General features: G+C 66.3%; 56 protein-coding genes and 1 other RNA gene (1 of these 57 running past the window's edge). 28 read left to right on the top strand and 29 right to left on the bottom strand.

Going from position 1 to position 54,947, the window contains the following annotated elements; translation table 11 throughout:
• A protein-coding gene (locus ON00_RS08240; protein WP_010404839.1) for a DedA family protein crosses the window boundary here: on the bottom strand, positions 1–142 show its 5' end (the start). The gene continues 488 nt to the left of window position 1, outside the view; 142 of the gene's 630 nt are visible here — the first part of the coding sequence; its start codon is at positions 140–142; its stop codon lies off the left edge, out of view.
• Positions 143–249: 107 nt separating this feature from the next.
• Complete coding sequence (locus ON00_RS08235) at positions 250–639, bottom strand: hypothetical protein (RefSeq protein ID WP_010404837.1); 390 nt, start codon at positions 637–639, stop codon at positions 250–252.
• Between the two features lie 147 nt (positions 640–786).
• Between ON00_RS08235 and rpiA the strand changes: the two genes are divergently transcribed.
• The 5 genes from rpiA to ON00_RS08210 all read left to right on the top strand — a co-directional run bounded on the left by rpiA (position 787) and on the right by ON00_RS08210 (position 6,632).
• Positions 787–1,455, top strand: a complete 669-nt coding sequence (gene rpiA, locus ON00_RS08230) for a ribose-5-phosphate isomerase RpiA (RefSeq protein ID WP_010404834.1) — start codon at positions 787–789, stop codon at positions 1,453–1,455.
• A 69-nt stretch (positions 1,456–1,524) separates the two neighbouring features.
• Positions 1,525–3,609, top strand: coding sequence for a transketolase (gene tkt, locus ON00_RS08225; protein ID WP_010404830.1), 2,085 nt, complete (start codon positions 1,525–1,527; stop codon positions 3,607–3,609).
• Positions 3,610–3,721: 112 nt separating this feature from the next.
• Positions 3,722–4,831 carry a transaldolase gene (gene tal / locus ON00_RS08220; protein WP_010404827.1) on the top strand — a complete coding sequence of 370 codons (1,110 nt, stop codon included), beginning with the start codon at positions 3,722–3,724 and terminating at the stop codon, positions 4,829–4,831.
• 11 nt (positions 4,832–4,842) lie between these two features.
• Positions 4,843–5,826 (top strand): phosphogluconate dehydrogenase (NAD(+)-dependent, decarboxylating), encoded by a 984-nt coding sequence (gene gnd, locus ON00_RS08215; protein ID WP_010404824.1) that lies wholly within the window; start codon positions 4,843–4,845, stop codon positions 5,824–5,826.
• A complete protein-coding gene (locus ON00_RS08210) occupies positions 5,823–6,632 on the top strand; it encodes a Cof-type HAD-IIB family hydrolase (protein ID WP_010404821.1) in 810 nt (269 codons plus the stop codon). The genes gnd and ON00_RS08210 overlap by 4 nt, the downstream gene beginning before the upstream one ends.
• Positions 6,633–6,645: 13 nt before the next feature.
• Here the strand turns inward: ON00_RS08210 and ON00_RS08205 are convergent, their stop codons facing one another.
• Positions 6,646–7,206: a cytochrome b gene (locus ON00_RS08205; RefSeq protein ID WP_010404819.1), complete on the bottom strand. Its 561-nt coding sequence runs from the start codon at positions 7,204–7,206 to the stop codon at positions 6,646–6,648.
• 106 nt (positions 7,207–7,312) lie between these two features.
• Between ON00_RS08205 and ON00_RS08200 the strand changes: the two genes are divergently transcribed.
• Complete coding sequence (locus tag ON00_RS08200; RefSeq protein WP_010404818.1) at positions 7,313–8,743, top strand: glycosyltransferase family 2 protein; 1,431 nt, start codon at positions 7,313–7,315, stop codon at positions 8,741–8,743.
• A gap of 9 nt (positions 8,744–8,752) precedes the next feature.
• Here the strand turns inward: ON00_RS08200 and ON00_RS08195 are convergent, their stop codons facing one another.
• From ON00_RS08195 to ON00_RS20145, 6 genes are all read right to left on the bottom strand, one after another.
• Complete coding sequence (locus ON00_RS08195) at positions 8,753–9,430, bottom strand: response regulator (protein ID WP_010404816.1); 678 nt, start codon at positions 9,428–9,430, stop codon at positions 8,753–8,755.
• A gap of 148 nt (positions 9,431–9,578) precedes the next feature.
• Entirely contained in the window at positions 9,579–12,221 is a 2,643-nt protein-coding gene (locus tag ON00_RS08190; protein ID WP_010404813.1) for a sensor histidine kinase, read from the bottom strand.
• A gap of 139 nt (positions 12,222–12,360) precedes the next feature.
• The gene (gene kdpC / locus ON00_RS08185) at positions 12,361–12,960 is read right to left on the bottom strand and encodes a potassium-transporting ATPase subunit KdpC (protein WP_010404811.1); all 600 of its coding nucleotides are present in this window, start codon (positions 12,958–12,960) and stop codon (positions 12,361–12,363) included.
• Between the two features lie 11 nt (positions 12,961–12,971).
• On the bottom strand, positions 12,972–14,999 hold the full coding sequence (kdpB, locus tag ON00_RS08180) for a potassium-transporting ATPase subunit KdpB (RefSeq protein ID WP_010404809.1): 2,028 nt from the start codon (positions 14,997–14,999) through the stop codon (positions 12,972–12,974).
• 13 nt (positions 15,000–15,012) lie between these two features.
• Positions 15,013–16,704 (bottom strand): potassium-transporting ATPase subunit KdpA, encoded by a 1,692-nt coding sequence (gene kdpA / locus ON00_RS08175; RefSeq protein WP_010404805.1) that lies wholly within the window; start codon positions 16,702–16,704, stop codon positions 15,013–15,015.
• Positions 16,705–16,717: 13 nt separating this feature from the next.
• Positions 16,718–16,807, bottom strand: a complete 90-nt coding sequence (locus ON00_RS20145) for a potassium-transporting ATPase subunit F (protein WP_083834087.1) — start codon at positions 16,805–16,807, stop codon at positions 16,718–16,720.
• A gap of 174 nt (positions 16,808–16,981) precedes the next feature.
• Between ON00_RS20145 and ON00_RS08170 the strand changes: the two genes are divergently transcribed.
• Positions 16,982–17,710: a septation protein IspZ gene (locus ON00_RS08170; RefSeq protein WP_010404802.1), complete on the top strand. Its 729-nt coding sequence runs from the start codon at positions 16,982–16,984 to the stop codon at positions 17,708–17,710.
• A 112-nt stretch (positions 17,711–17,822) separates the two neighbouring features.
• On the opposite strand, the gene ON00_RS08165 is transcribed toward ON00_RS08170, so the two are convergent.
• The 6 genes from ON00_RS08165 to ON00_RS08140 form a co-directional block, all read right to left on the bottom strand.
• Complete coding sequence (locus ON00_RS08165; protein ID WP_010404799.1) at positions 17,823–19,514, bottom strand: sulfatase-like hydrolase/transferase; 1,692 nt, start codon at positions 19,512–19,514, stop codon at positions 17,823–17,825.
• Positions 19,511–19,897: a DUF4345 family protein gene (locus ON00_RS08160; protein ID WP_010404796.1), complete on the bottom strand. Its 387-nt coding sequence runs from the start codon at positions 19,895–19,897 to the stop codon at positions 19,511–19,513. The genes ON00_RS08165 and ON00_RS08160 overlap by 4 nt, the downstream gene beginning before the upstream one ends.
• 73 nt (positions 19,898–19,970) lie before the next feature.
• Positions 19,971–20,621: a 2-hydroxychromene-2-carboxylate isomerase gene (locus ON00_RS08155; protein WP_010404794.1), complete on the bottom strand. Its 651-nt coding sequence runs from the start codon at positions 20,619–20,621 to the stop codon at positions 19,971–19,973.
• Positions 20,618–21,031, bottom strand: a complete 414-nt coding sequence (locus ON00_RS08150) for a DUF1330 domain-containing protein (protein ID WP_010404791.1) — start codon at positions 21,029–21,031, stop codon at positions 20,618–20,620. Before ON00_RS08150 ends, ON00_RS08155 begins: the two co-directional genes overlap by 4 nt.
• Positions 21,028–21,942, bottom strand: coding sequence for a haloalkane dehalogenase (locus ON00_RS08145; RefSeq protein WP_010404789.1), 915 nt, complete (start codon positions 21,940–21,942; stop codon positions 21,028–21,030). The genes ON00_RS08150 and ON00_RS08145 overlap by 4 nt, the downstream gene beginning before the upstream one ends.
• Positions 21,943–22,052: 110 nt before the next feature.
• Positions 22,053–23,342 carry an adenylosuccinate synthase gene (locus ON00_RS08140; RefSeq protein WP_010404786.1) on the bottom strand — a complete coding sequence of 430 codons (1,290 nt, stop codon included), beginning with the start codon at positions 23,340–23,342 and terminating at the stop codon, positions 22,053–22,055.
• A 286-nt stretch (positions 23,343–23,628) separates the two neighbouring features.
• Here ON00_RS08140 and ON00_RS08135 point away from each other — a divergent pair, with 286 nt between their 5' ends.
• Entirely contained in the window at positions 23,629–24,462 is an 834-nt protein-coding gene (locus ON00_RS08135) for an alpha/beta hydrolase (RefSeq protein ID WP_211207165.1), read from the top strand.
• 7 nt (positions 24,463–24,469) lie between these two features.
• Here the strand turns inward: ON00_RS08135 and ON00_RS08130 are convergent, their stop codons facing one another.
• The 4 genes from ON00_RS08130 to ON00_RS08115 all read right to left on the bottom strand — a co-directional run bounded on the left by ON00_RS08130 (position 24,470) and on the right by ON00_RS08115 (position 28,830).
• Positions 24,470–25,579 carry an ATP phosphoribosyltransferase regulatory subunit gene (locus ON00_RS08130; protein WP_010404781.1) on the bottom strand — a complete coding sequence of 370 codons (1,110 nt, stop codon included), beginning with the start codon at positions 25,577–25,579 and terminating at the stop codon, positions 24,470–24,472.
• Complete coding sequence (locus ON00_RS08125) at positions 25,576–25,968, bottom strand: endonuclease domain-containing protein (RefSeq protein WP_010404779.1); 393 nt, start codon at positions 25,966–25,968, stop codon at positions 25,576–25,578. The genes ON00_RS08130 and ON00_RS08125 overlap by 4 nt, the downstream gene beginning before the upstream one ends.
• A 51-nt stretch (positions 25,969–26,019) precedes the next feature.
• Positions 26,020–27,597, bottom strand: a complete 1,578-nt coding sequence (serA, locus tag ON00_RS08120; RefSeq protein ID WP_010404778.1) for a phosphoglycerate dehydrogenase — start codon at positions 27,595–27,597, stop codon at positions 26,020–26,022.
• Between the two features lie 99 nt (positions 27,598–27,696).
• Positions 27,697–28,830 carry a phosphoserine transaminase gene (locus ON00_RS08115; protein ID WP_010404777.1) on the bottom strand — a complete coding sequence of 378 codons (1,134 nt, stop codon included), beginning with the start codon at positions 28,828–28,830 and terminating at the stop codon, positions 27,697–27,699.
• Positions 28,831–28,976: 146 nt separating this feature from the next.
• Between ON00_RS08115 and ON00_RS08110 the strand changes: the two genes are divergently transcribed.
• The 3 genes from ON00_RS08110 to ON00_RS08100 all read left to right on the top strand — a co-directional run bounded on the left by ON00_RS08110 (position 28,977) and on the right by ON00_RS08100 (position 31,442).
• Positions 28,977–29,609, top strand: a complete 633-nt coding sequence (locus ON00_RS08110; protein WP_010404776.1) for a DUF4328 domain-containing protein — start codon at positions 28,977–28,979, stop codon at positions 29,607–29,609.
• Between the two features lie 33 nt (positions 29,610–29,642).
• On the top strand, positions 29,643–30,317 hold the full coding sequence (locus ON00_RS08105) for an extensin family protein (protein WP_010404775.1): 675 nt from the start codon (positions 29,643–29,645) through the stop codon (positions 30,315–30,317).
• Between the two features lie 186 nt (positions 30,318–30,503).
• Positions 30,504–31,442, top strand: coding sequence for an LOG family protein (locus ON00_RS08100; RefSeq protein ID WP_010404773.1), 939 nt, complete (start codon positions 30,504–30,506; stop codon positions 31,440–31,442).
• Positions 31,443–31,484: 42 nt separating this feature from the next.
• On the opposite strand, the gene ON00_RS08095 is transcribed toward ON00_RS08100, so the two are convergent.
• Complete coding sequence (locus ON00_RS08095) at positions 31,485–32,114, bottom strand: c-type cytochrome (RefSeq protein WP_010404772.1); 630 nt, start codon at positions 32,112–32,114, stop codon at positions 31,485–31,487.
• A gap of 156 nt (positions 32,115–32,270) precedes the next feature.
• On the opposite strand from ON00_RS08095, the gene ON00_RS08090 reads away from it, so the two are divergent.
• Genes ON00_RS08090 through ON00_RS08070 form a run of 5 tightly spaced genes read left to right on the top strand, consistent with a single transcriptional unit; the run spans position 32,271 to position 35,861 of the window.
• The gene (locus ON00_RS08090) at positions 32,271–33,161 is read left to right on the top strand and encodes a prephenate dehydratase (RefSeq protein WP_010404771.1); all 891 of its coding nucleotides are present in this window, start codon (positions 32,271–32,273) and stop codon (positions 33,159–33,161) included.
• Positions 33,162–33,221: 60 nt separating this feature from the next.
• Positions 33,222–33,998: a MerR family transcriptional regulator gene (locus ON00_RS19830; protein ID WP_010404770.1), complete on the top strand. Its 777-nt coding sequence runs from the start codon at positions 33,222–33,224 to the stop codon at positions 33,996–33,998.
• Positions 33,995–34,606: a septation protein IspZ gene (locus tag ON00_RS08080; RefSeq protein ID WP_010404769.1), complete on the top strand. Its 612-nt coding sequence runs from the start codon at positions 33,995–33,997 to the stop codon at positions 34,604–34,606. Before ON00_RS19830 ends, ON00_RS08080 begins: the two co-directional genes overlap by 4 nt.
• The gene (locus tag ON00_RS19825; protein WP_010404768.1) at positions 34,603–35,583 is read left to right on the top strand and encodes an aromatic ring-hydroxylating dioxygenase subunit alpha; all 981 of its coding nucleotides are present in this window, start codon (positions 34,603–34,605) and stop codon (positions 35,581–35,583) included. The genes ON00_RS08080 and ON00_RS19825 overlap by 4 nt, the downstream gene beginning before the upstream one ends.
• A 59-nt stretch (positions 35,584–35,642) precedes the next feature.
• Positions 35,643–35,861, top strand: coding sequence for a hypothetical protein (locus tag ON00_RS08070; protein ID WP_010404765.1), 219 nt, complete (start codon positions 35,643–35,645; stop codon positions 35,859–35,861).
• Positions 35,862–35,885: 24 nt separating this feature from the next.
• On the opposite strand, the gene nudC is transcribed toward ON00_RS08070, so the two are convergent.
• From nudC to ON00_RS08055, 3 genes are read right to left on the bottom strand one after another with little or no spacing between them, the layout of a single operon-like run.
• A complete protein-coding gene (gene nudC, locus ON00_RS08065) occupies positions 35,886–36,752 on the bottom strand; it encodes an NAD(+) diphosphatase (protein ID WP_010404762.1) in 867 nt (288 codons plus the stop codon).
• Positions 36,753–36,763: 11 nt separating this feature from the next.
• Positions 36,764–38,086, bottom strand: a complete 1,323-nt coding sequence (locus ON00_RS08060) for a serine hydrolase domain-containing protein (RefSeq protein ID WP_010404760.1) — start codon at positions 38,084–38,086, stop codon at positions 36,764–36,766.
• Entirely contained in the window at positions 38,080–39,120 is a 1,041-nt protein-coding gene (locus ON00_RS08055; RefSeq protein WP_010404757.1) for an A/G-specific adenine glycosylase, read from the bottom strand. The genes ON00_RS08060 and ON00_RS08055 overlap by 7 nt, the downstream gene beginning before the upstream one ends.
• Positions 39,121–39,134: 14 nt before the next feature.
• Between ON00_RS08055 and ON00_RS08050 the strand changes: the two genes are divergently transcribed.
• The 4 genes from ON00_RS08050 to ON00_RS08035 all read left to right on the top strand — a co-directional run bounded on the left by ON00_RS08050 (position 39,135) and on the right by ON00_RS08035 (position 44,748).
• The gene (locus ON00_RS08050) at positions 39,135–39,689 is read left to right on the top strand and encodes a DUF721 domain-containing protein (protein WP_010404755.1); all 555 of its coding nucleotides are present in this window, start codon (positions 39,135–39,137) and stop codon (positions 39,687–39,689) included.
• A complete protein-coding gene (locus ON00_RS08045) occupies positions 39,686–40,414 on the top strand; it encodes a thioredoxin domain-containing protein (RefSeq protein ID WP_010404754.1) in 729 nt (242 codons plus the stop codon). The genes ON00_RS08050 and ON00_RS08045 overlap by 4 nt, the downstream gene beginning before the upstream one ends.
• Positions 40,415–40,442: 28 nt before the next feature.
• Complete coding sequence (locus ON00_RS08040) at positions 40,443–41,186, top strand: thioredoxin domain-containing protein (RefSeq protein WP_010404753.1); 744 nt, start codon at positions 40,443–40,445, stop codon at positions 41,184–41,186.
• 160 nt (positions 41,187–41,346) lie between these two features.
• A complete protein-coding gene (locus ON00_RS08035; RefSeq protein ID WP_010404752.1) occupies positions 41,347–44,748 on the top strand; it encodes a chromosome segregation SMC family protein in 3,402 nt (1,133 codons plus the stop codon).
• A gap of 5 nt (positions 44,749–44,753) precedes the next feature.
• On the opposite strand, the gene ON00_RS08030 is transcribed toward ON00_RS08035, so the two are convergent.
• Positions 44,754–45,059 (bottom strand): hypothetical protein, encoded by a 306-nt coding sequence (locus ON00_RS08030; protein WP_010404751.1) that lies wholly within the window; start codon positions 45,057–45,059, stop codon positions 44,754–44,756.
• 147 nt (positions 45,060–45,206) lie between these two features.
• On the opposite strand from ON00_RS08030, the gene ON00_RS08025 reads away from it, so the two are divergent.
• The 3 genes from ON00_RS08025 to ON00_RS08015 are packed head-to-tail and all read left to right on the top strand — an operon-like array spanning position 45,207 to position 48,306.
• Positions 45,207–45,614: a hypothetical protein gene (locus ON00_RS08025; RefSeq protein ID WP_010404750.1), complete on the top strand. Its 408-nt coding sequence runs from the start codon at positions 45,207–45,209 to the stop codon at positions 45,612–45,614.
• A gap of 44 nt (positions 45,615–45,658) precedes the next feature.
• On the top strand, positions 45,659–46,909 hold the full coding sequence (locus ON00_RS08020) for a putative DNA modification/repair radical SAM protein (protein ID WP_010404749.1): 1,251 nt from the start codon (positions 45,659–45,661) through the stop codon (positions 46,907–46,909).
• Between the two features lie 11 nt (positions 46,910–46,920).
• Positions 46,921–48,306 (top strand): UdgX family uracil-DNA binding protein, encoded by a 1,386-nt coding sequence (locus ON00_RS08015; protein WP_010404746.1) that lies wholly within the window; start codon positions 46,921–46,923, stop codon positions 48,304–48,306.
• Between the two features lie 6 nt (positions 48,307–48,312).
• On the opposite strand, the gene dinB is transcribed toward ON00_RS08015, so the two are convergent.
• On the bottom strand, positions 48,313–49,398 hold the full coding sequence (gene dinB, locus ON00_RS08010) for a DNA polymerase IV (protein WP_010404745.1): 1,086 nt from the start codon (positions 49,396–49,398) through the stop codon (positions 48,313–48,315).
• 68 nt (positions 49,399–49,466) lie between these two features.
• Positions 49,467–49,809, bottom strand: a transfer-messenger RNA (tmRNA) gene (gene ssrA, locus ON00_RS20140).
• 58 nt (positions 49,810–49,867) lie between these two features.
• Here ssrA and ON00_RS08005 point away from each other — a divergent pair.
• Complete coding sequence (locus tag ON00_RS08005) at positions 49,868–50,299, top strand: RrF2 family transcriptional regulator (protein WP_010404742.1); 432 nt, start codon at positions 49,868–49,870, stop codon at positions 50,297–50,299.
• A 154-nt stretch (positions 50,300–50,453) separates the two neighbouring features.
• On the opposite strand, the gene mscL is transcribed toward ON00_RS08005, so the two are convergent.
• A complete protein-coding gene (gene mscL, locus ON00_RS08000) occupies positions 50,454–50,882 on the bottom strand; it encodes a large conductance mechanosensitive channel protein MscL (protein WP_010404740.1) in 429 nt (142 codons plus the stop codon).
• 82 nt (positions 50,883–50,964) lie between these two features.
• Here mscL and ON00_RS07995 point away from each other — a divergent pair, with 82 nt between their 5' ends.
• The 4 genes from ON00_RS07995 to ON00_RS07980 are packed head-to-tail and all read left to right on the top strand — an operon-like array spanning position 50,965 to position 53,669.
• A complete protein-coding gene (locus tag ON00_RS07995; protein ID WP_010404739.1) occupies positions 50,965–51,549 on the top strand; it encodes a LemA family protein in 585 nt (194 codons plus the stop codon).
• Between the two features lie 19 nt (positions 51,550–51,568).
• Positions 51,569–52,477, top strand: coding sequence for a TPM domain-containing protein (locus ON00_RS07990; protein WP_010404736.1), 909 nt, complete (start codon positions 51,569–51,571; stop codon positions 52,475–52,477).
• Positions 52,477–53,160, top strand: a complete 684-nt coding sequence (locus ON00_RS07985) for a TPM domain-containing protein (RefSeq protein ID WP_010404735.1) — start codon at positions 52,477–52,479, stop codon at positions 53,158–53,160. The genes ON00_RS07990 and ON00_RS07985 overlap by 1 nt, the downstream gene beginning before the upstream one ends.
• The gene (locus tag ON00_RS07980) at positions 53,157–53,669 is read left to right on the top strand and encodes an NUDIX hydrolase (RefSeq protein WP_010404732.1); all 513 of its coding nucleotides are present in this window, start codon (positions 53,157–53,159) and stop codon (positions 53,667–53,669) included. The genes ON00_RS07985 and ON00_RS07980 overlap by 4 nt, the downstream gene beginning before the upstream one ends.
• A 29-nt stretch (positions 53,670–53,698) precedes the next feature.
• On the opposite strand, the gene ON00_RS07975 is transcribed toward ON00_RS07980, so the two are convergent.
• On the bottom strand, positions 53,699–53,980 hold the full coding sequence (locus tag ON00_RS07975; protein ID WP_010404729.1) for an ETC complex I subunit: 282 nt from the start codon (positions 53,978–53,980) through the stop codon (positions 53,699–53,701).
• Between the two features lie 9 nt (positions 53,981–53,989).
• Positions 53,990–54,947, bottom strand: a 958-nt coding sequence (locus ON00_RS07970; protein WP_010404727.1) for an ATP-dependent helicase C-terminal domain-containing protein, incomplete at its 5' end; no start/stop codon positions are given.

Here is a 54,947-nt window from a genome sequence, read left to right as displayed (position 1 = left end):
CGGCAAAGGGCATGATGATCTCGGACGGCAGCGGGATGCACGCCGATTCGATCGCCATCAGCAACGCGATGCCGAGATAGCCGCCGCTGGAAATGACGCCGATGGTGAAGGTCGCGAGGATGCCGAGGATTTTTTCGATCATGGAGCAGGGCTTTGCCGTGGGACGCGGCGCGGGGCCAGCGGAAATGTGCGGGGCGGTTGGGAGGGGCTTTGCGTCTGCACGATGAAGGGAGGGGCGGTCTCGCTATCTCAATGGGCCCAGTTAAAGCGGACAAGTGCCATCGAGAAAGCAAATACAAAGGCATAGCCAAATCGGTCGATGCCCACTCGCGTTTGGCCCTTGCGCTCCCTCAATCGCCCAATCAGCATCATGGCACCGCCAACGACCAGCGGGGTTATAATGACGTTCGCCTCGCGAAGCCCAAGGTTGGAGATGAAGGATTTGGGCATAATCAGCAGGCTTATGCAGCCCGCCACCGCACCCCACAAAGCGAAGCCGATTGTCGATAAAAACGGGTTTCTTGACTTTTTGAAGGTGTCGGCAAGCCCGTGAAAGCCAAGTTCAGATAAGGACTCGAACAATAACTGCAGCAAAATCTCGCCGAGAAATTGAAAAATGATCTCGACTATAAATTCCATATATCTCTTTCATAGCGATAGGCGGTCCTGGAGCTTAACCTGAGCATCCGCTGTCGCCAATGTCGGCGGCAAACTCGCCTGTCGGAAGTCTACGCATTTCAAACGCGCACCGTGTGCCCCGCTAGCAAACGATGGTAGAGCACCCCTATGAACGAGTCCGACAAACGCCTCGCGGCGCTGGCTGCGGTGGAAGAGGTTCGCGCTGGCATGAGTGTCGGCCTTGGCACCGGGTCGACCGCAGCGTTTGCGATCGAGGCGCTGGGCGAGCGGGTGCGTGGCGGGCTGGCGGTTCAGGCGGTTGCGACCTCGCTTGCCACCGAGGCCCACGCGCGCGCCGTGGGTATTGCGCTGATCGATTTGCCTGCGCGGATCGACTTGACCATCGATGGTGCCGATGAAATCGACGGCGCTTTGCGCGCGATCAAGGGGGCAGGTGGCGCAATGCTGCGCGAGAAGGTGGTCGCTGCCGCCAGCGCGCGGATGGTGGTGATCGCCGATGGCTCCAAACGCGTCGCCGCGATCGGGGCGGCGAAGATCCCGGTCGAAACCTTGCCCTTCGCCCGCAATTTCGTGGCGGCGCGACTCGAAAGCCTGGGGGCCGAGGTTGCCTTGCGTGCAAATTTCATAACGAATCAGGGAAATTCCGTCCTCGATTGCCGCTTTGCGCCCGATATCGACCATCGCCGCCTTGCCGCCGAAATCGCCGCAATTCCGGGCGCTTTGGGGCACGGACTGTTCCTGACCGAGGTGTCGGCCGCCTATATCGCGACCAATGGTGTCGTTACGCGACTGGAACGCGACGAAAGGACGAGATAAGGGCCTCGCACACCGCAACCGGGCGGGCGCAGGTGCGTTCAGACCCACATTAGCGAGGCGATACCTTTCATGGCCGACACCCCGACGACTGCGACTGCAACGAGCGTTCATGAGGACGGCTCGCCCGAGCGCCTCGCCATCGACACGATCCGCACCCTCTCGATGGACGCGGTGCAGGCCGCAAACTCCGGGCACCCCGGCACGCCGATGGCGCTGGCCCCGGTCGGCTATACGCTGTGGAGCAAGTTCCTGCGCTACGATCCGGCCACCCCGGATTGGCCCAATCGCGACCGCTTTGTGCTGTCGGTCGGCCATGCTTCGATGCTGCTCTACGCGCTGATCCATCTGGCGGGGATCGAGGAGATCGACGCCGAGGGGAACAAGACCGGCCATCCCGCGCTCAGCCTCGAAGACCTCAAGCAGTTCCGTCAGCTTTCGTCCAAGACGCCGGGGCACCCCGAATATCGTCACACCACCGGCGTCGAAACGACCACGGGTCCGCTCGGCGCTGGGTGCGGCAATTCGGTCGGCATGGCGATTGCCGAGCGCTGGTTCGCGGCGCGCTACAACAAGCCCGGTTTCGACCTGTTCGACCATGACGTCTATGCGCTGTGCGGCGATGGCGACATGATGGAGGGCGTCTCGGCCGAAGCGGCCTCGCTCGCCGGGCATCTCAAGCTGTCCAATCTGTGCTGGCTGTATGACAGCAACCACATCTCGATCGAAGGCGCGACCAGCCTGGCGTTCGACGAGGATGTCGGCAAGCGCTTCGAAGCCTATGGCTGGAACGTCATTCACGTAAACGACGCCAACGATGTCGCGGCGCTGACCGCCGCGCTCGATACCTTCAAGGCGACCACCGAAAAGCCGACCTTCATCGTCGTGCATTCGATCATCGGCTATGGCAGCCCCAAGGCTGGCAGCGAAAAGGCGCATGGCGAGCCGCTCGGCGACGAGAATATCCGCCTGACCAAGCAAGCCTATGGCTGGCCCGAAGACGCGAAGTTCCTCGTGCCCGACGGCATCGCCGAGCATTTCCACGCGGCAATCGCCGGGCGCGGCGCGCCGTTGCGCGAAGCGTGGGATGCCCTGCGCGCCCGCTACGCCACCGAATATCCCGGGGAATCGGCGCAGCTCGACGCGATCTTCAGCGACCGCCTGCCCGAGGGTTGGGATGCCGATATCCCGGTGTTCGAGGCCGATGCCAAGGGCGTCGCCAGCCGCGACGCAGGCGGTAAGGTGCTCAATGCGATTGCGGCGAAGGTGCCGTGGCTGCTCGGCGGTTCGGCCGATCTGTCGCCTTCGACCAAGACCGACATCAAGGGTGCGGCGTCGTTCGAGCCGGGCTCTTATGGCGGCAGCAATATCCATTTCGGCGTGCGCGAACATGGCATGGGCGCGATCGTCAACGGCATGACGCTGTCGCATTTGCGCGGCTATGGCTCCACCTTCCTGGTGTTCGTCGATTACATGCGTGCACCGGTGCGTTTGTCGGCGATCATGGAAATCGGATCGGTATGGGTGTTCACGCACGATTCGATCGGCGTTGGCGAGGACGGCCCGACGCATCAGCCGATCGAGCATCTGGCGACGCTGCGGGCGATTCCGGGGCTCGACACGATCCGTCCGGCGGATGCCAATGAAGTGGCGGCGGCGTGGCGTGCGATCATGGCCGACGCCGGTCACCCGACCGCGCTGATCCTATCGCGTCAGGCGTTGCCGACGCTCGACCGCACGAAATATGCGAGCGCCGACGGGCTGGCCAAGGGGGCCTATGTGCTCGCCGACAGCGAAAACCCTGAGGTGATCCTGATCGCGACGGGCTCGGAAGTGTCGCTGGCGCTGGCCGCGCACAACAAGCTGGTCGCGCAGGGTGTCGCCTCGCGCGTCGTGTCGATGCCGAGTTGGTATCGCTACGAACTGCAGGATGCGGCGTATAAGGAATCGGTGCTGCCTAAGGGCGTGAAGGCACGGCTCGCGATCGAGATGGCGGGCGAGATCGGCTGGGATCGCTATGTCGGGCTCGACGGGCGCACCATCACCATGTCGACCTTCGGTGCCTCTGCACCGATCGCCAAATTGCAGGATAAGTTCGGTTTCACCGTCGACAATGTCGTCAAGGTTGCAACCGAAATGCTGGGCGAAACCGCCTGATCGCCGATTGGCCTTGTTCCGGTAACCGTCATGCCCAAATGCATTGCTAGGCTGGCGTAAGAGACCCGGAACAAGGCCGGGTGACGCACATACGATATACGGAGAAGTACTGATGGGCCGTTTGAACGATCTCGCAAATCTCGGTCAGGCCGTGTGGCTCGACTTTGTCGACCGCAAGTTCCTCGCCGAGGGCGGCCTGCAGAAACTGGTCGATGAGGATTCGCTGACCGGCGTCACGTCCAACCCGTCGATCTTCGAAAAGGCGATGGGGCATGGCGATGCCTATGATGCCGAGCTTGCCGCGTTCGACCACGCCAATCCCGATGCGTCGACGATGGAGCGTTACGAGCATCTCGCGATCCTCGACATCCAGGCGGCGGCCGACACGCTGCGGCCGGTCTATGACCGGCTTGGCACCAAGGATGGCTATGTCAGCCTGGAAGTGTCGCCCTATCTCGCGAACGATACCGATGGCACTATTGCCGAGGCACAGAAATTGTGGGCGGCGGTCGATCGGGCGAACCTGATGATCAAGATCCCCGGAACGCCCGCCGGCGTGCCTGCGATCGCCGCGACGATCGATGCCGGGATCAACGTCAACGTGACGCTACTGTTTTCGCAGAGCGCCTATCAGGCGGTGGCGGAAGCCTATGTCGAGGGCCTGGAAAAGCGCGTCGCGCGCGGTGAGCCGATCGACCATATCGCCAGCGTCGCCAGCTTCTTCGTCAGCCGGATCGATTCCAAGATCGACGACAAGATCGACGCCGGTATTGGCGGCGATGCTGCCAAGCCGCTCAAGGGCAAGGTCGCCATCGCCAATGCCAAGCTCGCTTATGCGTGGTATGAGGAATTCATCGCCTCCGCCCGCTGGCAGGCGCTGGCCGCCAAGGGCGCGCAGGTGCAGCGGCTGCTCTGGGCGTCGACCGGCACCAAGAACCCCGATTATCCCGACACGCTGTATCTCGACACGCTGATCGGCAAGGACACCGTCAACACCGTGCCGCCCAAGACGCTCGACGCCTTCCGCGAGCGCGGCACCGCCAAGCTGACGCTGACCGAGGATGTCGCGGGCGCGCGGCATGTCCTGTCTGAGACGGAGCGGCTCGGGCTCGATCTCGACGGCGTAACCGATACGCTGGTCGAGGAGGGCGTCGCTTCCTTCTCCAAGGCGTTTGACGATCTGCTCGGCGCAATCGCCGCCAAGCATCCCGCACACGCCTGAAGGACGTATCCATGAAGATCGGAATCATCGGCCTTGGCCGGATGGGTGGGAACATTGCGCGCCGAATCATGCGCGCAGGCCACGAAACCGTGGTGTTCGACCGTAATGCGCCCGCGGTCGCCGCGCTGGTCGCGGACGGCGCGATCGGCGCGGACTCGCTCGAGGATATGCGGGACAAGCTCGACGCTGTGGCGATCTATTGGGTCATGCTGCCGGCGGGTGACCCCACCGAACAGACTATCGCCACAATCGCTGGCTTCGCCAAGCCAGGCGACATCGTCATCGATGGCGGCAACACCTTCTACAAGGACGACATCCGCCGCGCGAAAATGCTCGCCGAAAAGGGTATCCATTATGTCGACGTCGGCACTTCCGGCGGTGTGTGGGGCCTGGAGCGCGGTTTCTGCATGATGGTCGGCGGTGCCAAGGATGCGGTCGACACGGTCGATCCCATTCTGGCCGCGCTTGCCCCCGGAATCGGAACGATCCCGCGGACGCCGGATCGCGACGGCGACAAGAACGATGCCCGTGCCGAACAGGGCTATATTCACGCCGGTCCTGCGGGCTCTGGGCACTTCGTGAAGATGGTCCATAACGGCATCGAATATGGCCTGATGCAAGCCTATGCCGAGGGCTTCGATATTCTGAAGGGCAAGTCTTCCGAAAAGCTGCCCGAAGAGGAGCGCTTCGATCTCAATTTGACCGACATCGCCGAGGTATGGCGGCGCGGGTCGGTGATCTCATCGTGGCTGCTCGATTTGTCGGCGGCGGCGTTGGCCAAGGATCAGATGCTCGATGCCTTTAGCGGCTCGGTCGCGGATTCGGGCGAGGGACATTGGACGATCGAGGCGGCGATGGAAGAAGCGGTGCCCGTCAACGTGCTCTCCGCCGCGCTGTTCGCGCGCTATCGCAGCCGGGTCGACCATACGTTCGGCGACAAATTGCTATCGGCGATGCGCTTCGGCTTTGGCGGCCATGTCGAGATGCCGCAGTGACAGACGCCAGCGCGGTCCGGCTGGTGGTGTCGGATGTCGATGGCACCTTGGTCGATCGCGCGAAGCAAATCACGCCGGGCGTGGCGGCGGCGGTGGCGCGGCTGCGCGCGGCGGGGCTGCCGTTCACGATCATCAGCGCGCGCCCGCGATCGGGCTTGATGCCGATTGCAGAAGCGCTGGCGATCGACGCGCCGATGGGGGCGTTTAATGGCGGCACGGTGTTTACCCGCGATGGGCGGGTGACCTGCCACCATGTGGTCGACCGCGCGGTGGTCGAGGCCGCCTTTGCGGCCGCGCGCGGGCTGGCGGTCGACACCTGGGTGTTCGCCGACGACCTGTGGTATGCCAGCACCGATGCGGGCGCGCATGTTACCAGCGAGCGGATTGCGTCGAACCAGGCCCCGGTCGTAACGCAGGATTTTTCCGGCCTGTACGACCGCGTGGACAAGATCACCTTTGTCAGCGACGCGCCGACGCTGCTCGTCGATCTCCACGCCAGCCTGCAACCTTATGCGGCGCAGGCGACGATCGCGCAGTCGCAGACCTATTATCTCGATATCACTGCGCTCAGCGCCAACAAGGGCGATGGGGTGGCGACGTTGGCCGAGGTGATCGGTGTGCCGCTCGCCGAAACCGCGGTGTTCGGCGACCAGGCCAATGATCTGCCGATGTTTGCCCGCGCAGGGCTGTCCTTTGCGATGGGGCAGGGGCCGGAGGCGGTGCGGGCGCAGGCCGACCATGTGGTGGCTGGCAATGACCGCGATGGCGTGGCCGAGGCGATCGACGCGATTCTGGCGGGGCGCTAGCCCCGCCGTCGCATCAGCGCCCGAACCAGATCCGCTGGATTTCCTTCGTCCCGTCCAGCCACTGGTGCTTCAGCGCGCCCGCCAGATGCAGCGCGACCAGCGCGTAGACCGCATAAGCGATGATCTCATGCGCCGCGCCAAAGCCGTCGTGCACCGCTTTCTTGGTCGCAGGGTCGAGCGCCAGAATGAAGCCGAGCCGTGGCCATTGGAACAGGCCGTAAAGGTACATCGGCGTGGTCGCCGCCTTCTCATAGGCTGAATCCATGATCCAGCCGGTCAGCGGCATCGCGAACAGGATCGCGTACAGCCCCCAATGCACGATATGCGATGCGGTGATCTCCCAACCGGCATAACCGCGCGGCAGCGGCGGCGGGCGATGGCCGATGCGCCACAGGATGCGCAGCAGCGCCAAGCCGAGAATGGTGATGCCGATCGACTTGTGCAGGTCGATGGTCGGGCGCACCTGCGCATCGGGCAGGACGGGCCAGATCCAGGCAAGCGCGACGTTGGTGATGATCAGCAGCGCGACCAGCCAGTGCAGCACGATCGCGACGTTGGTGTAGCGCTGAACCAAGATCGTGCTCCCGTTTGCGGTGAATGCGCATTAACCTAGCGGGAGTTGCGCTTGCGCGCTAGGCGGCGTCATCGCTCGTTCATCCGGTATCGGTATCGCCTCCGCAATGACCTCGCTCTCCAACACGCTCGTGGCAGAGTCGCCGCGCTTGACCCCGCGGCGGATTCCCGTCGCCAGCCGCGTAATCGGTGCGTTCGGGCCGATCCTGTTCGCGGCGCTGCTGGCGCAGGCGTTCCAGCGGCAAGGGCTGGCGGTGTGGTCGATCGGCATCGCCTATATCCTGTATGACACCGCGCTGCTGCTTTTTACTGCGTGGAACATCCGCGATCTGCGCCTGACCCCACAAGCGGCTCCGGCGACGTCGGTCAGTTTCGGTGTGATCGTCGCGGCGCATAATGAAGAGGGCGTGATCGCGGCGGCGATCGACCGGCTGGCGGGCCAGGCGGCCGCCCCCGATCTGATCGTGATTGCCGATGATGGATCAAGCGATGGCACTGCCGAAGTGCTGGCGCGCCGCTACGGGCTGATCGCACCCCCGTTTGGCACGATGAGCGATCCGTCACCGGTGCTGCCGTCGCTGCGCTGGCTGCGGCTGCGCCACGGCGGCAAGGCGCGCGCGCTCAACGCGGCGATGGTGCAGGTCGATACCGAGGTGGTGCTGACGGTCGATGCCGATACGCTGCTGGAACCCGGCGCGATCGCGGCGATGCGCGCGGCCTTTGCCGCCGAGCCAGAACTGGTCGCGGCGACCGGCGTGCTCGCGCCGATTTGCGGACCGGACCTGCAGGGGCGTTTCTTCGAGTGGTTCCAGACCTATGAATATGTCCGCAACTTCCTGTCGCGCCATGCGTGGGAGCGGTTGAACAGCCTGTTGTTGATTTCGGGCGCATTCGCCGCGTTCCGGCGCGATGCCGTCGTCGCGGTCGGCGGGTTCGATCCCGATTGCATGGTCGAGGATTATGAATTGATCCATCGGCTGCACCGCCATGCGGTTGACCATGATCGTGACTGGACGGTGCGCGTGGTTGGCGGCGCGCTGGCCCGAACCGATGCTCCGGCGAGCCCCTTGGCGTTCCTGCGCCAGCGGCGGCGCTGGTTTGGCGGTTTCCTGCAGACGCAGCATTGGAACCGCGACATGGTTGGCGCGCGGCGGTTCGGCTGGCTTGGCACGGCGATGCTGCCGGTCAAGACGCTCGATACGCTCCAGCCGATTTACGGCTTGGCGGCGTTTGCGATTCTGATTGGGCTGGTCGTGACCGGGCGCTTCATGGTGGCGTTGCCGATCCTGATCGTGATGCTGGTCAAGATCGCGATCGACCTGACCTTCCACCTCTGGTCGCTCGGCATTTACAAGAATTGGACCGGGCAGCGCGAGGGGCTGGGGCTGTTCCCGGCGCTGATCGCGGCGATCCTGGAGCCGTTCAGTTTTCAGTTGCTGCGCCATGCCGGCGCGGTGTGGGGCTGGCACGCCTTCCTCACGGGCCGCGAAAGCTGGGGGCGGCAACAGCGCACCGCGATCACGGCACCGGCGGAATAGCGCCGGCGCTTACGCCACCAGCCGGTATCCGATGCCCGGTTCGTTGAGCACCAGCGCGGGGGCCGCCGGGTCTGCCTCGAGCTTCAGCCGGAGCGCGCGAACGGCGACGCGCAGATATTCAACGTCGTCGACATGGCCCTCGCCCCACACCACGCGCAGCAGATGCGCATGGGTGAGCAGCTTGCCGGCATGGCGCGCGAGTTCCGCCAGCAATGCGAATTCCTTGCGGGTCAGCTTCACGGGCACGCCATCGCGCCAGACCTGATGCGCGGCGAGATCGATCTCGACCGACCCGACCTTCAGCCGGTCCTGCCCGACCGCAACCGCATTATGCCGCCGCAGCGCGACGCGGATCCGCGCCAGCAATTCCTCGGTGTCGAACGGTTTGACGACATAATCGTCGGCCCCAAGATCAAGTGCGGCGACCTTCTCCGCCGTCGCGTCGCGCGCGGTGAGCACGATCACGGCGCGGTCCATCGCCTTCAGCAGCGGCACCAGTTCGATCCCGTCGCGGTCAGGCAGGCCGAGATCGAGCAGCACCAGCTCGCATCCCGGACGGCGCGCGGCGGTCAGCGCATCGTGCGCATTGGCGGCGTCATCGGCGGTGAGCCCGGCGCGCTCGACCGCCCCGCGCACCAGCCGACGGATGGCGGATTCATCGTCGACGATCAGGATCTGTGCGGTCATTGTAGCGTCCGCCATCTTTCCAACCCCGGCGAAGGCCGGGGCCCAGTCGCGAAACGGCAGCAAGGTGCGTTGCGCCCAGTTTTCGACCGGATCGCAACTGGGCCCCGGCCTTTGCCGGGGAAGTATGGTGGGGAGAGATGGGGACGCTTCATCCCTCGACCGTACGCCGGATCAGCGCGTTCGGCCATGTCACGCAAAACGCTGAGCCGCCCGTTTCGCGGTTCGCGGCGCTGACGCTCAGGCCCATCGCTTGCGCGAAGCCCTGGACGATGGCGAGGCCAAGCCCGGTCCCGCCGCTGCGATCGTCACCGTCGACGCGGGTGAAGCGATCGAACAAATGCGCCTCGCGCCCCGGCGGCAGCCCCGGCCCCTGGTCGAGCACGCCGAGCGTCAGGCCGTCAGGAGTGCGCCGCCCCTCGATCACGATGTCGGTATCGGCAGGCGCGAATTTGGCGGCGTTGCCGAGCAGGTTGATCAGCACATGGTGCAGCATGCGTGGATCGGCCTCGACCAGCGGCAGCGTCGGCGGCACGTCGAGGATCAATGTATGCCGGGCGAGTTCGGCGCGCAGATCGTGCGCGGCGGCGGCGACCGCGTCGGTCAGGTCGGTCGCTTCCCGCCGCACAACCAATGCGCCCGCCTCGATCCGCGTCATCTCCACCAGATCGTCGAACACGCGCCGCAACCGTCGCGCCTCGCTCTGCAAGGTGGCGGTGGTGGGAGAGGCCCCATATTCGCTCGCCAGTTGATCGGCGGCGGCGACCACGGCGGTGAGCGGCGTCTTGAGGTCATGCCCGATCGAGGAAAGCAGGGTCGCGCGCAAATCGTCGCGCTGCTTGAGCGCGCTAACCTCGCGCGCCTGTGCTTCCAGTTGCAAGCGTTCATGCGCCAGCGCGACCTGCCCGATCAGCGTCGCGAACAGCACGCGCTTGTCGGCAGGGATCGGGTCGCCATCGCCGTCGCGTGCAACCCCCAGCACGCCGAGCACGCCAAGCGCGGTCTTGAGCGGGTGGAACTGCCATTCGCTCGCGGTCAGCGTGCCACTGTCGCGCCCGGTCACCTCGCCGCGATCGAACGCCCAGTCGGCGGCGGCGATGTCGATCGGGCTCAATTGCGGGAGCTCAGGGGCCCCGGCGATCGCGACATGGCGGCCATCGCGCTGGCTGAGCAGGACCGTGGACACACCGAGCAAGGCGGCGGTCTCCTCGCACGTTGCGGTCGCGGTGCCGGTTTCATCGGCGACGGCGGCGAGGCGCTGGCCGAAGGCGGCAAGGGCGGCATTCTCGGTGGCGGTGCGCGCGCCGATATTGGCCTCGCGCCGCACTTGTCCGGCGAGATGGCTGGCGACCACCGCGACGATCACGAACACTACCAGCGTGACGACATTTTGCGGATCGGTGATGGTCAGCGTGTACAGCGGCGGCAGGAAGAAGAAATTGTACGCCAGCGCGGCACCGAGGCTGGCAACGAGCGAGGGGCGCAGGCCATAGAGCGTGGCGGTGGCGATCACCGGCAGCAGGTACAGCAAGTCCATCGCATTGGGGCCGACCAGCGGCTGCACCAGCGTGGCCAGCGCGGTGGTGGCGGCGACGAACGCCAGCCCGATCAGGCTGCCGCGCGCCAGGATCGGGCGGGTCGTCGGTGCTTCCCGTACGGTTTCGCTCGGCACGGCGACGGGCACGACATGGATCGCGACGCCATCGAGCGCGCGCACCAGCCGGTCGACGATCGAGCCGTGGCGCAGCTCGAACCACCAGGAACGGCGCGATTTGCCGATGACGACCGCGGTCGCGCGCGCCTCGCGGATTTGCGCGACCAGGCCCTCCAGCACGCTGCGCGCCGGGACCGTGGCGATGGTCGCGCCGAGATTGGTCGCGAGATCAAGCGCGTCGGCCATGCGTGCGCGGGCTTCGGCGGAGAGCGTGGCGGTGCGCGGGGTTTCGACGACCACTGCGGTCCAGCTCGCACGGAGTGCGTCGGCCAGGCGCTTGGCCGAACGGATCAGCGTCTCGCTGCCCGGCTGATCGCCGACCGCGACGACGACGCGCTCGCCCCCGGCCCAGGTGCCGCTCTCCCCCAGGCTGGCGACATGGTCGAGCAAATGGCGGTCGACCGTCTGCGCGGCGCGGCGCAGTGCGAGTTCGCGCAGTGCCGACAGATTCGATTTGGAAAAGAAATGGCCGAGCGCACGGGTCGCCTCGGCGGGGATATAGACCTTGCCGTCCTTCAGCCGGTCGATCAGCTCGTCGGGCGGGAGATCGACCACTTCGATCTCGGCATCGTCCAGCACCGCATCGGGCACGGTCTCGCGCACGCGCACGCGGGTGAAGCCGGCCACGACATCGTTGAGGCTTTCGACATGCTGGATGTTGAGCGTGGTGAGCACGTCGATACCCGCCGCGCGCAGTTCCTCAATGTCCTGCCAGCGTTTGGGGTGGCGGCTGCCGGGAGCGTTGGTGTGGGCGAATTCGTCGATCAGCGCGACTTGCGGATGCCGTGCAAGCATCGCGTCGAGATCAAATTCTTCCAGCGTATGCGCGCCATGCACGATTTTCGCGCGCGGCAGGATTTCGAACGGGGCGGTCAGCCGATCGGTTTCGGCGCGCCCGTGGGTCTCGATGATCCCGGCAACGACATCGGTGCCGGTGCGCAGCAACTCCGCGCCTTCGCGCAGCATTTCGAAGGTTTTGCCGACGCCGGGGGCGGCACCAAGGAAAATCTTGAGACGGCCGCGGCCCTCCTGCTGGGCGGCCCTGAGCAGCGCATCGGGGGAGGGGCGGGTCTCGTTCATTGCTTGTACACGGCCCGCTCCGTCACCCCGGGCTTGTCCCGGGGTCCACTGCGCCGCACGTTCTGACGCCGCTGATCTATTGGCACGGTGGACCCCAGGACGAGCCCGGGGTGACGAAGAAAGGAGAAGGTCGCGAGCGTCATTTGCCCGACGTGGTAGCGGAAAGCATATCAAGCTGTCGATTGAACAGAAGAACGTTGACGTGCGGTTCGCCGATGATGCCGAGCACGGGTTGCTCGGTCTGTTCAGCGATCAGCGACTTTACCTTGGCGACATCCAGGCCGCGCGCCTTGGCAATGCGCGGTGCCTGCAAAAAAGCCGCCTCGGGGCTCAGATCGGGATCGAGCCCCGAGGCGCTAGTGGTGACCAGGTCGGCGGGTAGATCCCCGGTCATCCCTTCCGCCCGCGCGGTGGTTACGCGCTTGGCGATGGCGTCGCGCAGGTCTTTCGACCCGGGCGCTAGGTTGGTCGCGGACGACGAACTCGCATCATAGCCATCCTTGCCAGCGGCAGAGGGACGGGGATGGAGGTAGCGTGGCCCCGTGAAATTCTGGGCGATCAGCGCGGAGCCGATCGGATTGCCGTGCGCGTCCGACAGGATGCTGCCATTGGCCTGGACCGGCAGCACCACCTGCGCGATGCCCGCGATCGCGGCCGGATACAGCAGCCCGGTGACGAGCGTGACGAGCAGCAGCAGGACCGCCGTCGGGCGGAGCGCGCGAAGTGTTTCGGTGAACATCGAAAGGTCCTTCAAGCGAGATGGAGAGCGGCGACGACCAGGTCGATCGCCTTGATGCCGATGAACGGCGCGATCAGCCCGCCAACGCCGTAAACGGCGAGGTTGCGTGCGAGCAGCGTGCCGGCCGGGGCGGGACGGTACTTCACGCCTTTCAGCGCGAGCGGCACCAGCGCCGGGATGATCAGCGCGTTGAAGATGATCGCCGACAGGATCGCGCTTTCGGGGCTGGCGAGGTGCATGACGTTGAGCACGCCAAGCCCCGGATACAGCACCACGAAGATCGCGGGCAGGATCGCGAAATATTTGGCGACGTCGTTCGAGATCGAGAAGGTGGTCAGCGCGCCGCGCGTCATCAGCAATTGTTTGCCGAGGCCCACAATCTCTATCAGCTTGGTCGGGTCGCTGTCGAGGTCGACCATGTTGCCCGCCTCGCGCGCGGCCTGGGTGCCGGTGTTCATCGCCACGCCGACGTCGGACTGGGCAAGCGCGGGCGCGTCATTGGTGCCGTCTCCGCACATCGCGACCAGCTTGCCGCCTTCCTGTTCCTTGCGGATCAAGGCGAGCTTGTCCTCGGGGGTCGCTTCCGCGAGGAAGTCATCGACACCGCTTTCGGCAGCGATGCTGGCGGCGGTCAGCGGGTTGTCGCCGGTGATCATCACCGTGCGGATGCCCATCCGGCGCAGTTCGCCAAAGCGTTCGCGAATGCCGGCCTTGACGATGTCCTTGAGCTGGACGACGCCCAGCAAACGGTTGCCATCGGCGACCGCGAGCGGGGTGGCGCCGCTACGTGCGATCTCGTCCGAGATCTTGCGCAGCGCATCGGCATTGGGGGCGGTCGGCAAGCGCTTGAGGATCGCGTCGACCGCGCCTTTCACCAAGGCACGATCGCCGATCTGCAGCCCCGAAACGCGCGTCTGCGAGGTGAATTTGATCTCCTCGGCCCCCTCGGGCATCGCGACAGCGGCGCTGCCATCGGCGTTGGCGAGCACGACGATCGAGCGACCTTCGGGCGTTTCGTCGGCGAGGCTGGCGAGCCGGGCGGCGGCGGTCAGTTCGGCAACGGTGACACCCGGAACGGGCAGGAAGGCAGTCGCCTGACGGTCGCCGATGGTGATCGTGCCGGTCTTGTCGAGCAGCAGCGTATCGATGTCGCCCGCCGCTTCCACTGCGCGGCCCGATTTGGCGAGCACGTTGAAGCGCACCAGCCGGTCCATCCCGGCAATGCCGATCGCCGAGAGCAGTGCCGAGATGGTCGTCGGGATCAGCGTGACGAACAAGGCGACCAGCACCGGCACCGCGATGCCGCCAGACGCATAAGCGGCGAAGGCAGGCAGCGTGCCGACCGCGATCAGGAAGATCAGCGTCAGGCCCGCCAGCAGGATCGTCAGCGCGATTTCGTTCGGGGTCTTCTGGCGTTGCGCACCCTCGACCAAAGCGATCATGCGATCGAGGAAGCCCTGGCCCGCGCCCGCCGTCACGCGCACCGTAATCGCATCGGCGATGACGCGCGTGCCTGCGGTCACCGCAGAGCGATCGCCGCCGCCTTCGCGGATGACGGGGGCGCTTTCGCCGGTGATCGCGGCTTCGTTGACGCTGGCGACGCCTGCGACGACTTCGCCATCGGCCGGGATCAGATCGCCGGTCTCGACCAGCACTTCGTCGCCCACTTGCAGGCGGGCGGCGTCGACCCATTCCCAGGCACCCGCCACGCCAATCAGTTTCTTGGCGCGGAGATCCGCCTTGGTGGCGCGCAGCGCGGCGGCCTGCGCCTTGCCGCGGCCCTCGGCCAGCGCCTCGGCGACGTTGCCGAACAGCACCGTCAGCCACAGCCAGAAGACGAGCTGCCCTTCAAAGGCGGCATGGCCGGTGCCGGTGGCGAGGCCCTTGATGAGCAGGACGGTCGAGAGGCTGGCGACGATTGCGGTGACGAACATCACCGGCGTCTTGATCAGCTTGCGCGGATCGAGTTTGAGGAAGGCATCCCGGACCGCTGCGGCGAGCAGCGGGCCGGTGAAGAGCGAAGCGTTCTGGTTTGCCATTGGCTTGGACCTTTTAGAGCAAAGTGCCGGCGGCGACCTGCGCCTGGTCCGCAATCGGACCCAGCGCGAGCGCGGGCAGGAAGGTGAGACCCCCGACGATCACGATGATCGCCGCGAGCAGGCCGATCCACAGCAGCCCGGTGGTCGGGAACGAGCCCGGCCCCTCTGGCACGCGGCGCTTGGCGGCCAGGCCACCGGCAATCGCGAGCACGGGCAGGATCACCCCGAAACGGCCGACGAACATGTCGAGCGCGAGCAGCAGATTGTAGAAGGGCGTGTTGCCGCTGAGGCCACCGAACGCCGAACCATTGTTCGCAGCGGCCGAGCTGAAGGCATAGAGGATCTCGCTAAAGCCATGCGCGCCCTTGGCCGCCGGGCCCGCAAGCCCCGCGCCGGTGACGCAGGCCACGGCGGTGAGGCCGAGGATGGCGAGCGGCGGCACGGCGATGGCGATCACCGCCAGCTTCATTTCGCGCCCCTCGATCTTCTTGCCGACATATTCCGGCGTGCGCCCGACCATCAGCCCGGCGATGAACACCGCAAGGATGCAGTAGATCAGCACCGCATAGAGACCCGAGCCGACGCCGCCGATGACGAGTTCGCCAAGCTGCATGTTGAACATCGGGACGAGGCCACCGATCGCGGTGAAGCTGTCGTGCATGCCGATGACGGCACCGCAGGAGGTAGCGGTGGTGACCACGGCGAAGAGCGCGGTGGCGGCGATGCCGAAGCGGACTTCCTTGCCCTCCATATTGCCCCCGGCGACGCCGAGCGCGTGGTGGATCGGGTTGCCCGCTGCCTCGGCCCCATAAGCGACCGCAACGCCGACGAGGAACAGCAGCATCATGGCGGCGAGGATCGCCCAGCCCTGACGAATGTTGCCGACCGCCTTGCCGAAGGTGAGGGTGAGCCCTGCGCCGAGCACGAAGATCGTAATCATCTGCAGGAAGTTGCTGAGCGCGGTGGGGTTTTCGAAGGGGTGAGCGGAGTTGGCGTTGAAGAAGCCGCCACCATTGGTGCCGAGCATCTTGATCGCCAACTGCGAGGCGACCGGGCCGACCGCGATGGTCTGCTTGGCACCTTCCATCGTCGTGGCGACGACCGAGGGACCAAAGGTTTGCGGCACGCCCATCACGACATAAGCAAGCGCCAGCACGATCGAGATCGGCAGCAGCAGATACAGCGTGGCGCGGGTAACATCGACCCAGAAATTGCCGATTCCGCTCGCCTGCTTGCGGGCAAAACCGCGGATGAAGGCGAAGGCGACGGCCATGCCGACGGCAGCGGACAGGAAGTTCTGCACCGTCAGCCCGGCCATCTGGCTGAGGTTCGACAGCGCCGATTCCCCGCCGTAATTCTGCCAATTGGTGTTGGTTACGAAGCTGACCGCCGTGTTGAAGGCGAGCAGCGTCTCCATGCCGCCAAACCCTTGCGGGTTCATCGGCAACATGCCCTGCAATTTCAGGATCGCGAAGAGCAGCGCGATGCCGCCTAGGTTGAACACCATTAGCGAGACGGCATAGCCGACCCAGCTTTGCTCGGCCGTGGGATCGATCCCGGCCAGTTTGTAGAAGCCGCGTTCGAGGAAGCCGAGCGGCATCTCCTTGCGCGAATAGAGGGCATACATCCAATCCCCGGCTGGCTTGGCCAGCGCGATGATTAGGACGGTGAAGAGCAGGATCATGCTCCAGCCGGTGAGGGTCATGGCCGCGCCTCCCTCAATACCGCTCGGGCTGTGCGAGCACGGCCAGCAGATAGATCAGCACGATGATGGCGACGACGCCGCCGAGTAAAAGGTCAAAGGACATAGGGCCCGCCTGTGATGGTTCAGGCGACGTCCCTGCGCCGAAACGGCGTTAGCGCGCGCGGGGGATTGCGGGCGGGGTGCGTAAAGCGGGCGTAAAGTGTGGGGGGTGCCCTGCGGCTAGGCCATGAATGCATACAATGGGGGCTGCCTTTGCATGGGACGGAGCGGCAACAAGGTGTCGAAAGAAAACGGTCGGCTTTTGGACCCGGACTTGCTAAAATGGGGTCTCTTGCATGCGAGGAGGTCAGCGTTAATCGACGACGATCTTGCCTTACTTCGCACCGATCGGTTCGCAGCGCGCGAGCTGGAGTTTGTAGCGGTCCTGCACGTCTTTCGGCCGTTGGGTGCCGACCTGCTGGCGACGTTCTGCTTCTACGCGGCCTACGCCGCGACCGGCAACGTCGGGATAGCGACCATTCTTGCCGCGGGCCTGGGCGTCGCCCAAATCGCTTGGGCGTTAGCGAGCGGACGAGCCGTACCGCCGATCCAGTGGGCGAGTCTGGTCCTCGTTATCGTGGTCGGCGGCATATCCCTGGTGACGGGCGACCCTCGCTACGTGCTGTACAAGGCGAGCATCATCTATCTGATAATCGGTCTCGCCATGCTGCGATCCGGCTGGTTGCTCCGCTATCTTCCTCCCATCGCAGGAAAGTATCTGTCAGGTCGGACGATCGTCGGCTTCGGATACATGTGGTCGGCGCTTCTTGTCGGGACCGGCATACTGAGCCTGATACTCATCCAGACGGAGCCTGCGCGCGTTGTCGCACTCGTAATGGGCGTGTGGGCACCCACCTCCAAGCTCGCCCTGCTGGGTGCCCAATATCTTGCTGGTCGGGCAATCGTTCGGCGAAAAATCATCGCCATCCTCGGCCATGCTGAGGCAGTCAGATCGTCAGCGGGATAGAATCGATCGCGAGGTGCCGATCCCGGACTGACACGTCGAACGACTGCTGCCGGGCGTCGCCGAAGAACCCGTCATCGGCTGGAATTGAGCGGAAGGAGACTATCCGCTTTATCTAGTTGGACCAATAAATATACGTCTCGCCCGGCTTTGGCTTGGTGCCAAGCGGCCGGTCGATCGCGATTGGGGAGCGGATTAGCGAGGGCCAGGCGGGCTTGACGCTGGCGCGGTCATGCGCGGCGAGCAAATCGTTGAGATGCGCGACGACGTCGGGGTGCTGGGCGGCGACGTCCTTCCGTTCGGTTGGATCGGCCTTCATGTCATAGAGCAATTCGACATGCGGCAGATCGAGCGCCTGCAGCTTCCAGTCGCCGTCGCGCACGGTGCGATAGCGGCCGCTGCGCCAGAACAGTGTCTGGTGCGGCGTTCCGCTCTGCTTGCCGTCGATAAAGGGCAGCAGATCGACCCCGTCGAGCGCGCGGTCGCGGGGCAGGCTTGCGTGGCCCGCATCGCCTGCGGTGGCGAAGATATCGAAATGGCTGACCGGACCGGCGATCCGCGTGCCCGGCTTGATCCGCGCGGGCCAGCGCATGAAGAACGGCACCTTCACCCCACCTTCGAAGAAAGTCGCTTTCCAGCCGCGATAGGGCCGGTTGATGTCGGGCAAGCCGATATAATTGGCACCGCCATTGTCGCTGGTGAAAATGACCAGCGTGTTCTGGTCGAGCCCCTGTTGTTTGAGTGTCGCCATCACTTGCCCGACCCCGCGGTCGAGCGCGCGGATCATCGCGGCATAGACGCGCAGGCGATGGTCGGTGATCTGCGGGAGCGCGTCATAATCGGCCTTTGACGCCTGCAGCGGCGTGTGCGGCGCGTTATAGGCGAGATAGAGGAAGAACGGTCGGTTGCGATTGGCAGTGATCGCGGCCTTGGCCTGCACCGTCAGATAATCGGTCATGTAGCGATCGGGGTGGAAGCGTTCACCGCCATTATATTGCACGCTGAAGGGCAGGTTCGCCCACAGGAATTTGTCGATCGGGTCGAATGGCTGTTTCGAATTTTCGACGTCGGGGCTCGCTTCGGGCAAATACATCTGCCCGCCGATCAGGAAGCCCAGGCTCTCGTCGAACCCCTGATCCTCGGGGCGCATCCCCTTGGCTTCGCCGAGATGCCATTTGCCGAGGTGCATCGTGTGATAGCCCTTGCCGCGCAGCAACTCGGCAATCGTCACCTCGCTCGACGGCACGCCCTTGGGCGCGGTCGAGGCGGGCTGGCGAGCGGCATCTTCATCGAAGATCGTTTTGTGTTCCCATGTCGTTGGGAAATTGGCGATCGTACGCGAGAACATCGCGTCGGTGCGGATCAGGCTGGAGGGGAACCAGGCAGGCGGGTGCGTATCGGCCGGGGTAAATTCATAGCCGAAGCGCGTCGGATAGCGCCCGGTCATAAGCGCGGCGCGGCTTGGTGCGCACGTGGCGTTGCCGGCATAGCCATCGGCGAAGGTGACGCCGTCATGCCCTAGCGCATCGATATTGGGCGTCTTGACCAGCCCGCCCGCAACCCCGCCGCCATTGAAGCTGATGTCGTTATAGCCAAGGTCGTCGGCGACGATCAGCACAATGTTGGGCGGGCGCGTGCCTGCCGGCATGGCGGGCGCAGGGCCGCGCTGCCAGATCACCGCGTGCGTTGGATCAATGTGCGGCCCCATCCAGCCCGGCAGATGCAGCAGGATATAGTCTTTCGATGCAACCACAGTGCCGACCATCAAGGCCAGCACGACGAGCGTGATTTTGCCCCAGTGTCTCATTGCCCTGCGCGCCCGGCGAAGGTGCGCGATGCGAGCAGCAGCACCGCGATCATGCCGGCTTCAACGCTGATCGGCGGAAAGGCCGTGTTGGGCGCTCCGTCAAGGACCAGGCTCACGACACGTCCGCCAATTGCGACCCCCAGCAGCGACAGCGACACGCGCAGCGGGGCGGTTTCCTCGCGCCAGGCCCCGAGCAGCGCGAACACTCCGCCAGTGATGAAGAACGCGGTGAAATCGGCGCGTACAGTGGCGAGGCCCTGCGTCCCGAGCGGTGTAAGAAAGAAGCGTGCGACGGCCTGTGCGGGATCGAACAGGAACGCCATCCCCAAGGCGATGTTGAACAGGCCGACCAGCCCCACCACCGCGCGCATCAGGTTCCGCATCGCTCGCCCCCCTTGTTTTTCCTATCGTAGCAGCCTCGTGCGACTCTGCAATGTCACGGCACGCGGCGTGCCATTATCGGCGCGTCAGCCCGTGTTGCTCCATCCGCCATTGGAGCTGATCGAAGCGGTCTTGTCCGAAGAACGGTTCGCCCTCGAACACCATCAGCGGCACGCCATAATGGCCGCCGTCGCGCTGCGCGCTCTGGTTGGTCGCGACGATTGCGGCATAGCGCTCCGGTTCGGCCGCGATCGCGGCGTCGAGTTCGGCGAGATCGAGGCCCGCTTCGGCGGTGGCGCGGGCAAGGTGATCGCCCTCATGCCACCCGCTGACCTCGCCACTCCAAATGAGCCGTCCGACCGCTTCGAGAAAGGCGAGGCCATGCCCGCGCTCGGCCGCCGCAACGCCGAGATGCGTCAGGCGGTGGATATAGGGCTGTTCGAGCGGATAGGTGCGCGTCGCGAAATCCATCACCACCGGGTCGGGCTGTGCCCAGCGGAACGGCATGCCGACGAACGCGGCACTGCGCCCGATATCGCGCAGGAAGTAGCTCAGCCACAAAGGATCGTTGCTGGTGAAGAAATCGGGCTGGCGGACCGCGATCGGATAGACCGGGCGCACGCGCGCCGCGACATCGAAATCGCGTTCGAGGGCGATCAGCCGCGGCGTCACCAGATAGGAATAAGGCGAGCGGAACGACCAATAGAGGTCGTAGGTGAGCGTCATGCGCCGATCGGCTTGGTGCGGATGTTGAGCTGTCCGGCAAGCCCCGCGACCCGGTGCTTCTCGATCGCCTGATACTCGGGTGACTGCACCATCGCCAGCATCGCCGCGCGCGACGGATAGCGGGCGAGCGCGACCATATCCCACGGTTCGTCCATTGCGCCGAGCATCAATTCGCTGACCGCACCGGCATAGAGCGCCTCGCCCCCGACCGCCGCGAGGCACCCCCGCACCGCCGCGCCATAGCGGGCATAGGCTTCACGCCCGCTCAGCGTGGCATCGGAGCCGTCGGGATATTCGGCATGGTCTTTGAACTTCAGCAGGTTGACCATCACAAACGGCCCGTCCTCGGGCGCGCTGAAGAAGGCAGCGGCTTGCTCGGCGGGCGGAAAGACCGCGTTGGTAACGTTCATGCGGGTGCTCCGGTGCTGCGGATGAAGCTGTCGATCAGCGTGCTCAGTTGCTCGGGCGCGTCTTCTTGCAGGAAGTGGCCGCCGCCCGTGATGATGGTGTGCGGCTGCCCGCGTGCGCCGGGGATGCGCTCGATAAAGATCTTCTCGCCGCCCGCCGTCACGGCGTCCTTGTCGCTAAAGGCGGTGAGGACGGGCTTGTCGAAACGCTCCAGCACCGTCCAGGCCGCGCGGTTCTCGGCGACCGAGGCGTGCTCGGGCGTGATCGGCACCAGCGTCGGGAATTGCCGCGCGCCTTCCTTGTAGCGTTCGTCGGGGAAGGGCGCATCATAAGCGGCGATTTCGTCGGCGCTCAGCTCGCGCGTAGTGCCGCCATTGACGATCGCGCCGACCGGGAAGAGCGGCACGTTCTGGCTGAAGGCCAGCCAGGCATCGAACCCAGCCGATGACCCGGAGCCAACGGGTAGCCCGGTATTGGCCACCACCAGTCGCGCGAAGCGATCGGGAAAGGCAGCGACCAGCCGCAGCCCGATCAGCCCGCCCCAATCCTGGCAGAACAGCGTGATACCCTGCAGGTCGAGCGCGGTGAGCCAGTCGGACATCCAGGCGACATGGCGTTCATAGGTGTAATCGGCGCGTGCGGCGGGCTTGTCGGATTTGCCGAAGCCAATCAGGTCGGGCGCGATCACGCGGTGTCCGGCGGCGGTGAGCGGCGGCACGAATTTGCGATAGAGATAGGACCAGCTCGGCTCGCCGTGCAGCAGCAAGACCGGCGCGGCATCGCGCGGCCCCTCATCGAGATAGTGAATGCGGAGGGCCGTGCCGTCGGCATCGGTCACGCTCTGATAGTGCGGCGCGAACGGATAATCGGCCAGCCGCTCGAACCGTTCCTCGGGCGTTTGCAGAATCTCCACCGCGCTCTCCTTATGGCACGCATCGTGCCAATAGAGTCGTGAGACGTCAAGCGCCGATAGCGGCACCCCGCGCGGGGGCACCGTCATCGGTCTTTGCGATCAGCTAGGTCTCAGTCCGAGAAAGGATCGCGGACCAGAATGGTGTCTTCGCGCTCGGGGCTGGTCGAAACCAGGGCGACCGGGCAACGGATCAGTTCCTCGACGCGGCGGATGTACTTGATCGCCTGTGCGGGCAAATCGGCCCAGCTCCGCGCGCCTGCGGTGGTTTCCTGCCAGCCGGGCATGGTTTCGTAGATCGGCTCGACCTCGGCTTGATCGGCGGCGTGGGCCGGGAAATAATCGAGCGTTTCGCCGCGCAGGCGATAGCCGGTGCAGATCTTCACTTCGTCAAAGCCGTCGAGCACGTCGATCTTGGTGAGCGCGATGCCGGTGATGCCGCCGACCGCCGCCGATTGCCGCAGCAACACCGCATCCAGCCAGCCGCAGCGGCGCTTGCGCCCGGTGACGGTGCCGAATTCATGGCCGCGCTCGCCCAAGCGCACGCCGGTTTCATCCTCCAGCTCGGTCGGGAACGGACCCGATCCGACGCGCGTCGTATAAGCCTTGGCGATGCCGAGCACGAAGCCGACCGCGCTTGGTCCCAGGCCCGAACCGCCCGCTGCCGTGCCCGAAATGGTGTTGGACGAGGTGACGAAGGGATAGGTGCCGTGGTCGACATCGAGCAGCACGCCCTGCGCGCCTTCGAACAGGATGCGCTTGCCGTTCGCACGCGCATCGTTGAGCACGCGCCACGTCGGCTTGGCGAAGGACAGCACGAAATCGGCGATTTCGCGCAAGTCGGCGACCAGCGCATCGCGGTCGATCGGCGGCTCACCGAAACCGGCACGCAGCGCGTCGTGATGCGCGGTCAGGCGATCGAGTTGCGCACCCAATGAATCGAGATGCGCCAGATCGCAGACGCGGATCGCACGACGACCGACCTTGTCCTCATAAGCCGGGCCGATGCCGCGCCGCGTCGTGCCGATCTTGCCCGCGCCGCTCGCATCTTCGCGCAACGCATCGAGATCGCGGTGGAAGGGCAGGATCAGCGCACAGGTATCGGCGAGCATCAGCGTGTCGGGCGAGATCGTCACGCCCTGGCCGCGCAGTTTCTCGACTTCGGCCTTCAGCGCCCAGGGATCGAGCACCACGCCATTGCCGATGACCGAGGGCGTGCCGCGCACGATGCCCGAGGGGAGCAGCGACAGCTTGTAGACGCTTTCGCCGACGACGAGCGTATGGCCGGCATTATGGCCGCCCTGGAAGCGCACGACGACATCGGCGCGCTCCGCCAGCCAGTCGACGATCTTGCCCTTGCCCTCATCGCCCCATTGGGCGCCGATCACTGCTACGTTTCCCACGGTGTCTTGCTGCCTGATTGTTACGTTTTCGGTGCTGCCCTAATGCGCAGGGGGCAGAGGGTCCATTGTTATTGCGCGCTGCGCGATCGGCCGGGGCATCGGGCCCCGTGATACACCCTGCGACACTTGTTTTCTTGCGGCCGAAAAGACCGGCGCTTACCAAGTTGCGCACGCGTAATGACCAAGGTCCGGGAGCTTTGTGATGCGGAAACCCCTTTTATCTGGCGTGATGGTGGCGGCGCTCACGTTCGCAACGACAGCCGATGCGCAGGGGCCGCTGCGCAAGATGATGATGAAGCGCTGGATGGAGCGCCAGCAACAGCAACAGCAATCCGGCCCCGCCGGGACCGACATCGCTTATGGCGAGGACCCGCTTCAGCATCTCGATTTCTGGCGCGCGACGCGCAAGGATGGCGCGGCACCGCTGGTGATCTTCGTCCATGGCGGTGGGTGGGAGAAAGGCGACAAGGAGATGGCGCGCGGCTCGGCCAAGGTCAGCCACAGTCTTGAGCGCGGCTATGCCTTCGCCTCTGTCGGCTATCGGCTGGTGCCGTCCGCGACGGTCGAGCAGCAAGCGCAGGATGTCGCCGATGCGATCGCGGTGCTGGTGCGGCAAGCCGCGACGCTCGGCATCGATTCGCGGCGGATCGTGCTGATGGGGCATAGCGCGGGTGCGCATCTCGCGGCGCTGGTCGGCACCGATCCGCGCTATCTCGACCATGCGCATTTGCGTACCGATGCGCTGAAGGGCGTGATCCTGCTCGACGGTGCCGCGTATGACGTGCCACGCCAGATCGCCGAGGGCGGCACATTCATGCACGATCGCTATCTGGAGGCCTTTGGGAGCGACCCGGCGCGGCAACAGGCGCTGTCGCCGACCTTCCATGCCGCCGCGCCCAATGCGCCGAGCTTCCTCATCCTCCACGTCGCCCGCGCCGATGGCACCGCGCAGTCCGAGCAGTTGGGCGAAGCCCTGCGCAAGGCGGGCACACCGGCCGAGGTGCAGGGTTTTGCGGGAAGCGGCCTGAAAGGGCACATGGCGATCAACCGGCAATTGGGCGAGAAGGACTATCCCGCCACACCGGTGGTCGACGCCTATCTCGAGCGGGTGTTCGCGTGAGCGGTGGCTAGACCGCCCGCGCTTCGCCCTCTGCCAGCACATGCGTGCACAATTGCGCCTCGGGCGTATCGCCTGCTTCCAGTGCGGCGACGGTGACCCAGCCCGCGGCGCGCATCGCGGCGGCCACCGCCGGATCGGTGCCGAGCGGCACGAACAGGCGGCGGCGGTCGACCTCGGCCAGACCGGCGGCGACGATCGCGTCGGCATAAAGCGAGAAGCCGACCGCCGATTCCTCGGCGCCGCCTTCGTGCATGATCGTATAGGTGCCGCCGCGCCCGATTTCGCCGCGCACACCGCCAGCGAAGATCGAGAAGCCGAGCCAGCTTTGATATTCGAAGCCGTGGCGCTCGGTCGGGTCGAGCGTGAGCGCGACGCGGCCTTGCAGGCCCTCGGCAATCTTCCACAAGGCATCGAGCCGCGAGGTCAGCGCGCCGCCTGCATCGAAGGCGCAGAGCCGGTCATGCGCGGTCTCGAACGGCCCGGCCGCTTCGATCAGCGGCAGATACGCAGGCGCGATTGCGGCGACGCCGCCCGCATCCTTGGCGTCGAGCCGGTCGCGCAAGGCGTTGATCTGGGTGGGCTCGATCGGGAAGGGGCCGCTGGCGAGGACGTCGATCAAGTCGGGCAGGGTGAAGTCGATCGAGATGTCGCTGACACCTGCCGCTTCGAGCGCTGCGACCGCGACTTCGACCACTTCGCGCGCGGCCGCAACGGTATCGAGGCCGATCAGCTCGCAGCCGATCTGGCGCAATTCGCGTTCGGGGGCGAGTTGCGAGGCGCGCAGCTTCAGCACGGGGCCGGCATAGGACAGGCGCACCGGGCGCGGGTGGTGGCCCATGCGGGTAGCGGCGATGCGGCCGATCTGGGCCGTCATGTCGGGTCGAATCGCAAGCGTCGCCTGGCTGACCGGATCGACGAAGCGCACGGCGTCCTGCGCGCGCGCGGCTTTCAGGCGACCGGCGAGGCCGGCCTCGAATTCGGCGAGCGCTGGGTCGGCGCGTTCATAGCCATAGGCATAAGCGGCCGCGAGCGCAGCGGCTTCGAGGCGCGCCGCGGCGTCGGCGAAGGGCGGGAGCCGGTCGCGGAAACCGGTCGGGAGGAGGGCGGTGGTGCTCATGCGGATAGCCCTCTCCCCTTCGGGGAGAGGGTTGGGAGAGGGGCCGTCGCAAGCGCAGCCTCGATGGAGAGCAGAACGCCCTCCAGATTCCCCATCACATCGGTGTTATTAAACCTGATCACGCGATAGCCTTGCTCTTCCAACCACGCCGTTCTGCGGGCGTCGCGCTGCTCGTTGCCTGCGTGCGTGTCGCCGTCAAGCTCGATCACCAGCTTGTGCGTGCGGGCGACGAAATCGGCGATGTAGGGTGCAATGACGACTTGGCGCGAGAACTTGGTGTCGGCGAAGCGCTTGGCACGCAGGGCGGTCCAGAGTTCGCGCTCGGGCTGTGTCATTTCGCTGCGCATGGCTTTTGCACGCGCGAGCAACGCTTCGTCCGTTTTTGGCACTGCCCCTCTCCCAAACCCTCTCCCCGGAGGGGAGAGGGCTTAAGTAGCAGATCAGAACGCCAACCCCATCGCGGTCTTCACGCCCGGCAACGCGCGGACTTGCGCGAGCAGCTCCGGCGTCACCGCATCGTCGATCGACAGCAGCAGCACCGCTTCGCCACCGGCCGAACGGCGGCCGAGGTGGAAGGTGCCGATGTTGACGCCCGCGGTGCCGAGTAAGGTGCCGAGACGCCCGATGAAGCCCGGCGCATCCTCGTTGACGACATACAGCATGTGCCCGGCGAGATCGGCCTCGACCTTGATGCCGAACAGTTCGACCACGCGCGGGGCCGAATCGCCGAACAGCGTGCCGGCGACCGAACGCTCGCCCGCATCGGTCTTGACCGAGACGCGCAGCAGCGTGTGGTAATCGCCCTCGCGCTCGGTGCGGACTTCGCGCACTTCGATGCCGCGTTCCTTGGCGAGCAAGGGCGCGTTGACCATGTTGACGGTGTCGGTCTGCGTGCGCAGGAACCCGGCCAGGACGGCGGCGACGATCGGTTTCTGGTTGAGCTCGGCGGCGGCACCCTCGGCATGGACCGAGATGCGCGCGATCGCGCCGTGGGTGAGCTGCCCGACCAGGCTGCCAAGCTTTTCGGCCAGCGCCATATATGGCTTCAGCCGCGGCGCTTCCTCGGCCGACAGGCTCGGCATGTTGAGCGCGTTGGTGACGCCGCCTGCGACGAGGAAATCGGCCATTTGTTCAGCGACCTGGATCGCGACATTGACTTGCGCTTCGGTCGTCGATGCGCCGAGATGCGGGGTCGAGACGAAGTTGGGGGTGCCGAACAAGGGCGAGGCCTTGGCCGGTTCCTCGACGAACACGTCGAGCGCTGCACCACCGATATGGCCCGAATCGAGCCCGGCCTTGAGCGCGGCCTCGTCGATCAGCCCGCCGCGCGCGCAATTGACGATGCGCACGCCCTTCTTGGTCTTGGCGAGCGCCTCGGCCGAGAGGATGTTGCGGGTCTGGTCGGTGAGCGGGGTGTGGAGGGTGATGAAATCGGCGCGGGCGAGGAGGTCGTCCAGTTCGACCTTTTCGATGCCGAGTTCGAGGGCGCGTTCGGGGCTGAGGAAGGGATCGAAGGCGATGACCTTCATTTTCAGGCCGCGGGCGCGGTCGGCGACGATCGAGCCGATATTGCCGGCACCGATCAGCCCCAGGGTTTTGCTGGTTAATTCCACGCCCATGAAGCGGTTCTTTTCCCACTTGCCGGCCTGGGTCGAGGCGTCGGCCTCGGGCAATTGGCGGGCGAGCGCGAACATGAGGGCGATGGCATGTTCGGCGGTGGTGATGGAGTTGCCGAAGGGGGTGTTCATGACCACCACGCCTTGCGCCGAAGCTGCTGGAATATCGACATTATCCACGCCGATCCCGGCGCGGCCAATGACCTTCAAATTGGTCGCGGCGGCGAGGATCGCCTTGGTCACCTTGGTCGAGCTGCGGATCGCCAGACCATCATACTCGCCGATGATCGCGATCAATTCTTCCGGGGTCTTGCCGGTGATTTCGTCGACTTCGACACCCCGTTCGCGGAAGATTTGCGCCGCTTTTGGGTCCATTTTGTCGGCAATGAGCACTTTTGGCATTGGATATTCTCCGTCGCCCCGGCGTAGGCCGGGGCCGCTATGAGGGATATGCTGCGGTCAGTTTCGCAGCGGCCCCGGCCTGCGCCGGGGCGACGTCAATCAGATCGCCTTCACACTCGCATAGGCCCAGTCGAGCCAGGGTCCGAGCGCGACGATGTCGGCGGTGTCGATGGTCGCGCCGCACCAGATGCGCAGGCCCGCCGGGGCATCGCGGTAGCCGGCGATGTCATAGGCGGCATGCTCTTTTTCGAGCAGACCGGCGAAGGCCTTGATGAAGGCTTCGTCGGCACCCTCGACCGTCAGGCAGACGCTGGTCTTGGAGCGCGACGCCGGGTCGGCGGCCAAATGGCCGAGCCATGTGCGGTCCGCGACGATCTTGTCGAGCGCTGCGGCATTGGCGTCGCTGCGCGCGATGAGCCCCTCGGCGCCGCCGACGGTCTTGGCCCATTCGAGCGCGGCGATGGCATCCTCGACCGCGAGCATCGAGGGGGTGTTGATCGTCTCGCCCTTGAACACGCCTTCGGTGAGCTTGCCCTTGGAGACCAGGCGGAACACCTTGGGCAGCGGCCAGGCGGGGGTGTAGCTTTCGAGCCGCTCGACCGCGCGCGGGCCCAGGATCAGCACGCCGTGTGCGCCTTCGCCGCCCAGCACTTTCTGCCAGGAGAAGGTGGCGACGTCGATCTTGGCCCAGTCAATGTCATACGCGAACACCGCGCTGGTCGCATCGGCGAAGGAGAGGCCCTCGCGGTCGGCGGGGATCCAGTCGGCGTTGGGCACGCGCACGCCCGAGGTGGTGCCGTTCCAGGTGAACAAAACGTCGTTCGACCAGTCGACCGCGTTCAGATCGGGCAATTGGCCGTAATCGGCGCGCAGGACGGTGGGATCGATCTTGAGTTGCTTGACCGCGTCGGTGACCCAGCCTTCGCCGAAGCTTTCCCAGGCGAGCGCGGTGACGGGCTTTGCGCCCAGCATTGTCCACATCGCCATTTCGAATGCGCCAGTGTCGGAACCGGGAACGATGCCGATGCGGTGCGTGTCGGGGAGCTTCAACAGCTCGCGCATCAGATCGATGGAATATTGCAGCCGCGCCTTGCCAATCTTCGAGCGGTGCGAGCGCCCCAGCGATTCGGTGGCGAGATTGGCGGGGGTCCAGCCCGGAGGCTTGGCGCACGGGCCCGAGGAAAAATACGGTCGTGCAGGCAGATGCGCGGGACGCGCAGGAAGGTCAGTCATGTAGTCTCTCCTTACAGAGAGCACGCGCGGCGTTGGGACCGCGTGGCCCGGAGCCGCTCCTAGAGATGCGGGCGCGCGCGTCAAGCGCGAACGCTAGACCGGAGCGCAATCGTGCGGCAGAATGAGTGAGCAAGGGGAGCAAACGCATGCAAAATCTCGAGGGACATCAGCGGCTTGCAGTGGTCGCGCTGGTCGCGTGGCTGTTTACGAGTTTTCTCGGCGCGGCGGTTGGCGGGCTCTTTATCGCCGCGCTTGGCGGCACCGGCGCGATCTGGTCGACCGCGGCGCTTGACAATGTCGATCGTGCCTCGACGATCTGCGGAATCCTCTACATCGTGGCCTTCCTGTTCGCGGTGGTGTGCGTCGCGCGCTGGATTTACCGCGCTAGCGTCAACGCCCATGCGCTGTCCGACGCGATGTGGATTTCGCCGGGCTGGAGCATCGGCTGGTACTTCGTGCCAATCGCGAACCTGTTCAAACCGTTTCAGGCGATGCGGGAGATCTGGCAAGTCAGCCTGGTACCCCGCGACCCGCTCAGCGTGCCTGTTCCCGGGCTCCTGCGGGTTTGGTGGGGGCTGTGGTTGCTGACCAACCTGCTGGGGAGGGTGAGCTTTCAGCTTGGTCGCAATGCCCATACGATCTCCGACCTTGTGATGGAAGGCTGTATCGAGGTCGTCACCTTTGCGGTGGATGCTGCGCTGGCGATCGTCCTGATCCGCATCATCCGGCAGCTTACCGCAAATCAGCGCTCGATCGTCGATACGCGCATTTTTGAATAGCGAAGCCGACGCCGCTTGGCGGTAGCGTGGCCTATGTCGCGTTTCCGCTCGCTTGCCCTGATTGTTCCCGTGTTGCTCGCCGCCTGCAGTTTGGGCGGCGGAAATGATCGCGGCCCGCCACCGCGGCCGCGCGGGGCGAGGCCGGTGACGCTGGCCTTGCCGACCAGCCGGGAGACGCAGGCCTGCTATACGGATTTGTCGCGCGAGGATGTGCGCTTTTCGCCTTTGCCCGATCGCGATTTCGGCGGGGGCTGCCGGTTGATCGGCACGTTGCAATTGATCGACATCGGCGTGCCGGTGACCAACCTCAAGGCGATGCGCTGTGGCCTCGCGCGCAGCTTCACCGCCTGGGTCAGCTATGCCGTGGCCCCGGCCGCGCGGCAGATGCTGGGTAGCGATTTGGTGCGGGTGGAGAGCATGGGCAGCTATGCCTGCCGGGCGGTGGTGGGCGCGCCGGGGGCAGGCGGGCGGCTGTCGGGCCATGCCACCGCCAATGCAGTCGATATATCGGGCTTCGTGCTGAAGGATGGTCGCCGCATCACCATCCAGCAGAATTGGAATGGTGGCGAGCCGCAAGCACGCGCCTTCCTGCGCACGATCCGCGCGTCGGCGTGCAAGCGCTTCGGCACGGTGCTGAGCCCGGATTACAATGCGGTGCATTACAACCATCTGCATCTGGAAGACGATCATGCCGGGTTTTGCCGTTAGCGATGTCTTTGCCTGAACCCGTTCGTTTCGAGCCTAGTCGAGAAACAGCCGCAAGCGCTGTGCCTGGTTTTTCGACTCCGCTCGAAACGAACGGGCAAGGAGATCGAACGGACAGGGAGAAGGCCCGACCAAGCGGCGGCGCGCTCCAGGCTTCAAATTCGCGACGCGGTGGCTTAGGAGCGGTGGATGAACGACACTCAGAAACCGGACGCCCCAGCCCAAGACTCCCTCGTCCACGAGTCCGATGCGCGTGACACGCATGTGCCGTCGCGCGTTTTCCCCCGCGCGCGCCAGGATGCCGAAACCGCCAAGACCGGCGTCAGCACACCGCAGACCGAGAACCCGGCCTATCGCCTTGCCTTTCAGGACATGGATTTCCTGCTGCGCGAGGATTTGCGCCCCGTTCGCTTCCAGCTCGAATTGCTGAAGCCCCAGCTCATTATGGACGAGGCCAATATCGCCTCGACCTTCGTGATGTATGGATCGGCGCGCATTCCCGAGCCCGCCAAGGCGCAGGCCTTGCTCGACATCGCGCATGCGGCCGAAGGCGACCGCGAGCAGGCGATCCGCATCGCCGAGCGGCTGGTCGCCAAATCCAAATATTATGAGGTGGCGCGCGAGCTTGGACGGCTGGCGAGCAGCTTCCCGGTCGATACCGATGGCAAGCGCCATTTCGTCGTCTGTTCGGGCGGTGGCCCGTCGATCATGGAAGCGGCGAACCGCGGTGCGGCCGATTGCGGGCACGAATCGATCGGGCTCAACATCGTGCTGCCGCATGAGCAAGCGCCCAACCCCTATGTCACCCCGGCGCTGTCGATGCAGTTCCACTATTTCGCGCTGCGCAAGATGCACTTCCTGCTGCACGCGCGTGCGCTGGCGGCGTTCCCGGGCGGGTTCGGCACGTTCGACGAACTGTTCGAGCTGCTGACGCTGATCCAGACCGGCAAGATCGCGCCGATCCCGGTGCTGCTATATGGCCGCGAGTTCTGGAACCGCGTCGTCAATTTCGACGCGCTGGTCGAGGAAGGCGTGGTCTCGGCCAAGGACCTCAAGATTTTCACCTTCGTCGAGACCGCCCAGGAGGGGTGGGACGTGGTGAAGGCGTTCTACCGCGATAAGGCGTGAGCGGCAGCCCCCACCGCGCCTGCGGTGGGGGCGCGTTTCGTCTTACTGTGCGGTGGCCGTATTCGCGGTAGCGGGCGCGGTCGCGTTGCCGGTTTCGGCGGCGGGTGCCTTGGCATCAGCCGGGGCAGCGGCGGGAGCCGCAGCCGTCGGCAGCGGCAGGTTGGAGCCTTGCGCGTTGAGATACAGGATCACGTCGGCACGATCCTTGGCGCTGGTCAGACCGGCAAAGGTCATCTTGGTGCCCGCCGCATAGGCGCGCGGGCTGGTGAGCCACTTGTTGAGCTCCTCAAAATCCCATTTCTTGCCGGCCCCCGCCGTCTTCAGGGCGTCCGAAAAGGCGTAGCCGGCCTTGCCCTGCGCGATCGCTTCGCCAACGGTTGCCCACAGATTGGGGCCGATGCCATTGGCCCCGCCCTGCGCGATCGTGTGGCAGGCGGAGCATTTCTTGAACACTTCCGCGCCGTGCGAGGCATCGGCCACGGCCATCATTTCGCCAATGGGTTTGTCTGCGGCCGCCGGACCAGCACCGTCGTCCGCGCCACCCTCGATCGGATAGCCCGCCTTTTCGGCCTTGATCGGATGGACGATCATATTCCCGGCGATGCCGAGCGCGAGCGCGACGCCCATGGAGCCCAAAACCCAGCCAGCAATCGTATTGGTCCGGTTGTCCATGTCTCGTCCTATATCTTCTGCCGCGGGACGGCCCCTGTTAGAGCCACGAAGTCGCCCCAACCCATAGATTCGCGCGGCGTGCATCGCAAGCGTCGTCGGCGCGGGCGGTGGCGATGGCTTGCGGCGCGGCGGCCAGCGCAGTACCGCCCGGCTCCCATGGAAAATTTCCCCGCACCCGCCCGCGCCCTCGTCGCCGAGATGACTGCCGCCGCCGCCGCCGATCCTGCCCGTACCGTTGCGTTTCAGGGGGCCCCCGGCGCCAATTCGCATATCGCCGCGCGCGAGGCGTTTCCCGATTGCCTGCCGCTGCCGTGCTTCGACTTTGCCGATGCGATCGATGCGGTGCGTGATTTTCGGGCGGATTGCGCGATCATTCCGATCGAAAATTCGCTGCATGGCCGCGTCGCCGACATGCATTTCCTGCTGCCCGAATCGGGGCTGGTCATCACTGGCGAACATTTTCTCGGCATTCGCTATGCCTTGATGGGGAGTGGGCCGTTGGCGGGCGTGCGCGAGGCGATGAGCCATCCGCAGGCGCTTGGGCAATGCCGCCTGTGGCTGCGCGATCATGGCATTGCGCCGGTCGCCTATCCCGATACCGCAGGGGCGGCGGCGCTGGTGGCGGAGCGCGACGATCCGACATTGGCGGCGCTCGCCCCGCCCGGCGCGGCGGCGTTGTACGGGCTGGACACTTTGGCCAGCGACATTGCCGATGCCGAACATAATACCACGCGCTTCGTCGTGCTGGCGCGCGAGGGGCATGAGCCGGTTGGCGATGGTCCGTGGATGACCACGCTGATCTTTGAGGTGAACAATGTGCCCGCCGCTTTGTACAAGGCGATGGGGGGCTTTGCCACCAACGGCGTCAACATGACCAAGCTGGAAAGCTATCAGCGCGGCGGCAGCTTTGCCGCGACCGAATTCTACGCCGATGTCGAGGGTCGCCCGAGCGATCCGGGGCTGGGCCGGGCGCTGGCCGAATTGGCGTTCCATTCGAAATGGGTGCGCGTGCTCGGCACCTATCGTCAGGCCCGCGCGCGCGGGTAAAGCGGGCGCGCGGACAATCCGCTTGCGTCGTCCCCAAGGGACGACCGTACAACCTAGCGCATGACCCGAATCAAGCGCCCTTCCGCCCAGTTTCCCGATGGTGCCGCCGATGTCGCCCGGCGCTTTGGCATCACCATCAAGACGCTGCGGCTCTATGAATCCGCAGGCTTGCTCGCGCCAGTGCGCGATGCGCATGGCTGGCGCACATATGGGCAGGCGGAGTGCGAGCGCCTGCACGTTATCCTGCTGTTGCGGCGTTTTGGCCTGACGATCGCGCGGATCGGCGCGTTGCTCGATGAGGGCGCGCCCGATGTGGCGGCGGTGCTCGATCTGCAGGAACAGGCGCTGATCGATCAACGCAACCGGGTCGAGGATTCGCTGATCCTGATCGCCCATGCCCGCCGCAAGCTGCGCGCAGGCGGCACGATCGACGCGGCGGCACTGGCCGACCTCGCGCGCGCCGAGCCGTTGCGGTTGCGCTGGACCCCGGCGCTGGAGGCGCTCGGCGCACGCGTTTTCACCCCCGCTCAGCAACGCCGCCTGGCCGACGTCGCGCCAACCATCGCGGCGGAATGGGCCGAGCTCTATGCCGAGCTCGACACGCTCGTCGATGGCGCGCCCGACACGCCACAGGCACGTGCGCTGGGCGCGCGCGCGGCGGCGCTGATTGCGCGGATGACCGGTGACGACGGGGGCCTGCACGCCGCGCTTACGCAGTTTTGGCAGGACGGTTTTGCCGATCCGGCGCTTGCCGCCTCGCTACCGCTCGATCGGCGGCGGTGGCTGTTCCTGGGCGAAGCGATGGCCGCCCATGCCCGTGACGGAGACTCGAAATGATGCGTCTGCGCTCCTTTCTTGCGGCGGTGTTCCACACCTTTGGCGGGCTCCTTCTATATTGGGCGGTGCTGCTCGCTTTCGGCATCAAGCCCGCCATTGCGGTCGCGCTTGGGTTTATTGTCGTCGAGGGCGGCTGGCGGCTCGCAACCCGGCGGCCGTTCCCGCCTTTATGGCTGCTGGCCAACGGCGCGGCGCTGGTGTTCGGCGCGATCGACCTGTGGGCGCAAACGCCGTTCATGATCCGCTATGAAGGTGCCATCATCAATCTGCTGACGGCTGGCGTGTTTCTGGTCGGCGCGTCGGGGCAGGAGCCGCTGGTGCTGCGCATCGCGCGGCAGCGCAAACCCGATATTCCGGCGGACCGCCCCGAGGTGGTGCACTTCTTCCGCGCCTTCACGCTTGCTTGGGCGCTGTATTTCGTGGCGCGGGCGGGCGCGTTTCTGTGGATCATGAGCGCGTTTCCGCTGGCGCAGGCGCTGGCGATCCGCGCGGTCGTGTCGTGGGGAAGCATCGGGGTGATGCTGCTCGCTTCCTTCAATGGCCGCCGCGTGTTCGACGCGTGCCAGCGGCTCGGCTTTTTCAAACCCGTTAAGGACAATGCTCGATGAACGCCCCCACCCTCGTTGCGGATCGCGTCCCATTGGCGAAAGACGCGTGGTATGTCGGCGTGGCGAGCACGCAATTGCGCGATGCGCCCGTCGCGATCACGCTGCAGGGCGCGCCGATCGTGCTGTTTCGCGATGCCGACGGTCAGGCCCAGGCGCTGCACGATCGTTGCCCGCATCGCGGCGTCGCGCTGTCGCTCGGCACCGTCAGCGATGGGACGATTGCCTGTGCTTATCATGGCTGGCGTTTCGATGGAGCCGGGCGCTGCCGCCATATCCCGTCCTTGCGCGAGGATCAGACGATCAAGAGCGCGCCCGTCCGCCGCTATCCGGTGGCGGAGCAGGACGGCTATGTCTGGCTGTGGACGGGTACCGATGAGCCGGAGGGCGCTCCGTTGGCGATTGACGGATTCGACCGGTTTCAATGGCTGCAGGGCGCGATGGAGCTGGCCTGCGAGGCGATCCTGCCGATCGAAAACAATCTCGACATTTGTCACGCCGCCTTCACCCATCCCAATATGCATCCGCAATGGTTCCGGGTGCAGGCGGTTGGGTTTCTGCCGACGCGCTATACGGTGGAAAGCACCGCCACGGCCCTGACCGTGACCGGGCCGGGCACGCACTTGCGCTTCGATGTGCCCGATCGGGTGACGGTGGCGAGCGGCGATGCCTTCCGTCTGGTGCTGCACCATGTGCCGACCGTGGCCGGGCGCTGCATCCAGCATTGGTTGTTGCAGCGCGGGCCGGTCGAGACGCCGCAACCGCCGCTCTGGTCGTCGACCGAGCCTGAAATTCTGGCGCAGGACCGTGCCGTGCTGGAATCAGCGCAGCGCGCTTATGCGCTGGAAGGCGATGCCTTCGAACAAAGCGTCGAGGCCGACGCCACCACCCTCGCGGCCCGTCGGCTGATCGCGCTGGCGGCGCGACCGGATGCGCGGGAGATGCCGGAAACAAGGCGGGTGGTCAGCGTGCTGAGCTGAAGCGCCAGGGGTAGCGACTCGCGAGGAAGTGTGTCACATTGAACGTAAGGAGAACAGAAATGAGGGTTTTCGCTTACGTCCTGCTCGCGGTGGCTACGCTCTGTGGCTACATCTTCCCCATCGTACTTGGGGTTTTTGTCGCACCGTTAGTGGGCGAGACATCGCTCACTTTCCCGCAGATCGGCGTTTTGTGGACGATCGCTTTTGGGGGGCTGGCGGGGTTTGGCGTTGTCACGCCGCTCATCTGTGCGGACCGCAAGGGCTGGCTGAGGCTGTAAGTCTCGTTCGGCCCGGTTTGCGGCTTACCCTGCGGCCCATGCCGTCAACAGCGTGTGTGCGATCGCATAAGGCGGGGGCGGCAGGAACGGCCCCGGTTCCCCCGCCAGCACCGCGCGCACCACGTCGCGCGGGACCCAGATCGCATCCTCCAGCTCATGTGTGTCGAGCGTGATCGTGTCGTCCTCGGCCATGCCGACGCACGCCACCATCAGCGAGGAGGGGAAAGGCCAGGGCTGGCTGGCCACATAGCGCACGTCGCGCACGCGCACGCCCGCTTCCTCGGCGATTTCACGCGCAACCGCTTCCTCGATCGATTCGCCGGGTTCGAGGAACCCCGCCAGCGCCGAATAGCGACCGGGCGGGAAAGACGGCTGGCGGCCAAGCAGCGCGCGCCCGTCATGCTCGGCGATCATGATGACGACCGGATCGACGCGCGGGAAATGTTCGGCCTGGCAATTGGGGCAGTTCCGCCCCCAACCGGCGCGGAACATGGCGGTCTGGTGCCCGCAATTGGCGCAGAATTGGTGGCGGCTGTGCCAGTCGAGCACGCTGCGCGCGGCGGCATAGGTCGCCGCTTCACCCGGCGCGAAGCGGTCGAGCAGGCCGAACAGCCGCGCCGAGCGGCCTTTGGGTGCGCGCATGCCGGGCGTATAAGCGGCGAAATGCGGGCGGCCCTGGTCGAGGCCGAGCAGTACAAGTTCGGCATCGTCGGGCGCATCGGCCAGCGTGGTCCAGCCGAGCATGCCCCTATCATCGAGTTCGGGCTCGAAATTTTCGAGCTTGAGCAGCCGTGCGCGCCAGTCGCTCTTGGCAGCGGCGAGCGCGGCTTCGTCGTGGCGCAGCGGATCGGCGCGGTCGAGCAGACCGCCGGTAAAGCCGGGTGTCAGCATCGCTGCTGCGCTCACTTCTTGGGCGCTACCGGCGCGAGATCGGCATAGACCGCCTTGGTCGAATCGGCGCGCAGCGGCCAGCGGTCGCCCGGCAGATAATTGACCATGATCGTCGCGCGGATCTTGTTGATCGGATCGACCCAGGCGATCGTGCCGGCCGCACCGCCCCAGCCATAGGTGCCCTTGGCCGGGCCGCCGGGCGTATCGTGCAGCGTGACCGATCCGCCTGCGCCAAAGCCCTGCGGATTGGTGGTGCCACCGGTCGCCGCCACCGCGCCGGGATAGACGACGCCGTTCGGCAGCAGGTTCGACATGGCAAGCTTGACCGTGGCGGGCTTCAGGATGCGCACGCCGTCGAGCGTCCCGCCATTTTGCAGCATGTGCAGGAAGCGGTCGTAATCATAAGCCGAGGTGACGAGCCCGGCACCGCCATACGGGAAGCTAGGGGCTTTGAGATAGACCGAGGTCGCGCCCGGATCGACCGGCGTGCGCCCATTGGGGGTGATGAAATAGCCGGTCGCGAGACGGTGCGCCTCCGACCCCGGCACGGTGAACCAGCTCGAGCGCATCTTGAGCGGCGTAAAGATGCGCGTTTGCAGGAAGCGGTCGAACGGCTGGTGCGCGGCGACCTCGATCACGCGGCCCATCACGTCGAGGCCGATCGAATAGCTCCATTTGGTGCCGGGTTCGGCGATCAGCGGCAGCGTGGCGACCTTGTTGGCAAAGGCTTCCAGCGTCGGCGGGCGCTTGAGGCGAAGCTGCGCCTCGGTCTTGGCGTCCGAGGTGAAGGGGGTGATGCCGGCGTCTTCATAGGCCTTGAGCAACGGCCCCTTGGTGATGATCGTGTAACCGAGCCCGGCGGTGTGGGTCAGCAGGTTGCGGATCGTGATCGGGCGCGTGGCGGGGCGCGTGTCGAGCGAATCCGGGCTGACCTGAACGCGCATCGTCTTGAAGGCGGGGATGAAGTCGCTGACCGGCTGGTCGAGCCGCATCTTGCCTTCTTCGATGAGGATCATCGCCGCCATCGCGGTGATCGGCTTGGTCATCGAATAGACGCGCCACAGGCTGTCCTTGTCGGCGAGCGGGGCACCGGGTTCATCGCCGATCCGCCCGGCCGCGACGACGGCGAAGGGCGCATCGCCGCGGCCGATCACGCCGACCACGCCGGGGATCTTCTTTGCCGCGACATAGCCCGAAAACACCGCCTGCGTTTGCGGGAGGCGCGGCGCGGTGCGCAGCACCACGGGGGCATGTACGACGTGCCGCGCAACCGCCGTTCCGGTTGCCGCGATGAGCAAGGCGCTCGCTGCCATCTTGAACCGCGTCGCTACCATCGTGCCCTCCTGATTGCCGTTGCCGCCTTGGCGAAGACCGTGGGCAAGCCCGCCGAGTCCATCTCGGTCACGCTCCACCACTCCCCGATTGGCCCATGCCCATCCACGCGCGCGACCGCAAGCGCCAGTTCAAGGCGGAAGTGGGTGAAGGTGTGCGAGACCGTCTCCGGCAGCATCTGCCAGGCGGCGGCGAATGGCGGATCGGCGAGCGCAGGCGGTGTGTCCGCCCAGGGCCCGGTCGGCAATGCGCGCATCCCGCCCAGCAGCCCGCGCGGTGGACGCCGCACCAGCAACACGCGCCCCTCCTGCTCGGCCCAGAAGATGGTGCCGTGGCGCTGCGGCTTGGCCGCCTTGGCGAGCTTGATCGGAAAGCCCTCCGGGTCGCCCGAACGATAAGCGGCGCAGTCCTCGGCCAAAGGGCACGCCAGGCAGTGCGGCGCGCGTGGGGTGCAGACCGAGGACCCCAGATCCATCATCGCCTGCGCGAAATCGCCGGAGCGGGTGTCCGGTGTGATGCGGTCGGTCGCGTCGCGCAGATCGGGCATCGCGCCGGGCAAGGGGCGTGAAATCGCAAACACCCGCGCGACCACGCGCGCGACATTGGCATCGACCACCACCGCGCGCGCGCCAAAGGCGATCGCGGCGATGGCGGCGGCGGTATAGGCACCGACTCCCGGGAGTGCGCGCAGTCCTTCTTCGGTGTCGGGAAAGCCACCGCGCTCGGCCACTGTGCGTGCGCAGGCGTGCAAATTGCGGGCGCGGGCATAATAACCAAGGCCCGCCCAGGCGGCCATCAGATCGGCCTCGGGCGCGGCGGCAAGCGCCTCTACCGAGGGCCAGCGCGCGACGAACGCCGCGAACTTCGGGCGTACCGCCGCCACCGTGGTCTGTTGCAGCATGATTTCGGACAGCCACACACGGTATGGATCGGGCGCATTGGTGCCGGGGGCGGCGCGCCACGGCAAATCGCGGGCATGGGCATCATACCAGGCGAGCAATCGGGCGGCGATGGTGGAAGGATGCTTGGCGGACACCGCATCGCTATGGCATGGACGGGCCGATGAGCAAACGCGATCCCGCCAAGCCTGTGATCAAACGCGCCGAGCCGGAAAAGGCGCGTGGTGGGCGTGCGCGCTCGGTCGCGGAATTGCTGCCCGATGCCGGGCGCGCGGCCTTCCGCCGCTTCGGCTTCGTACAGAGCGCGGTGGTCAGCCGCTGGGGCGAGATTGTCGGCCCGCGCTATGCCGGGGTGTCGGCCCCCGAATCGATCAAATTTCCGCATGGGCAGCGCACCGGCGGCACGCTGAGTCTGGTGGTGCGAGGCGCGCATGCGACGATGATGCAGCATATCGCGCCCGAAATCGTTGAGCGGGTCAATCGCTTCTTTGGCTATGAGGCGATTGTACGCGTGCAGATCCGCCAGGGCGACGTGCCGGTGCCCGCGCCGCGCGCGGCTCCGCCGTCGCTGCGGCCGGTGCCGGTCGAACTGGGCGCGAGCTTGCGCACGATCGCCGATCCGGAATTGAAGGCGGTGCTGGAAGCGCTGGCCGCAGGGGTAGCGGCGACGCGCGGCGCGCCGATCGTTGGTGGGAGCGAGGGATGAACATGCGGTTGGTGGTGGCGGCAATGGCCATTGTGGTTGGCGCGGCCTCCGCAGCGCAGGCCGTACCGGCGAAGAAGGCGGTGGCGCATCGGGCACCCGCCAAAGTTGCCTGGGCCAGCATGATCGTCGCCACGCCCGAGGGCGGGGTGCGGATCGGCAACCCCAATGCCAAGGTGAAGCTGATCGAATTTGGATCGCGCACCTGCCCGCATTGCGCGCGATTCGATGCAGAGGGTTTGCCCGCGCTGCGCACCGGCTACATTGCGAGCGGGCAAGTGAGCTATGAATTTCGCGATTTCCCCATTCACGGCGCGCTCGATCTCGGGCCGATCCTGCTTGGGCATTGCGTGCCGACACGCGCCTTCTTCCCGCTGTTGAACGCGATGATGGCCAATCAGGAGAAATTGGTCGGTCGGCCGGACCAGGTCCCCGCCGACAAACAGCAGCAATTGCAGGGGGCCAAGCCGACCGAGATCGCCGCCTATCTCGCCAAATTCTACGGCTATACCGATCTGGTGGTGCAGAAGGGCATGCCGCTGGCCAAGGCCACTGCGTGCCTGGCCGACACCAAGGCGGTCGATCTGGTCGCGCAGCGCGCCGGTGCGGCCAACAAAGCCTATGCCGTGAACAGCACGCCCACCTTCCTCATCAACGGCGTGGCGCAAGCCAACACCTTCACCTGGGCGGCGCTGGAGCCGCTGGTGCGCGCTGCCGTTACCAAGTAAAATGCGTTTTCCCCAAGGAGCTTATTCGATGACCCCTCGCATCCTGTTCGCCGCGCTGGCTGCCGTTTCGCTCGCTTCGTGCGGCGGTGGCGGCGCATCGGGCGGCAACAGCGTCGCCGCTGCACCGGTGGCGGCCAAGCCGGCACCCGCCGGGCAGAATTGGACCGAAGTGGTCTCCAAGACGCCCGAGGGTGGCTATCGCATGGGCAACCCCGATGCGCCGATCAAGCTGGTCGAATATGGATCGCGCACCTGCCCGACCTGTGGCGCGTTTGGCCAGACCGGGCAGAAGCCGCTGACCGAGAAGTATGTCACCACCGGCAAGGTGTCCTACGAATTCCGTGACTATATGGTCCACAATCAGGCGGATTTCGCGCCGAGCCTGCTCGGGCGCTGCGTCGATCCGTCGGCCTTCTTCCCGTTGCTTGAACAAATGTACCTGAGCCAGCCGCAGTTCGAGGCCAAGCTCGCCGACCAGGCCGCCACCAACGCGCTGCAGGCGCAATTGCAGGGCAAGACGCCAAACCAGATGGCCGCAGCCTGGGGCGACTATCTCGGTTATGTCGAGTTCGTGAAGCAGCGCGGCATTCCCGAAGCCAAGGCGCGCGCGTGCATCGCCGACAGCAAGGCGCTGAACGAACTGATCGGCTTGATGAACAAGGGCGAGGGCGCGACCGTCTCCGGCACGCCGACCTTCATCCTGAACGGCACCAAGGTTGAGGGCGTGTCCTGGCCCGATGTCGAGGCGGCGTTGAAGCGCGCGGGGGCGTAACGCTCTCGCTACGTCATGCCGGGCTTGTCCCGGCATCCACGGTGCCGCATGTTCTGCGACTGCGGGGTACTGACGACGGTGGACCCCGGGACAGGCCCGGGGTGACGGCCTCTTGTTGGAAGGACGCCCGCGCAGTTTCCACTCTAGCCGGGGGCTCTGAATGCAGATCAAGCGTCTCCGGCTCTCGGGCTTCAAGAGCTTCGTCGACGCGGCTGATCTGCGGATCGAGCCGGGGCTGACTGGGATCGTCGGCCCCAATGGCTGCGGCAAATCCAATTTGCTCGAGGCGCTGCGCTGGACGATGGGGGAAACCTCGGCGCGGTCGCTGCGTGGCGCGGGGATGGACGACGTCATCTTCGCGGGCACCAACACGCGCCCGGCGCGCGATTTCGCCGAAGTTTCGATGCTGATCGAAAATGCCGGCGAGGAAAGCGAAGTCGTCCGCCGGATCGAGCGCGGGGCGGGGTCTGCCTACCGCATCGACGGGCGCGATGTGCGCGCGAAGGACGTGGCGCTGCTGTTCGCGGATTCGGCGACGGGGGCGCATTCGCCCGCTTTGGTCAGCCAGGGGCGGATCGGCGCGATCATCGCCGCCAAACCCGCCGAGCGCCGCGCAATGCTGGAGGAAGCCGCCGGGATCGCCGGGCTGCACGTCCGCCGCAAGGATGCCGAGCAGAAATTGCGCGCGACCGAGGCTAATCTCGCGCGGCTCGATGAGTTGATTGCAGACCAGGACGGCCGTGCCAATGCACTGCGGCGGCAGGCGCGGCAGGCGGAGCGCTATCGCGCTTTGTCCGAGCAGATCCGCGTGGCCGAGGCGCGGATGATCTTTGCGCGATGGCGCGATGCGCAACAGGCCGCCGATGCCGCCAAGGCCGAGGCGGCGACGTGCGAGGCGCGCGTCGCCGAGGCAAGCGAGGCGCAGCGCGCGGCGGCGGCCTATGCGCTGGCGGCGACCGAGGCGCTGGCGGGCGCACGGGGGCAGGCGCAGGCGCTGCGCGAGGCGGCGAGCGAAGCGGGGCATCGGCTCGGCGGCTTGCGCGGCGAGCAGGCGGCGGCGCTGCGGCGGACGCAGGAACTGGCGGCGGCGCGCGAGCGGCTGGCCGAGGACCGCGCGCGCGAGGGATCGCTGGCGAGCGATGCCGCCGAAGCGATTGCGCGGTTGGCCGAGGAGAGCAAGGCGCTGGAGGTGCGGCTGGCCGAGGCGACCGCGCGCATCCCCGAGCTGGAGACGCGGTTGAGCGAGGCCGAGCGCGCCGGGCGCGATGCCGAAGTGGCGCTGGCGCAGGCGCTCGCCGCGCAAGCGACCGAGCTGGCCGATGCGCGCGTGGCCGAAGCGGCGCTCGCCGCCGCGCGGGTGCGGGCCGAGCGCAGCGCGCGCGATCTGGCGCGGGTGACGGCGGAAAGTGCGGCGTTGGGCGATGCCGCGCCGCTGATCGCCGAGCGCGCGGCGGCAGCGGCGGCGCGCGCGCAGGCGGTGCAGCATGGCGAGGATGCGCGGGCGGCGCTCACCCGCGCCGATGCCGATGAGCGCGGTGCGCGCGACCAGCGCGACCGGGCGCAGGCCGCGCGGGCGACCGCACATGCCGATCTGGCGGCACTCGACAGCGAAGCGACCGCGCTGACCAAGGCGACGCGGCGCGAGGGGCGCGAGCGGTTGCTCGACCGGTTGCAGCCCGAGGCGGGCTATGAACGCGCGCTGGCGGCGGCTTTGGGGGATGATCTGGAAGCGGGACTCGACCCGGCGGGCGAGCGCTTCTGGGCGGGGGCGGAGGTCGCGCCGGGCGATCCGGCGGCACCCGAGGGGACGGTGCCGCTTGGCCAGCATGTCGCGGCACCCGCGGCGCTGGCAAGGCGATTGGCGCAGGTGTTCGTGGCGGAGAGCGATGCGGGCGGGCCGCTTGCGGTCGGGCAGCGGCTGGTGACGCTGACGGGCGTGTTGCGGCGCTGGGACGGCTATGTCGCCAAATCGGGCGGGGCGGCGGCGGCCGAGCGGCTCGAACGCATGAACCGGCTGCGCGCGATCGAGGCGGCGCGCCCGGCGGCGGTGCGCGCGGTCGAGGCGGCGGATGGCGAGCTCGCGCGGATCGACGCGGCGATTGCGGAGGCGCGGAGCGGTGCGGTGGCGGCGCGGCGCTTGCTGGAGAGTGCCGAGACGCGCGCGCGCGATGCGGCGCGCGCCGAAGACCGTGCGGCGGCGGCGATCGAGCGGATCGAGGCGCAGCGCGCCGATCTGGCGGCGCGGCGACAGCGCATCGTCGCCGATCATGAAGAAGCCGAGGCAGAGGTCGCGCGTGCTGCGGGTGTGCAGGCGGCGCTGCCCGATGGCAGCGCGACGCGCGAGCGGGTGCGGACGCTGTCGGGCGAGGCCGAGGCGCGCCGTACCGCGATCGCCACCGCGCGCGCCGACCGCGCCGGGCTCGACCGCGATGTCGGCAGCGCGCGCGAGCGGCTCGCTGCGATGAGCGCCGAGGCGAAGAGCTGGCGCGCGCGGGCAGGCGAGGCGGCGCGGCGCATCGCCGAGATGGACAAGCGCGACGGCGACCTTGCCGCTGAAGCGCAGGCGCTGGTCGGGCGGCCCGAGGCGCTCGCCGCTGAAATCGAAGCGCTGGAAGCAACGCATGCGGCGGCGCGTGCGGAGGCCGATGCCGCCGCCACCGCCGAACGCGCGGCCGAAGCGGCACTCCGCGCAGCCGAAGCGCAAGCCAGCGCTGCCGCCGAAACGCTGGCGCAAGCGCGTGAAGCGCGGGCCGGTGCGGCGGCGCGGGCGGAAAATCAGGAATTGCGGCGGGTGGAGATGAACCGCCTATCGGGCGAACGCTTCCAATGCCCGTCGGTGCTGCTGCCCGAACGCGTCGGCTTTGACGGCGATACGGTGCGGTCGCCCGCTGAGGAATCGGCGACACACGAGAAATTGATGGTTGATCGCGAACGGATCGGCCCGGTCAATCTGGTCGCCGAAAGCGAACTGGCCGAACTCGAAGCCGCGTCCAAGGGCAATGCCGCTGAACGCGAGGAACTGGGGCTGGCGGTCAACCGCCTGCGCGGGTCGATCGGCACGCTCAACCGCGAGGGACGGCAGCGGCTGATGGCGGCGTTCGAGGCGGTCGATGGCCATTTCCGGCGCTTGTTCACCACGCTGTTTAATGGCGGGCAGGCGCATCTCGAACTGGTCGATTCGGACGATCCGCTCGAGGCGGGCCTCGAGATCATGGCGCAGCCGCCGGGCAAGAAATTGCAATCGCTGACGCTGTTATCGGGCGGCGAACAGGCGCTGACCGCCGTCGCGCTGATCTTCGGCTTGTTCCTGACCAACCCCGCGCCGATCTGCGTGCTCGACGAAGTCGATGCGCCGCTGGACGATGCCAATATCGAGCGCTTTTGCGGGTTGCTGGATGCGATGACGCGCGAAACGCAGACGCGCTATCTGATCGTGACGCACAATGCCGTGACGATGAGCCGGATGCACCGGCTGTTCGGCGTAACGATGGTCGAACAAGGCGTCAGCCGCCTTGTTTCGGTGGATCTCGGCGGCGCGGAATCGCTCCTCGCCGCCGAGTAAACGGATCAGCAGCCGTTGCGGCGATTCTGGGCCGCGTCATGCTTCTTGTCGAGATGCTTGCCGAGGAGTGCACCGCCGACGCCGCCCGCCACCGTGCCAAGCACACCGCCGCCGAGCGCATTGCCGACCAACGCACCGCCGGCACCGCCCGCGATCAGGCCAGTCGTTCCCGACGAGCGATGGCAGCGATAGTGACGGCTGGTTTTGCCATAATAGCGATGCTTGCGCGCTTCGGCCTTATCGACCGGGAGGGCCATCGTCACCGGAACAACGAGCGAAGCGGCGGCGAGGCTGAGAAACAGTGAACGCATGATATCGGTCCCTTTTGATGTTTGTGTGGGCGTAACGTTTTAACCGCCTGCGGGTTGCATCCGCGAAACTAGTCGGGCCTTTCAAAACCTCAGCTTAACCATTGTCCGGCAAGCACGGGGTTGCACCGCAATCGGAAAGGGGTTTGCATGAATATCATTCCAGCATTGTCCCATGCGGTTGGCGGCCGCTTCATCGATGTTCCGGCCTCGGTTTCGGCTGGGCTGTGGTCGTGCGATCTCGCGACCGAACGGCTGACTTGGAGTGATGGCGTCTATGATCTGTTCGGAGTCCCGCGCGGCGGCCGCATCGATCGCCACGCCGCAGCGGCGCGCTATACACCCGGATCCCGCATCGCGCTCGAATGTCGGCGTATGGCGGCCATCCGCGATCGCTCCGGCTTCACTCTGGACGCCGAAATCACCGTTGGCCCGACGCGGCGCTGGATTCGCATCGTCGCGCAGGTCGAATGCGACGAGGGCAAGCCGATGCGCCTGTTCGGCTCCAAAACCGATGTGACTTTCGAAAAGATGGCGGGCCTGTCGAAGGACCACTGACCGCGCCGCTTGCGCCGAGCGTGCTGTGAACATATGAAGAACATATGGCCCAGCTCGATGTTCAGCAAAAGCTCGCGATCCTGGCGGATGCCGCGAAATATGATGCGTCCTGCGCATCCTCGGGCTCGGTCAAGCGCACTTCGCGCGACGGGAAGGGGATCGGCTCGACCGACCAGGGCATGGGGATTTGCCATGCCTATGCGCCCGATGGCCGCTGCATTTCGCTGCTCAAGATCCTGCTTACCAACAGCTGCATCTTCGACTGCCATTATTGCATCAACCGCAAAAGCTCGAACGTGCGGCGCGCGCGTTTCACGGCGGCGGAGGTGGTGCGGCTGACGCTGTCTTTCTATCGGCGCAATTATATCGAGGGGCTGTTCCTCTCCTCGGGCATCATCGGTTCGTCCAATTACACGATGGAGCAGATGGTCGAGGTGGCGCGCAGCTTGCGCGAGGATCATGATTTTCGCGGCTATATCCACCTCAAGACCATTCCCGATGCCGACCCCGAACTGGTGCATAAAGCGGGGCTCCATGCCGATCGTTTGTCGATCAATGTCGAATTGCCGACGCTGGCCGGGCTGACGCGGCTCGCGCCCGAGAAATCGGCGGTGCGGATCGAAGGGGCGATGGCGGGGACCAAGCTGGCGATTGCCGACACGAGCGACGCCCGCAAGCGCTTCAAGTCGGCACCGCGCTTTGCGCCTGCCGGGCAATCCACGCAGATGATCGTGGGGGCGGATGCCGCGACCGATGGTGACATCGTGACGCGCGCGTCCTCACTTTATGATCGGTTCGGCTTGCGGCGGGTCTATTATTCGGCGTTCAGCCCGATCCCCGATGCGAGCGCGGTGTTGCCGCTGCAGCGTCCGCCGCTGATGCGCGAACATCGCCTGTATCAATCGGACTGGCTGATGCGCTTCTACGATTATTCCCCCGCCGATGTGGTGGCGGCAACCGACGCGACGACCGGGATGCTGCCGCTCGACATCGACCCCAAGCTCGCCTGGGCGCTCAAGTTTCGCGGATCCTTTCCGGTCGACGTCAACCGCGCGCCGCGCGAGGCGTTGTTGCGGGTGCCGGGGCTGGGGGTGAAAGCGGTCGCGGCGATCCTGTCGGCGCGGCGCTGGCGGCGGTTGCGGCTGGCCGATGTCGCGCGGTTGACGGTGTCGATCGCCAAGCTGCGGCCATTCCTGATCGCCGAGGACTGGCGGCCGGTGGCGCTGAGCGACCGCGCCGATCTGCGGCCGCAGGTTGCACCCAAAACCGAGCAACTGGAGTTGTTTGCGGCCTGAGGGGAGACACGATGCACGTCGTCACTTTGGCCGAACCCGACGATCTGGATGGCTGGCGCGATGCCGCGCGCGCGCTGGCGGGGGCGGGTGTGCCGCCCGAGGAGGTGGTGTGGCAAGTCGGCGGGGCGGCGGACGATCTGTTCGCGCTGGCGGGCACGCCGCCACCGGTGCCGACGCAACCGGCCTTCACCGTGCCCGCGGCCTTCATGGCGCTCGCGCGCAGCGTCGTTTTGCACCGCGACGCCGAACGCTTTGCCTTGCTTTATACCTTGCTGCTGCGCTTGCGCCGCCAGCCGGGGGCGATCGAGGATCGGGCCGATCCGTTGCTGCGGCGGCTGGAGGGTTTCGCGCGCGAAGTGCGCAAGGACATTCACAAGATGCGCGCGTTCCTGCGCTTCCGCGAAGTCGAGGAGGAGGGTGCCCCGCGCTTCGTCGCTTGGTTCGAGCCCGAGCATCATATCGTGCGCGCCAATGCCGGTTTCTTTCTCGATCGCTTCGCGAGCATGCGCTGGTCGATCCTGACGCCCGAGCTTTCGTTGCATTGGGACGGCGAGACGCTGGCGGAGGGGCCGGGCGCGACCAAGCGCGATGCGCCCGAGGGCGACCCGATCGAGGAGGTGTGGAAGACCTATTACGCGTCGATCTTCAACCCGGCGCGCGTGAAGATCGGCGCGATGTTGAAGGAAATGCCGCGCAAATATTGGAAGAACATGCCCGAGACGGCGTTGGTGCCGGGGTTGATTGCCAGCGCGCAGGCGCGGGAGAGCGGGATGATCGCCAAAGCGAAGAGCGCGGTCGGTGGCAATGCGCAGGCGGCATGGGCGGCGTTGCGCGAGGAGGCGGCGGGCTGCACGCGCTGCCCGCTCTACCAGCCCGCGACGCAGACGGTGTTCGGCGAGGGGCCGGTCGATGCCGCGTTGATGTTCGTCGGCGAGCAACCGGGCGATCAGGAGGATCTGGCGGGGCAGCCCTTTGTCGGCCCGGCCGGGCAGATGTTCGACCGCGCGCTGGCCGAGGCGGGGATCGATCGGGCGGGGGTGTACGTCACCAACGCGGTCAAGCATTTCAAGTTCGAGCAGCGCGGCAAGCGGCGCATCCATAACAAACCCGATGCGGGGGAGATCAGCGCGTGCCGCTGGTGGATCGAGCAGGAGCGCTTGCTGGTGCGGCCCAAGGTGACGGTGGCCTTGGGGGCGACCGCGGCGCGCAGCTTGCTCGGGCGGGTGGTGACGATCGGCAAGGAGCGCGGGCGTGCGCTGGCGCTGCCCGAGGGAGGGGAGGCGTGGATCACCGTCCATCCAAGTTACTTGCTGCGCTTACCCGATCGAGCGGCCGCCGAGCAGGAATATGGGCGCTTTGTCGAGGATTTGCGCCGCGCGGGCGAGCGCGTCGGCTGAGCGCGGCTATAGCGGCAAAGTGGGCTGAACCGCCTCGGGCTCTCCATCGACCATGCCCGACAGCGTCAGCCCCAACAGCCGCACCCCGAGCGGCAGCGGCAGATGCGCATCGAGCAAGGCATGGCCGATCGCGAAGAAAGCGTCGCGGTCGACCACGCTGTTGAGCGAACGCGCGCGGGTGATCGTGCGGAAATCGGAGAAGCGTAGCTTCAGCGTCACGGTGCGGCCGCGCGCGCTGTGGCGGTCGATCCGCACCCAGGCGGCTTCGCCGACGCGGTCGAGTGCTGCGTGGAGATCGGCGGGTGCGGACAGGTCGGTTTCGAAGGTGCGTTCGGCCCCGACCGATTTGCTCGGTCGCTCGCTGCGCACCGGGCGGTGATCGACCCCGCGTGCGGCACCATAAAGATAGTCGCCATAGCTGCCGAAATGGGCGTGGAGGAAGGCAAGCGGACGCTCGCGCAGATCGGCGCCGGTCTCGATGCCGAGCGCGGCCATGCGCCGTGCGGTGACCGGGCCGACGCCGTGGAAGCGCTTGACCGGCAAGCTGGCGACGAATGCCGCGCCGTGGCGGGGCGAAATGACGCACAGGCCGTCGGGCTTGTTCTGGTCCGAGGCGAGCTTGGCGATGAACTTGTTGTAGCTGACCCCGGCCGAGGCGGTGAGGGCGGTTTCGGCCTTGATGCGGGCGCGGATCTGCTCGGCGATGGCGCGGGCGGAGCCAAGGCCGTGGCGGTCCTCGGTCACGTCGAGATAGGCTTCGTCGAGCGAGAGAGGTTCGACCAGATCGGTATAATCGTCGAAAATCGCGCGGATCTGCGCCGAGACCGCGCGATAGGCCTCGAAGCGGGGCGGCACGAACACCAGGTCGGGGCAACGGCGAAGGGCTGTGACCGAGGGCATGGCCGAGCGCACTCCGAAGGCGCGCGCTTCATAACTGGCGGCGGCGACCACGCCGCGCGCGCGCGATCCGCCGACCGCGACGGGTCGCCCACGTAAGGTTGGGTCATCGCGCTGTTCGACCGACGCGAAAAAGGCATCCATGTCGATATGGATGATCTTGCGCTGGGGCGGGGCGTCGGCGGAATCGGCCATGCAACACCCTGATAGCCGCGACGGGAAAGGGTGGGGAGTTTCTGTTGCTCGGTACTCCCCGGACCGCCGGTGTCTGCTTCTGTTGCCCGGTGCAGCCCGAACCGCGTTCTTTTGGGGTAACCTAGGCCGTTAGGCCTTTAGTTACGCCGCAATCGCGAGTGCTTCGTTATCGTTAGCACTTGTGGTTTTGAGCCTTTTACAGGTTACTCAGCCCGGGCAAAAACAGCGCCTTTCAACACACGTCGATCCTGGTTCGACCCCGTCAGAGCCCCTCCGGCAAGAGGGGTTTTGGTGGAGTCGCCGGGTACTGCCCCCGGGTCCGCTGCATCTAGTCTACGCTGCACTTTATCACCATAGCCGGGCGAACCCGGCACCCGCGATATAGGCAGAGCCTGGCGCAATGAAAAGGCCCGGTTTGACACCTTGTGCCTTCCACTCGCCACAAATCGGGTGCATGGGGTATAGTATCATGTTGACGCAACGTTCCCGCTACGCGCTTCGCGCGATGATGTTCCTGGCTGAAGCACCCCCCGGGGGCCCGCCGATCCCGATGAACCGGATTGCCGCCGAGGCGAACGTCCCGCGTAAGTTCCTGGAACTGATTCTCGCCGATTTGCGCGAGGCGGGTTTCCTGCACAGCCACCGTGGCAAGATGGGCGGCTATTGCCTGTCGCGCCCGACGCATCTGATTTCGCTGGGCGAGATCATCCGCGTGATCGAGGGGCCGCTGGCGCTCGTGCCGTGCGTCAGCCGCACCGCCTATCGCAGTTGCAAGGATTGCAAGGACGAAGCGAGCTGCGCGATCCGCCACGCGATGATGCGCGTGCGCGACGAGACCGCGCGGATCCTCGATGGCACGAGCCTCGCGGATTCGGTCGCCGAGCAGCTGGTCGCGGCCTGACCGCGCTTACGCGAATGACGCCTTGGGGCTTCAACCGATCCCCAAACGCGTTCGCCCTGAGCCTGCCGAAGGGCTTTCCCCGCGAGCGGCTCGCGGGCAAGGGGGCTTCGACAGGCTCAGCCCGAACGGAATTTAGGGTAAGCGCGAGCTCCCCTTACCGCCGTTTCAGCTCGTCGCGAATTTCGCGCAGCAGCGTCACGTCGGCGGGTTCGACCGGCTCGGCGGGCGTTTCCGGTGCCTTGGGCATCAGCCGGTTCACCGCGCGCACCAGCAGGAAGATGATGAAGGCGACGATCAGGAAATTGACCGCCGCCGTGACGAACGCGCCATAGCCGAGCAGCGGTACCCCGGCCTTTTTCAGCGCGGCATAGTCCGACGAACCAGCGAGCGCGGGCGGCACCTTGCCCAGCACCACGAAATAGCTCGAAAAATCGAGCCCGCCGAAAATTTTACCGATCACCGGCATGATCACGTCGTCGGTCAGCGACGTCACGATCTTGCCGAACGCCCCACCGATGATGACCGCAATTGCCAAATCCAGCACGTTGCCGCGCGCGATGAATGCCTTGAACTCCTTGAACATGGAGCCTCCCAATCCGATTTCGTTTCTCGCGGCCATGCTACCCGGCTATCATGGCGGCGCAAGGCCTGGAGGGATGAACACCATGAAGTATCGCACTCTGATCGCATTCGTTGGCGCGTTCGCGCTGGCCGGTTGCGGGCTGAACAGCGTGCCGACGGCGGACGAGAACGCCAAGGCGAAATGGGCCGATGTCGAAAATTACTATCAGCGCCGCGCCGATCTGATCCCCAATTTGGTGGCGACGGTGAAGGCGGCGGGCGCGCAGGAAAAAGCGATTCTGGTTGAAGTGACGCAGGCGCGCGCCTCGGCATCGCAGGTCAAGGTTTCCAGCGCGGATTTGAACGATCCGTCCAAGGTTGCCGCTTATGAAAAGGCGCAGGCAGGCGTTACCATGTCGCTGCAGCGCTTGCAGGAAGCCTATCCCGAGCTGAAGAGCCAGGACAATTACAAGACGCTGATGGACCAGCTCGAGGGCACCGAAAACCGCATCTCGACCGCGCGGCATGATTATAACAGCGCGGTGCAGGCCTATAACACGACGATCCGCACCTTCCCCGACGCGATTGGCGCGAAGGTGTTTTACGGGGCCAAGCCGCTGGTGCCGTTCAAGGCGACGACGCCGGGAGCGGACGTGGCGCCGACGGTCAATTTCGGCAATTCGAACTAACTACCGGGCCGGAGGCCCCATGCCGATGCGCCTGATTCAGGCACTGCTCGCGATGCTGGTTGCGCTGCTGCTGGGGGTGACCCCGGTGGCAGCGCAGACCTATCCCAAATTCACCGGTCTGGTGGTGGATGCCGCCAACGTTCTGCCACCCGCGACCAAGGCCGATCTGACGGCCAAATTGGAAGCGCTGCAGAAGGACACCAAGCGGCAATTGGTGGTCGCGACGATCCCGGACCTGCAGGGGCAGGAGATCGTAGAATATGGCGTCGGGCTTGGGCGGGCGTGGGGCGTTGGCCTAAAGGGTGCCAATAACGGCGCGATCCTGTTCATCGCGCCCAATGCGCCGAAGGGGCACCGTGGGCCACGGCTGGTAGTGGGATACAGCCTAGAGCCGATCCTGACGGATGCGTTCGCGGGCACGATGATCCGCGAGAAGATGATGCCAAAGCTGACGCAATCCGGCGACATTGCCGGGGCGATGGAAGCGGGTACCGATGCGGTGATCGCGCAACTGCGCGCCTCGCCCGAAGAGGCCAAGGCCAATGTCGATGCGGCGGCGGCGAAGTTCGACAAGGTGCATCAGCGCAGCCGTGCAGGCAGTGGCGGCGGGATTCCGTTTGGGGTGATCATGATCCTGTTCGTGATCGGTTTCATCGTGCTGTCGAGTTTGCGGCGCGGTCGGCGCGGCCAGGACTATCGTAGCGGCGTGGCTCCGGCGGTGCTGTGGGGCTCGGGGCTTGGAAGCGGTTGGGGCGGCGGCTGGGGCAGCGGCTGGGGCAGCGGCTGGGGTGGTGGCTCCGGCGGCGGCTTTGGCGGCGGCGGTGGATCGAGTGGCGGTGGCGGCTCGGACGGAAGCTGGGGCGGCGGTGGCTTTACCGGGGGCGGCGGCGGCGATTTCGGCGGCGGTGGCGCTTCGGGGGATTGGTGATGGCGGGAACGGCACGGCTGACGCGCGACGACCATGCGCAGGTGTTGGCCGCCGTGGCGCGCGCCGAGACGGACACCGATGGCGAAATCGTCACGATCGTGACCGAGCGTTCGGACAGTTACCACGATGCGGCATTGCACTATGCGATTGCCGCGATGCTGATCGTGCTCGCGCTGGCGGCGATCAACCCGCTCGCGATCGAGACTTGGTTGAGCGGCTTCACCGCCGGGTGGGACGATGCGCCCGATCCGCGCTTGCTGTTGGGGGTGATCCTTGCGGCGCAGGCGTTGGTCTTCCTGATCGTGCGCTTTGCGCTGGCCTATATGCCGCTGCGAATGGCGCTGGTGCCCAAAGCGACGCGCGCGCGGCGGGTGCGGCGGCGCGCGATCCAATATTTCAAGGTCGGTGCCGAACGCCGCACCACGGCGCGCGTCGGCATCCTGCTCTATCTGTCGCGCGATGAACGCATGGCCGAGATCGTCGCCGACGAAGCGATCCACCGCGCCGTCCCGGCCGAGCGCTGGGGCGATGCGATGGCGGCGTTGGTCGCCGAAACGCGCTCGGGCAAGCCGGGCGCGGGCATGGCGGCGGCGGTCGAGCGGATCGGCGCGATTCTCTCGGAAACCTTCCCCAAAACGGCGGGCGACCGCAACGAACTTCCGGACAGGCTGATCGAATTATGAGTGCTGAGGTCGTTTGGGAAGGCAAATACATCAAGGCGGTGAAGGACGGCACCTGGGAATATGTGTCGCGCGCGCGCGGCATTCAGGCGGCGGTGATCCTGGCGGTCGAGGACGGGCATGTCCTGTTGGTCGAGCAATATCGCGTGCCGCTTGGGCGGCGCTGCCTGGAATTACCGGCCGGGCTGGTCGGTGACGAGGAGGCAGGCGAGAGCGTCGAAGCCTCCGCGGCGCGCGAACTGGAGGAAGAGACCGGGTATCGCCCCGCTAGAATCGAGCCGCTGGGCTTTTTCCATTCCTCGCCCGGCATGGTCTCCGAGGGATTCATGCTGGTGCGCGCGACCGGGCTGGAGCGTTTTACCGATGGCGGCGGGGTCGAGGGCGAGAACATCACCGTGGTGCGCGTGCCGGTCGCGGAGATTGCAAACGTGGTCGCCGCCAAGCGCGCCGAGGGCGTGGCAATCGACGTGAAGATGTTGCTGCTGCTGGGCGCGGGGATGCTGGCGGGATAACCGCCGCGCCCCGCCCCGCCCCGCAGCGCTTAACGGAAGTTGTCGGCGTAGCTTTGCAGCTTCAGCGTGCGTTCCGGTGCGGGAAGCACGGTGAAGGCCAGCCCTTCGCGCTCGGCATAAGCGATCGCAGCTTCCTGCGTCGGGAAGGTCAGGCGGAGCTGGTCGCGCGTGTCGCCCGAGCCGGCCCAGCCGGTGAGCGGATCGGGCTGCTTGGCCTCGGCGGGGGCGAAGTCCAGCATCCAAATGCTGGTGCGTGCGCGGCCCGAGGACATGGAATTCTTCGGGCGCTGATAGATTCGGGCGATCGACATGGCGCCTCCTTACCGTGCTTCTTTCGCGCGCGCATCTGCGTTTTTCGTGCGCAGCGTCGCATTGGCCGATGCGGGGTCGTCGGGCCAGGGATGGCGAGGATAGCGCCCGCGCATTTCCTTGGCGATGGCGGCCCAACTCCCGGCCCAGAAGCCCGGCAAATCGCGCGTCGTCTGGATCGGGCGACCGGCGGGGGAGGTCAGGCTGAGCACCAGCGGCACCCGCCCGCCCGCGATCATCGGGTGCGTGGCGAGCCCGAACAGCGCCTGCGGGCGCAAGTCGACGCGCGGGCCGCCCTCGGCGTTATAATCGATCGGATGGCTGCTGCCCGCAGGGCTGGTGAAATGGGTGGGGGCAAGGCGGTCGATCGTCTTGAGCGCGTCCCAACCGATCAGCGTGCGGAGTGCATCGGTCAGCGCGCCCGAGTCGATCGCATCAAGCCGCCGTTTGCCGACGAGCAAGGGGGCGAGCCATTCGTCGGCGCGGGCAAGCAGGGCGGCGTCATCGAGCGCCAGTTCGGCGCCGCCATGGTCCTGCGCGAAGGCGGCGCGGTGGCGCAGCGCGCGCGCCGCGTCGCTCCACGGCAATTGCGCGAGGCCGTGGGCGTGAACGCCCGCCAGCAAGGCGGCGGCGATCGCCTCGGGATCGGCTTGCGCATCGGGGCCGCTCGAGAGCCGCAGCGCGCCGAGGCGGCGGTCGCGTGTGGTTTGCACGCCACCCGTCGCGGGATCGAAGGTGACGGTGCGGTGCGTCGCGATCGACTCGCCGAACAGCGCCTCGATCGTGGCCAGGTCGATCGCGGCGGCGGAGAGGATGCGCGCGCCCGAGGCCATGCCTTGCGTTTCGGCCACCGCCAGCCATTCCTCGCGGGCGAGCGCGCTGGTCGGATCGAGCTTGAAGCCGCGCCCGCCGACCGAGGCCCAGGTCTCGCCCGAGCCGTCGCGACGGCGCGCGATGCGATCGGGGAAA

The sequence above is a fragment of the Sphingomonas echinoides ATCC 14820 genome, assembly GCF_000241465.1.
Classification (GTDB): Bacteria; Pseudomonadota; Alphaproteobacteria; order Sphingomonadales; family Sphingomonadaceae; genus Sphingomonas; species Sphingomonas echinoides.
The sequence above is the reverse complement of the archived record's forward strand: the minus strand, read 5'-3'. Positions and strand labels throughout refer to the sequence as shown.

What these genes read in the sequence shown, in the direction of transcription:
- ON00_RS08150 (WP_010404791.1), bottom strand. Translation starts at nt 21,031, where the DNA reads ATGAACGTTACCAACGCGGTCTTTCCGCCCGCCGAGCAAGCCGCTGCC.
- ON00_RS08040 (WP_010404753.1), top strand. Translation starts at nt 40,443, where the DNA reads ATGACCCCTCGCATCCTGTTCGCCGCGCTGGCTGCCGTTTCGCTCGCT.
- ON00_RS08095 (WP_010404772.1), bottom strand. Translation starts at nt 32,114, where the DNA reads ATGGACAACCGGACCAATACGATTGCTGGCTGGGTTTTGGGCTCCATG.
- ON00_RS08160 (WP_010404796.1), bottom strand. Translation starts at nt 19,897, where the DNA reads ATGCGGAACCTGATGCGCGCGGTGGTGGGGCTGGTCGGCCTGTTCAAC.
- nudC (WP_010404762.1), bottom strand. Translation starts at nt 36,752, where the DNA reads ATGCTGACACCCGGCTTTACCGGCGGTCTGCTCGACCGCGCCGATCCG.
- ON00_RS08200 (WP_010404818.1), top strand. Translation starts at nt 7,313, where the DNA reads ATGACCTCGCTCTCCAACACGCTCGTGGCAGAGTCGCCGCGCTTGACC.
- ON00_RS19830 (WP_010404770.1), top strand. Translation starts at nt 33,222, where the DNA reads ATGACCCGAATCAAGCGCCCTTCCGCCCAGTTTCCCGATGGTGCCGCC.
- kdpA (WP_010404805.1), bottom strand. Translation starts at nt 16,704, where the DNA reads ATGACCCTCACCGGCTGGAGCATGATCCTGCTCTTCACCGTCCTAATC.
- serA (WP_010404778.1), bottom strand. Translation starts at nt 27,597, where the DNA reads ATGCCAAAAGTGCTCATTGCCGACAAAATGGACCCAAAAGCGGCGCAA.
- ON00_RS08190 (WP_010404813.1), bottom strand. Translation starts at nt 12,221, where the DNA reads ATGAACGAGACCCGCCCCTCCCCCGATGCGCTGCTCAGGGCCGCCCAG.
- ON00_RS08130 (WP_010404781.1), bottom strand. Translation starts at nt 25,579, where the DNA reads ATGAGCACCACCGCCCTCCTCCCGACCGGTTTCCGCGACCGGCTCCCG.
- ON00_RS08005 (WP_010404742.1), top strand. Translation starts at nt 49,868, where the DNA reads ATGTTGACGCAACGTTCCCGCTACGCGCTTCGCGCGATGATGTTCCTG.
- ON00_RS19825 (WP_010404768.1), top strand. Translation starts at nt 34,603, where the DNA reads ATGAACGCCCCCACCCTCGTTGCGGATCGCGTCCCATTGGCGAAAGAC.
- ON00_RS07975 (WP_010404729.1), bottom strand. Translation starts at nt 53,980, where the DNA reads ATGTCGATCGCCCGAATCTATCAGCGCCCGAAGAATTCCATGTCCTCG.
- ON00_RS07995 (WP_010404739.1), top strand. Translation starts at nt 50,965, where the DNA reads ATGAAGTATCGCACTCTGATCGCATTCGTTGGCGCGTTCGCGCTGGCC.
- ON00_RS08030 (WP_010404751.1), bottom strand. Translation starts at nt 45,059, where the DNA reads ATGCGTTCACTGTTTCTCAGCCTCGCCGCCGCTTCGCTCGTTGTTCCG.
- gnd (WP_010404824.1), top strand. Translation starts at nt 4,843, where the DNA reads ATGAAGATCGGAATCATCGGCCTTGGCCGGATGGGTGGGAACATTGCG.
- mscL (WP_010404740.1), bottom strand. Translation starts at nt 50,882, where the DNA reads ATGTTCAAGGAGTTCAAGGCATTCATCGCGCGCGGCAACGTGCTGGAT.
- ON00_RS08165 (WP_010404799.1), bottom strand. Translation starts at nt 19,514, where the DNA reads ATGAGACACTGGGGCAAAATCACGCTCGTCGTGCTGGCCTTGATGGTC.
- tal (WP_010404827.1), top strand. Translation starts at nt 3,722, where the DNA reads ATGGGCCGTTTGAACGATCTCGCAAATCTCGGTCAGGCCGTGTGGCTC.
- ON00_RS08110 (WP_010404776.1), top strand. Translation starts at nt 28,977, where the DNA reads ATGCAAAATCTCGAGGGACATCAGCGGCTTGCAGTGGTCGCGCTGGTC.
- ON00_RS08115 (WP_010404777.1), bottom strand. Translation starts at nt 28,830, where the DNA reads ATGACTGACCTTCCTGCGCGTCCCGCGCATCTGCCTGCACGACCGTAT.
- ON00_RS08080 (WP_010404769.1), top strand. Translation starts at nt 33,995, where the DNA reads ATGATGCGTCTGCGCTCCTTTCTTGCGGCGGTGTTCCACACCTTTGGC.
- ON00_RS08195 (WP_010404816.1), bottom strand. Translation starts at nt 9,430, where the DNA reads ATGACCGCACAGATCCTGATCGTCGACGATGAATCCGCCATCCGTCGG.
- ON00_RS08050 (WP_010404755.1), top strand. Translation starts at nt 39,135, where the DNA reads ATGGACGGGCCGATGAGCAAACGCGATCCCGCCAAGCCTGTGATCAAA.
- ON00_RS20145 (WP_083834087.1), bottom strand. Translation starts at nt 16,807, where the DNA reads ATGTCCTTTGACCTTTTACTCGGCGGCGTCGTCGCCATCATCGTGCTG.
- ON00_RS08235 (WP_010404837.1), bottom strand. Translation starts at nt 639, where the DNA reads ATGGAATTTATAGTCGAGATCATTTTTCAATTTCTCGGCGAGATTTTG.
- ON00_RS08025 (WP_010404750.1), top strand. Translation starts at nt 45,207, where the DNA reads ATGAATATCATTCCAGCATTGTCCCATGCGGTTGGCGGCCGCTTCATC.
- ON00_RS08070 (WP_010404765.1), top strand. Translation starts at nt 35,643, where the DNA reads ATGAGGGTTTTCGCTTACGTCCTGCTCGCGGTGGCTACGCTCTGTGGC.
- ON00_RS08155 (WP_010404794.1), bottom strand. Translation starts at nt 20,621, where the DNA reads ATGACGCTCACCTACGACCTCTATTGGTCGTTCCGCTCGCCTTATTCC.
- dinB (WP_010404745.1), bottom strand. Translation starts at nt 49,398, where the DNA reads ATGGCCGATTCCGCCGACGCCCCGCCCCAGCGCAAGATCATCCATATC.
- ON00_RS07985 (WP_010404735.1), top strand. Translation starts at nt 52,477, where the DNA reads ATGGCGGGAACGGCACGGCTGACGCGCGACGACCATGCGCAGGTGTTG.
- ON00_RS08135 (WP_211207165.1), top strand. Translation starts at nt 23,629, where the DNA reads ATGATGATGAAGCGCTGGATGGAGCGCCAGCAACAGCAACAGCAATCC.
- ON00_RS08105 (WP_010404775.1), top strand. Translation starts at nt 29,643, where the DNA reads ATGTCGCGTTTCCGCTCGCTTGCCCTGATTGTTCCCGTGTTGCTCGCC.
- rpiA (WP_010404834.1), top strand. Translation starts at nt 787, where the DNA reads ATGAACGAGTCCGACAAACGCCTCGCGGCGCTGGCTGCGGTGGAAGAG.
- kdpB (WP_010404809.1), bottom strand. Translation starts at nt 14,999, where the DNA reads ATGGCAAACCAGAACGCTTCGCTCTTCACCGGCCCGCTGCTCGCCGCA.
- ON00_RS07990 (WP_010404736.1), top strand. Translation starts at nt 51,569, where the DNA reads ATGCCGATGCGCCTGATTCAGGCACTGCTCGCGATGCTGGTTGCGCTG.
- ON00_RS07980 (WP_010404732.1), top strand. Translation starts at nt 53,157, where the DNA reads ATGAGTGCTGAGGTCGTTTGGGAAGGCAAATACATCAAGGCGGTGAAG.
- ON00_RS08045 (WP_010404754.1), top strand. Translation starts at nt 39,686, where the DNA reads ATGAACATGCGGTTGGTGGTGGCGGCAATGGCCATTGTGGTTGGCGCG.
- ON00_RS08060 (WP_010404760.1), bottom strand. Translation starts at nt 38,086, where the DNA reads ATGGTAGCGACGCGGTTCAAGATGGCAGCGAGCGCCTTGCTCATCGCG.
- tkt (WP_010404830.1), top strand. Translation starts at nt 1,525, where the DNA reads ATGGCCGACACCCCGACGACTGCGACTGCAACGAGCGTTCATGAGGAC.
- ON00_RS08100 (WP_010404773.1), top strand. Translation starts at nt 30,504, where the DNA reads ATGAACGACACTCAGAAACCGGACGCCCCAGCCCAAGACTCCCTCGTC.
- ON00_RS08015 (WP_010404746.1), top strand. Translation starts at nt 46,921, where the DNA reads ATGCACGTCGTCACTTTGGCCGAACCCGACGATCTGGATGGCTGGCGC.
- kdpC (WP_010404811.1), bottom strand. Translation starts at nt 12,960, where the DNA reads ATGTTCACCGAAACACTTCGCGCGCTCCGCCCGACGGCGGTCCTGCTG.
- ON00_RS08090 (WP_010404771.1), top strand. Translation starts at nt 32,271, where the DNA reads ATGGAAAATTTCCCCGCACCCGCCCGCGCCCTCGTCGCCGAGATGACT.
- ON00_RS08020 (WP_010404749.1), top strand. Translation starts at nt 45,659, where the DNA reads ATGGCCCAGCTCGATGTTCAGCAAAAGCTCGCGATCCTGGCGGATGCC.
- ON00_RS08035 (WP_010404752.1), top strand. Translation starts at nt 41,347, where the DNA reads ATGCAGATCAAGCGTCTCCGGCTCTCGGGCTTCAAGAGCTTCGTCGAC.